Consider the following 57,671-nt stretch of genomic DNA (forward strand, 5'->3'; position numbering starts at 1 on the left):
CACCACGCCGCCCAGATGCGCGGCCTTGCCGGCGGCGGCGATGATCACCTTGATGCCGCGATCGTGGGCCGTTTCGGCCCACTCGTGCACTACGGCCGGCTTGCGGTGGGCGCTCGCTACCTTCACCTCGTAGGGCACGCCCATGGCGTCCAACTGGGCCATGCACGGCTCCATGGCCGGCATGTCCGATTCCGACCCCATGATAATACCCACGACCGGCGTTGCCTCTGCCATATCCGCGTCCTTTCCCTCGGTGCTTGTTGTGCGGCTACGTTCTATCGCCTTGTGCTCTGTCGCCGTTATTATAGCCGCACGCCCCTGCAGGCAAACAGACTGGAGATTCCGTTTTCAGCCAACGGCCTCCTCCTGTTCAAGAGATTTAACGGAGAATAACGGAACTTAACGGAGAATAACGGAAGCTTATAATCTCTTCGACCGCAGGGAGGAAACCCGTGAGCGACCAATCCATCTTTCGCCCCTCTTTTGGAAATCGCCCTGATCGCATAGTAGGGCGCGAAAACGTCATCGAGGATTTCGCTCGCGGCCTATCCCGCCACCCAGGAAGTCGCGAGCGAGCACGGCTCTTGATAGGCCAGCGAGGCATGGGCAAAACAGTGCTCCTGCTGGAAATGGCCGATCGCGCTCACGCCAACGAGTTCGTTACGGCGCGAACCACCTGCGGCCCTTCAATGCTAGACAACATTCTCGACCTTCTGCAGCGCAATGGAAGCCCCTTCGTGTCGGAGAAAAGGCAGCCGGTGAAAGGCTTCAGTGCTGGAGCTTTAGGATTTTCTTTCGGACTCACCTTTACTGACGAAGTGCGCGAAAGCTACGGATTCCGCGTAAAACTTGAGATGATTTGCGAACGATTGGCCGAAGCGGAAAAGGGCGTTCTGCTTCTCATTGATGAAGTGCGCCCCGAGCTGCCCGAGATGCGACTCCTCGCCACCACTTACCAAGAACTTGCCGGAGAAGGAGCCAATATCGCCGTGGTTATGGCCGGTTTGCCTGCCATTGTTTCGGAAGTTCTCGACGAGGCCACGCTCACCTTCCTGCACAGAGCAACGAAAGTCGAGCTAGGCCCTCTGTCCATACCATCGGTGCGCGCTTACTATCATTCTGCCTTCATGCGAGCGAATCGCTCGCTGGACGATGCTCTTTTAGACAGGGCCGCCGAAGCGACCCAAGGCTTTCCCTATCTTCTCCAACTTCTTGGCTATTACCTCGTGGAATACTGCCCCGAAGGAGAGCCAGTCAAGCCCGATGAGCTCGAATCCGCAATTGATGCAGCGCTCTACGACTTCGACCACGACGTCCTCGGCGCCATGCTTCGACCTCTTTCGCGCGCGGACATGACCTTTCTGGAAGCAATGTCCCAAGACGATCGCGTTTCGCGCGTCGCAGATTTGCAAGAACGGCTCGGCGTCTCCCAGGGGCATGTGCAGTCTTATCGGCGACGCCTGATAGATGCAGGCGTTATTTATTCACCTGCGCGGGGAGAGCTCGCCTTTATCGTGCCACGCCTTGGCGCCTTCATTAAAAGGGAGATGCTTTAGACACATTGCTTCTCCTTCTGCGCCTGCACGGAGAGGACGTGGTCTTTCGGGGCTGTTGCAGTTCGTTGACGGTTAGCGCGGCGAAAAAGAAAAGTACCTTACCTGCCGCACAATGAACAACAACCGCACGGCCCAAACCCCCGCTCAACCATACTTTGGAAAAGGAGGCCCCCATGAGCACGGAAACTTACCGCGACCACGTAGAGCAGCAGGAGAAGCACATCAAAAACCACATCGGCGACGAGATTCGCAAGGTCAAAGAGCGCGAAGAGCGCGAGACCCACGGGTTCCATGACGTCATCGGCGACGAAATTGCCCATGAGGAAAAGGCCGAGCGCCGCCAGCAAGACGAAACCGATGCCGCCCTCACCGAAACCGCCGACACCATCTTGCGCGGAGAATAGGCGATTCCCGAAAAAACTTCTTGCGCCCGCGCACCAAGTCGGGTATTATCAACTTCGCTCTTTTGGCAAAGCTGAAATAGCACCTGCGGGCGTGGCGGAATTGGCAGACGCGTACGGTTCAGGTCCGTATGGGGGCAACCCCATGGAGGTTCAAGTCCTCTCGCCCGCACCATTTTGAAACGAACGCCCTCTCCGGAGGGCGTTTTTGTTCCCCCAGGCGAGTTGCAGAAGGGACGTCCTGATGAAGATTAACGTCGATCAAATGCAGCTCATGAAAGCCGCTCCCAACTCGGCCTACGAAGTCATCATGCCGGAGTTTCTCTTTCACTCGAACAAATTGGAAGGCTCCACGTTCTCAGAAGAAGAGCTCGTGAAACTCGTCGAGCAGGGTCTCGTGGAAGGCTCTCACGACATCGACGATGTGCTGGAGACGAAGAACTCCGTTGATGTGTTCAACTACGTGGTGGATACTTTGGGCCGACCGGTGGACGATGAATTCCTCTGGACACTGAACGACATGCTCTTCCGCGAGACCACCGACGCCAAGGCTGGGTTCACCGGGCACTACAAGGTGATCCCGAACCGCATACGCAACTCGTCGATGCAAGTGGCACTTCCCTCGGATCTGCCGCGTGCGATGCCTGAGCTATTCGCTCAATGGGAGCGCTCCGCCAAGGATTTCGACGCCATCGTCGACTACCACGTGCGCTTCGAGCACATCCATCCCTTCCAAAACGGCAACGGCCGCATTGGCCGCTTCCTCATGATGAAGCAATGCCTCGAGAACGACGTGGACATCATCGTGGTGGACGAGGCTCTGGAGCGTCCCTACAAAAGCTGGCTGGAAGTCGCCCAAACCACGGGAGACAGTCGGTTCCTGAAAGAAATTATGGCCGACTGCCAAGAACGCTTCAGCCGCAAGATGGACGAGAAGGGCGTCACGCCCCTCATTCCCGATCCTGAAACCGCTGCACGCTTATTATAAATCGGTGCGCCTCCGAACCGGGCAGCATCGGTTACATGACTAAGCCGGGACTACTTTGGACGGTGGCCCAGCTTCTTCTCTGCCAGCACCATCCGTGGCCCCTTCCTCGCCAATAACACCGCGGTGGCAGCTACGTGTATTCCTTCCCCACTTCCTAAAGAACGCGCCGAACCTACCCCCATATATCCTTATGTACTGGAGGCCTTGCCAAAGACGAAGCGAATTGTCACCGCCCCCAAAAGCGCGCCTCCTATGACCTTGAGTAACTTTCGCGCGCGATTTCCCATGACATGACGCCTTTGCCGAACTCCTTTGCCAAGCCGGCACCCTTTTTCGGAAACAGATGGGAGTTTCGAGCAGCTGGCCATACGAAATGGGTAAGTAGATGGGAGTTTCGAGCATTTTCGGAACGAATTAAGCGCTCCAGAGCCCGTTTCATGCTCGAAACTCCCGTCTATTTCCGCAGACGCGCTCGAAACTCCCATCTATTTCCGAAATCGCAGTTATCGCGAAGATAAGAAGCGCCAAGCCTGAACAGCTCTCGGTATTTTTCCGATAGACAACAACTCAAAGAAAGACGAATGACAGGTTGCGGATGGAAAGAAAAGGCTTCCTTGGCCCCTCTACACTTACCTCGATGCTTTTGCTCAGAAAACAATGCTGCCATCGAGACGAGGAGACCACCATGACCACTCCCGCAAAACGAACCACTCGCTCCTTCGCGGCTTTCGTTCTCGCCTTGTGCCTGGCTGCGTCTCTCACCTCCTGCGCCTACAGCACCTTGGCCGCAACGAACGGCGACGAGGGCACCGAGGCAACAACGAGCGCCACGGAAGAGGCGGATGCCACCGAGACGCCCACCGCAGCCGCTGAGACGCCCGCCACAGCGGCTGAGGCCCCCACCGCGGCAGCCGAGACCCCCACCACAGCGGCCGAGATCCCCACCACCGCGACAATCATGTACTACGAGAACGTCAGCTACGACGACGGTGACACCGAGCCCGACGAGAATGGCCGGGTGCTGCTAGGCAGCTACGAGCTCACCGACGTGCACGTAGGGCAGACGCTGAATGCGTGGAATTACGTGGTCGACATCCCCGGGCATTTCTTCTGGGACGGCTGGCCGCAAAATCTCACGCTGACCGACAACCCTTCCGACAACGTCATCAACCTCTTCTACTTCAAGCTGTGGAACAACGAGTACACCGTGAACTATTACCTCATGGAAAACGCCGATCTGACCGCCGACAACTGGAAGGACGCACTGGCGCCCGATGACGTGAAGTTCGTTAAGATGGGATCGGAGACCTTCACCAACCAGCGCTTCGACCAGCTCGTCAAGGGCGACGCCTACGAGTACAAAATCGACGGCACCTACGTGGTGGACACCTACCCGTCCGAGATACGCGTGGGCGTCAACCCCGACGACAACGTCATCAACGTGCTTTACGTGCCCGATTCCGCGAATCTGCCCGACGATATTGAAGTGCCCACCGACACAACGCCGCCAAGCGATGCGACCCAGCCGGACGACACGACGCCGCCCGACGACAGCGGAAACGGCGACAACAGCGCCGACCAGGCCGCCGATGACTCCGGAGCCGACAAACCAGCGGATGATTCCAGCGCCGACAAGCCCGCCGACACGCCGAGCACCGACGGAAGCGCTACGCCGAGCCTGCCGAACGATACCACCTTCGACAAAGACGAAATCGAAGGCGTGCTGCCCGACGACGTGAAAGACGAGGTGGTAAAAGATTTCATCGAATCGGGAGACGCGCAAGACAAGACAGAGATCACCGAAGAGATGATCGAGAACCCGGTGAGCAAATCCGACGCCGACTACGTGAAGAACGTCTACGAGACCGGCCTGAAAGAGGGCGAGAAGCTGGCCCAGACAGGAGATCTCGTGCCCCTCGCCATCATTGCGAGCATCGCTTTAGGAGCAGCGGCAGCGGGTGCCATCGCCTTCATCATGAACCGACGCGCCAAACGCTAAGCCCGCCACGCTGTCCGAAAAAGGGAATTACGGTGCAGCATCCCCCCTCTCCCCTTTGCGAAAGTTGCGAAACTCTGCGAAAGATGCGAAACTCTGCGAAAGACCCGGCGGTGCCCGCAGCCCTACTCCCCCTTCGAAGTGAGGTGCCAGCCGTTGCAGTAGGGGCAGCGGTAGACGTGCAGGGGCGGGGCGCCGTGCTCGGCGCATTCGGCAGCGGTGAGCTCGGCCTCGTAGCGACTCGCATAGCGGTTCTTGCGCTCGCAGGCCTTATGGCGCAGGGCGGCCGCGCGTTCCTCGTCGTGGCGCTGGCTGCGCGCGTTCTCGCTGGCGAACAGGTCATCCATGCCGCCGAGGGATGCGGCGAACTCCGCCTTCTGCTTCTGCCACGCCGACCGCTTCTTGCTGCCCATGGACGCCTCCCTTCCCGCAACGATTTTCGCGCAAATACCTCGAGCCATGCTATAATGCAAACGATCGGTGCCCCGCTCAGCCGGGCGGCACTGGTTAACGACTAAGCCGGGTCTACTTTAGCATGGGGCCCGGCTTCTTCTTTGCCAACACCGTCCGTCACTCTTTCCTCACCAGGAAAAGCCCGATGATTCCGATAAACACAAGCATGAGATCGCATAGGGCAATGACAGTTTGTGTGTCCATGGGAAGCTCCTTTCTGGGAAGCCGCCCGGACGTGACGGGGCGCCGACCTTCATTGTAACCCAATCTTAGTCTCGCACAATCGTGGAATTTTTCCGCTCACTCGATTATTCGTTGACAATACTTTGATGTCAAAGTATTTTGAATAGCAACACGTATTGAAAGCTCCTTCGGAGTCCCTACGACCCGAAGGAGCGTACGCGATAGCGAGGAGTGGAGTGATCGGCATTCTGTACGAGTCGGACGAATGGTCCGACTGGAAGTTGGGGCGCGAGCTCGAGGCGGCGCTGGCGGAGAACGCGCTCGCCGAAGCCGTTCCAGCTGAAACGAACTCGCAGACAGCGACAAGAGAAAGCGACGCAGCCGACAATTCCTGGCGTCACGTGCGCATGATCAACATGGAAGACGCCGACGCCGTGGAACAGGCCCGCAGCTGCGCCATGCTCGTGAGCCGGGTGTTCGCGAGCGCAGCCTTCCGCGGGCACCAGCGTTCTCACCGGGCCATGGAAGATATCATCGCCCTGGCCGAGGCTGAGGGCATCCCGCTCATCAATCCTGGTCGCGCCCATCACTTCGAAATCGACAAGCGCCTGGCCACCGAAACGCTGCGCAACGCGGGCATCACGGCTCCAGCTATCATCGCATGGGGGACACCCGCCGAGCTCGGCAGAGCGGCGGCCGACCTCGACGATTCGCGCTCTGTTGCTCTCAGCCGGGAAGAAGCCTCCGAGGCTTGGAGTCCCCGTGCGTCAGAAGTCGAAATCGCCTCCCACAGATGGCCCCGGCCGACCCCGGACCAATGGGTCTACCCTTGCATCATCAAGCCGAACTGCGGCGGTCGCACCACGCACACCGCTGTGCTGCGCAGCCCTGCCGACGCCCGCGCATTCCTGAGTGCAGCCCCTAACCTCGTCTTTATCGTGGAGCCCTATATCGAAGCCGCCGGCGGATTCCTCACGCGCATCGAGGTGGTGGGCAGCCGCATCGCGCTCGTGGTGAAGCGGTCGGTGGCAGCGAGCGGGCTCTCCTCCTACCACGAGGGCTCCACCTACGAACTCTACCCCGACTGCCCCGCCGCCGTCACCGATGCCGTGCTGGAAGCGGCCCGCATCCTGGACATCCAGTTCGGCAGCTTCGACGTCATCGAGGCCGCCGAGGGCAACTTCATCATCGATGCCAACAGCGTGTCGAACGTGTCGGAAGACTGCACCGAGCTATTCGGCTTCGATCTTATGGCCGCCTACGCCCGAGCGCTGGCCGCCCGCTACCACACGCTGCGCAACGCCACAAATTAGCACTTCTCAAGAAAGGAGCCTCATGCTCACCATCCCCGAAGTCTACGACCTTTTCGACCAAATCGGCTGCTGCAGCTTCGCCACCCTCGATGGGCGCGGCGGCGTCGATTCCCGCATCGCGCACTTCTTTGCCTGCGACGAGGAGGGCCTCTACCTGCGCACCATGGACGTGAAGCCCTTCTACCGCCAGCTTGTGGAAGGCGGCAAGCTGTCCGTTTGCGGCGAGAAAACCGCCGCGCCCTGCAGCTGGGATGACGACAACATGCCGCATTTCCAGCCAGGCTTCATGGTGCGCGTCTCCGGGGATGTGCGCCTGCTCACGCGCGAGGAGGTGACCGAGAAGGCAGCGGCAAACCCGCAGTTCAACGTCGCCATATACGACATCAACAAGTACCCCGAGACCCGCGTGCTCGTGCTGCATTCCGCCTGGGGCGAGCTGTACGACTACGACTTCAACATGGTGCACCGCGACCACAAGATCCTCCGCGAGCGCTTCGCCTGGGGCGGTGCGACTTTCGAGACGCCAGGGCTTTCCATCACTGATGCGTGCATCGAGTGCGGTGCCTGCGCCGATGCCTGCACTCACAAGGCTATCGTGCCCGGCAGCCCCTACGCTATCCTGGGCGAGCGCTGCGACGAGTGCGGCAACTGCTACCACGTCTGCCCCGCTGGCGCTGTCATCAGCAAGGGCGTTTCGAAAGATTAGGAGGCAGCCATGGGAAGAGAACCAGAAGAGCGCAGAGAAACCGTAGCCGCCCTTCCGAGCGCATCACACGCCTCGAGCGTCCAAGACGTCCCGAACATGCCCCCTCACGGCGACATCGTCAGCCTTATGAGCCGCACGCTCGGCGCAGCCAATCGTTACCTGGTGGAGCTCATGGCCCGCGAAGGACTCGCCGGCATCGTGCCCTCCCACGGCGACATCCTCATGCAGCTGTTCGCCCACGACGCGATGTCCATGGCTGCTTTGGCTGAAGCCATCGGGAAAGATCCATCCACGGTGACGGCCCTTGTGCGCAAGCTGGCCAATGCCGGCTATGTGGAGAAAGCCCCCAACCCCCGCGACCGCCGCGTGTGCGAGGTGCGTCTGACCGATGCGGGCCGCGCCCTGGAGTCGGCCATGGATCGCGTGTCCCATACGCTTATCACAACGCTGACAAATAGCATCCCCGCCGCCGACCTTGCCGCTACTTGCCGTACCATGAAAGCCATGCAAGAGAATATGAGTGCCGCAGACGATTCTGAATCGAAGCGTGAACCTGATTCCGAACCTGCAGCCGAAACCCGAGGAGACCACCGATGAACCTTTCCCTATCCCGCAGCTTCCCCATCGCGAAGGCGGCCCTTGCTGCCGCCGTCATCGCCTGCACCTTCGCCCTGGCCTGCAGTTTGACCGGCTGCGCGTCGGGCGGCACCGACAGCAGCAGTGCCGATGCCGACAACACCTCCGCCAGCACCGACGGCAAGACTCTGCGCGTGGCCATGGAGCTGGCCTACCCGCCCTTCGAAACGAAAGACGACGCCGGCAACCCGGAGGGCCTCGCCGTCGACTTCATCCGCGACTTCGGCGCCGCCTACGGCTACGACGTGCAGATTGAGAACACCGCCTGGGACGGCCTTATTCCCTCGCTGCAATCGGATAAGGCCGATCTGGTTATCAGTTCCATGACTATCACCGACGAGCGCAAGCAGTCCGTGGACTTCTCCGATGCCTACGCCATGGCCCAGCTGGCCATTCTGGCGAACGCGGATTCCGGCGTGGCGTCCATCGACGACTTGAACCAGCCCGGCAAGAAGGTGGCCGTGAAGACCGGCTCCACCGGCGACGTGTACGCCACGAAGAACCTAACCAATGCGGAGATCGTGCGCCTGGCCGACGAGAGCGCGTGCGTGACCGAAGTGGTGCAGGACAAGGCCGACGGCTTCCTGTACGACCAGCTGACCATCTACCGCAACCATCAGGCGAACCCCGATACCACCGAGGCCGTTTTCATCCCCTTCCAGGACGCCGAGGAGTGGGGCATCGCTGTGAAGAAGGGCGACACGGAGCTGCTCGACCAGCTGAACGCCTTCATCGCGCAGTCGAAAACCGACGGCGAGTTCGATCGCCTCACCGAGAAGTACCTCGCGGACGAAAAGAAGGCCTTCGACCAGTACGGCTTCAAGTGGTTCTTCGATTTCGAGTAATCTAGTCCCATGAAACGCCTCACCACCATCACTCGTCCCTTCACCGCCGCCGCAGGTGCGCCCGTGCGCCCGGCGAAGGCGGCCCTGAACTATCTGGCTGTGTGTGTGGCGGTGATCGCTGTGGTTTGGGCATCGCTGGCTGCGGCGGGCATCTCGCTGAACTTCGATTTCGTGGCCCAGTACCGCGTGCGCATCTGGGACGGCTTCTGCATGACCGTGGGCATTTCCGTGGCGTCCCTCGTGCTGAGCCTGGTGCTCGGGGTTTTGGTGGCCGCGGGCCAGGGCGTGCGCTTCCTGCCGCTGCGCTATCTGTGCGACTTCTACGTGAAAATCATCCGCGGCACGCCGCTCATCGTGCAAGTGTACTTCTTCTACTACATCATCGGCACGGCCTGGGGCATCGACAACCGGGTGCTCGCCGGCATCATCATCCTGTCGCTATTCTCGGGCGCCTACATCGCCGAAATCGTGCGCGGCAGCCTGCTGTCGTTGGACGCGGGGCAAATGGAGGCAGCCCGGGCCGTCGGCTTCACCCGTGCCCAAACCTTACGCTACGTAGTGGCGCCGCAACTCGTGGCCCGCACGCTGCCGGCGCTCACGGGCCAGGTGGCCTCCATCATCAAGGACTCGTCGCTGCTGTCGGTCATCGCCGTCATCGAGCTCACCCAGACCATGCGCGAGATCACCGCCACGAACTACAACTTCTTCGGCGGCTTCCTGTTGCTGGGGGCGCTGTACCTGGTGCTCACCCTGCCCATCATGGCCGTGAGCCGCCACTTCGAGAAGAGGCTCTCCTATGCGTGAGCACTGCCGCCATTGCCGCCCGCTTCCCGCGCGGCCGTCGTCCCGGGCGGTGAGCCACCATGCGCGTTGAGCTCTCTCATCTCTCCATGGCCTTCGACGGCACCGAGGTGCTGCACGACATCACCTTCGACGAAGAGGTGTCGGCCCTGGCCATTATCGGGCCGTCGGGCGGCGGGAAGTCCACGCTTTTGCGCATTATCGGCGGCCTGCTAGTGCCCACGGGCGGCACCCTGGCCGTGGACGGCGTCCCCGTGCCCACCGGCGAGGCGGCGCTGCGCGACTACCGCGCGACCCTCGGCTTCGTCTTCCAGGACGGCGGCCTGTTTCACCACCTCACCGCCCAGGAGAACGTGGCGCTGCCCCTGCGCGTGGTGCACGGCGTGGAAGATGCCGAAGCGTCCGACCGCGCCCACGATCTGCTGGAACGCCTCGGCCTGGCCGATTCCGCGGCCAAGCGGCCGGCTCAGCTGTCCGGCGGCCAGAAGCAGCGCGTCGCCATAGCCCGGGCGCTCGCGGCCCGGCCGCGCCTGCTGCTGCTCGACGAGCCCACGAGCGCCCTGGACCCGGAATTCACCACCGAGGTGCTCGACGTGGTGCGCGACCTGAAGGAAGCCGGCACCCGCTTCATCATCGTCACCCACGAGATGGGTTTCGCCCGCCACGCCTGCGACACCGTGGCCTTCCTCTACGGCGGCCGCCTGCTGGAGCACGGCCCAAGCGAGCGCCTCTTCGACAATCCCCGCACCCCCGAACTCAAGCGTTTCCTCAGCCGCCTCTTGGAGTGGAGCATGTAAGGCGAAAAGGCCCGGGAAATCAGACCCTATACCCCCAACGTATCCAGGGGCGCTACTTGCACGCCGTCCTCTCGGCACGTTGCGACACCCCCGACGCCGATGACAGCGAGCATGGCAACGGGAGCCTGGTAGCCGCCGCGCATCATCTTCTCCTTCAGCGTCACGAGGTTCTTAGCGGCATCGTCCACCTGGGCCGCCCCGAGCTTCACCTCCACCGGGATCCACGTTCCGTCGGGATGCTCGATGACGAGGTCCGCCTCCAGATCGGCCGCATCATGATAGTGGTATACCGAAGCCCCCATGGCCTCCGCGTAGACGATGAGGTCGTGGGCAACGAGCGACTCAAAGAGAAATCCGAGCGTCTTGAGGTCGCCCATGAGCTTTGCCGCCGTGGCACCGAGCGCGGCGGCGGCCAGGGACGGATCGGCCAGGTGTCGCTTTGCGGCCGACCGAATCTTGGCCGACGAGCGCAGTTCGGGGGCCCAGGCCGGAATGTCCTGCACGAAGTAGATGCGCCGCAACGCATCGAGGTAATCGTTCATGGTGGGTGCCGTGATAGCCGCAGCATCTTCGGTGCGACCTTGGGTATCTTTCAGAATGGTCTTTCCCGTTGCCAGGGTGGCCTCGTTACGGGCAAGGGACACAATCAAGCGCCGCACTTTCTCCCGGTCGCGCTCCACCCCGTCAACCTCATGAATGTCCTCGTTGATGACCGCCTGCAAGTAGCCCTTGGCGATGCGCACCGCTTTCGCCGTGGGGGAACCAATGGCGTCGGGCCAGCCACCCGCCACCACAAGTTCCGCAATGCGTTCAAGGGACAGCTGCGAAACCGACGCGTAGCGCTCTCCCTCAAACAAACCTCTCAGCGACACCTTGCCATTTGATTGGCCGAGCTCGTACTGGGTCATGGTGCTCATGGGAACGCGAACGATGCGCCCGGCCCCGCTATGTCGAGGCCGATCGGCATGGGGATTCTGCTTCCTGCGGGGAGTCGAGGAGCCCGTGAGCACAAACTGCCCCTTCTCCGTGGCCCTATCGCACTCGAATCGCACGGCATCCCACAACTTGGGAACGTCCTGCCATTCATCAATCAGACGCGGCCGGACACCCTCAAGGGCAATGGCCGGCTCTAGCTCAGCCAGACGTCGGTTTTGAAAGTCGCCCAGCGGGTCGGCCATGCTGATTTCCGAGACCGCATGGTTCTTCGCTGTCGAAGTCTTGCCGCACCACTTTGGCCCCTCGATGACCACGGCACCGAAAGCCTCCATGTTTTCCGCAATGGTTTTATCAGCAATGCGGGGAATGTAATTGGGTATTTTCAGCGTTTCCATGGCCCCGGCCTCCACCTGGTTATTTTAACTTTTTTCCAGGTTTCATTTTAACTTTTTTCCAGGTTTCATTTTAACTTTTTTCCAGGTTTCATTTTAACTCTCGATGCAACAAAGTCCCAGCCGTACGTAGACTTCCGAGCTGCAACGCTTCCTCAGCCGCCTGCTGGAGTGGGGCCTGTAGAAAAAAGCGCGGACGCCGGGAGGGTGGCGTCCGCGCAGGGGAGGCGGGAAATGGGCCTGTCCAGAAATAAATGTCGGGAGACAGCCGCGGAAGGTACCCGCGAAACCGGCTACTCGAACTTACCAGCGGCCAGGTCGTGGCCGAGCATATAGCCGAAGGTGAGGCAGTTGATGCCGTAGCTGTTGCCCGGAATGGCGAAGTTGTACTCGTTGGCGTACATGTCGCCCACCATGCAGCCGACGTTGAACAGACCGGGGATGGGCTCGTCGTTCTCGTCGCACACCTCCATGTTCACACTGGTGCGCAGGCCGCCCATGATGGTCATGAACGTGCAGGTGTTCTTGGCGGCGTAGTAGGGGCCGGTCTCCTCGATCTCCACAAGGTAGGTGGGATCCTTGTAGAAGTCCTCGTCGACGCCCTTCTTGCACAGCTCGTTGTAGCGGGCCACGACGTCCTTCAGCTTCGCCGCGTCAAGGCCGAGCTGGTCGGCCAGTTCATCCAGCGTGTCGGCCTTCCAGTAGGCACCTTCCTCGACACCGGCGTCCCAGATGGCGATCATTTCCTCAGCCGTCTTCGGGGGCAGCGTGTAGTCGGAACCGAACAGGAACCATTCCTGGCCGCGGTCGATGATGGTCTGCGGGTAGTTCTTCGTCCAGATGCCGTAGGCGATGTTGTCCGGCTGCGAGAGCAGGTAGTGGGCCGTGTAGGGCGCCGACACGTCCTCGCGCTGGTAGCGCTCGGTGCGGGCGTTCACGTTGAGGCCCCAGTGGAAGCCGCAGGGCTCGTGGCCGCCGCCCCAGCCGCCCTGATACATGGGGGCCGCCTCGGCGTGCTGCCAGGCCGCGCCGGCCCACAGGCCCATCTTCTGGCCGTCGCCGCCGTAGATGCCGCCCATCTGGAAGCTCGTGTTGTAGTCGGTCTCGGTCTGCTCGAAGCCCACGTACTGCAGGGCCTCAGGGCAGTAGCAGGCGAGCATCTCCTTATCGGTGGAATAGTCGCCCGTAGCCAGCACGATGTAGGTGCCGTTGAACAGGGTGTAGCCCTCGGTGCCGTCGGTGTGCGAGGCCACCACGCCGGTCACGCGGCCGGCGTTGTCGCCCTCGCGGATAAGCTGCTCGGCCTTCATATCGTAGATGATCTGCACGCCGTACTCGAGGGCCTTCTTCTCGAGGGCCTCCACGGCGCCCTGCTGGCCCGTGGACACCATGGAGGAGTCGCCGAGGGTGGAGAACGCATGGGCGTAGTGGGGGCCGAGGTCGAAGTTGTTGTCGCGCTCCAAGATGACCTGGAGGCCGGCCTCGTTGGCGATGTCGATCATCCAGTTCATGGCCTCTTCGGAGTTGTTGTAGCCCTTCATCCACTTGGCCTGGTCAACAGCGAAGGAGGCGGCGCGCATCTCATGGTAGTAGAAGGGGCTGGGCGCGAAGGGCTCCACTTTCAGCTCCTCCATCACCTTGGAGTTGCGGGCGAAGTTGGAACCGCCGCGGCTGATGGGGGCGCTGGAAGCGGAGAACAGCGTCACCTTACCGCCCTGCTCGGCCGCCGCCACCGCCGTGGTGAGGCCGGACATGCCGGCACCCACGACGATGATATCGTTCTCGATGGTCTCGGTGATCTCATCCTCCGGGATGGGCGCCGGAGGCACCATGAAGGACCACTTCGGCAGCGTGTCGCCCAGCTTGATGACGACGTCGTTGGTGCTGACGGCACCTTCGGCGCTCGCATCGGCGGCACCGGCGGCATCGGATCCGGCCGCGGCCTTGTCGGCGGCCGGGGCGCATCCCGCCAGGCCTGCAGCAGCGGCACCGGCGGCGCCCACGGCACCGAGCTTGAAGAAGTCGCGGCGTGAGAATTGGTTCTTGGTCATGAAACTCTCCCTCCTTGGAAGTGTCTTGCGGACGCCACCGATGATAGGGGCGCCGCCCCGGGGCGGCCAAGCACCTTCCCTTTGCCCGCCCGCAACTGTTTTTTGCTTGCGCTGCGAAGGGCAGTTGCGGTAAGAATAACGGGCGGGCGCAAAGGCCCGCATGCCACGACCGACAGGGAGGGGAGCCGTGGACATTCGCCAACTGGAGTACTTTATCGCCGTCGCACGCCTGCGCAGCTATACCAAAGCCGCCGACGAGTTGTTCATCACGCGCCAGGCGCTCAGCAAGGCCGTGCACAACCTGGAGCAGGAACTCGGGGAAACGCTCATCGCCCAGCGCGACGGCACGCTGGAGCCCACTGAAACCGGGCGGACGCTCATGGCCGACGCCCAGCCGGTCGTGGACGTCTACCGCGCCCTGGAGCGGCGCTACCTGGGAGAAGCGGCCCGCGGCGAGCGCATGCCCCTGCTGTCGGTGTCCCTCGTGCCGGGAGCGGCCCTCACCTTACCGCGCACCATCATCGACCGCTTCGCCGACGAGCATCCGAACCTGCTACTCTCCGTGGAAAGCTCGCCCACCGATATAGCCCTGGCCATGGTGAAGACGGGCGAGTCGGACATCGGTATCGTCGGTTCGGCACCGCAGTACCTGACCGACTTCGACGCTCTGCAACTCGTGGAAACGGGCACCTACGTGCACGTGCCCGTGGCCAACCCGCTTTCACGGCGCGAGCGGCTCGGCGCCCACGACCTGGACGGCCAGCCCTTCGTCACCTTCGGGAAGCGCGACCACCTGCACCGCTTCTTCATGGACACCTGCGCTGATCTGGGCATCGAGCCGAACGTACTCATGACCACCTCCAACGTCGACCTGCTCACGAGCTGCGCCCTGCAGAACGAGGCCCTCATGTTCGGCCTGCCGCCGAATGAAAACGTGGACCCCATTCCCGACTACCCCCTCGTGCCCGTCGACCTGCGGCCGGACGTCTCCTTCGGCACCTACGCCGTCAAGCGCAAAGGCGAGCCCCTGTCCCCCGCCGCCCAAGCCTTCTGGAACTACCTCGCCGGGGAGTAGAGGAGCTTGACTGGGAGATTTTCGGCCAGAGCGCACAGCTCCCTGGTGCGATCCCCTGTTCTCCTCACAACAGAACCCTCGGTTGCTCCCATGCGACCGAAGGCTCGCTTTGCTGCCCTGAACGCGCTTCCCCTACTCCCCCGGCTCTCCTACCAGGGCGATGACCTCGGCCTTCGATGACGTGCCCAGCTTCGCGTGGAGGTGGCGGACGTGGGTCTTCACGGTGTTCTCGGAGAGGAACAGCTCGCGTTCGATCTCGCGGCGGGTGAGGCCCTGGGCGACAAGGGCCATGATCTCGGCTTCCCGGGCCGTGAGCCCGGCGTCGGCGGCCACGCGGTCGCAGCGGGCCATGAACCGCTCGCGCGGGCCGGCCACGTGCAGGTTCGTCTCGGGCGCCACCCCGGCCGCGCCCCAGTCGCCGTTGACGGACTTCTCGCTCGCCCACACGAGCACGCAGGCCCCCACGAGCGCGATGCCCGCCACGGCGAAGGCCACGGCAAAGGCCTCGCTGTCCATGTACCCGTTGCCCTGGAAGCCGCGGCGCAGCACGATGCCGAAGAGGATGGCCGCCTCGCTGGAGGCGCGGGCGATGGCGAAGACGCGCAGACTCGGCACCTCGTAGCGGTAGCAGATGCCCGCGAGCACCAGCAGCACGAAGAACGTGAACCACACGTAGGCGAACTTCAGCAGGAACGCCACCAGATAGGCGATGGCGCTGTGGGCGAAGGGCAGAAGCGCCAGAGCGATCACGGCCAAGGGCAGCGCCACCTTCGCGAGGAACCGCACGTCCATGCGGTCGCGGCGCACGAACAGCACCGCGAGGATCACCACGGCCGCCAGCACGGTGGCCAGCACGCGGAACATCGCGCCCACGCCTTCCACGCCGCCGAGCACCAGGCCCGACGACCCCGACAGCAGCCCGGCCACAGCCATAATGGCCACGAGCTTCCACGGCACAGCGTAGCGGGTGCTCGGCCGGCGCACCGGCTCGCCCGGAAGCGCCCGCAGGCTCAGCCACGCGCACCCGAGGGAAAGCCCCGGCAGCACCGCGGTGGCCAGGATGGCGTAGGGCGGCCTCATGGTGCACACGAGGAACGCCGCGCCGCCGGCCACCAGGCAGGAGAAGGCCCCGTACATGATGGTGCGCGTCATGCCCATTTGGGAGTAAATCTCGGCCCACAGGCAGAACAGCACCGCGCCGCCCAAAGCCGTAACCGCACCGACCACGGCAAGGGGCGCCGTCGGCGCTGCTTCCGGAATGAGCGCGAGGCCGCCGGCCAGCGTGCCGAGACCCGTCAATCCCACGAGCACGGCAGCCAGCACTCGGTGCCGGCTCAGCCGCCCCAAGCGCGGGGCGGCCACACCCAGCAGCAACAGCATACCCACGTCGCCGATGCGCATGGCGTAGTCGAAGGTGTGGCGCGGCTCCAGGTCGAACCCGGATCCGGGGAACACCGCCGTGATGTGGGTGCAGCACAGCCAGGCGATCAGAAGCCCCATGCCGAGGAACCGCCAGGGGAAGAACCGCGCCGATCCCGCAGTGCCGATCCCGCCCGAAAGACCATCTTGCGAGGCCGCAGCCTCCCCGAGGCCCATGCCCGCAGCCCCTTCAACGGTCGTCTCGGCCACGGTCTGCGCCGCAGCGCGCATCGCTTCCCTTGTTCCCATGCCCTTGGCCCTCCGCTCTTCCCTGCTTGTGTGCGCCCATTGTACCAGGGAAAACGTCGGGGTGAGAGGAGGGGTGAGCCCGCAATCACCTGCGATCGCGGCGACTTCACCCGCGACAAACGCCGGCAGCCGCCCCATGATGGCCCCAGCCGCCGAGGAGAGCGGCCCCGGGTCCGACACTGCACCGGGCCCGCGCCGCCGGACAGCGGCACCGATTCCAACTCTTGGAGGGAGAGAACCATGAGTCATACCACCGTTTCCCGTCGCAGCTTCCTGACCCTGGGCGGCTTGGCCGCCCTCGGCGCCGGCGCGGCCCTGGCCGGGTGCGCCCCGCAGGCCCCGTCTGCGGCCAAGCTCGCCGACACCGGCGAGGGCGACACCGCGGCCGCTTCGGCCATGCAGACCGCCGACGAGACCAAGGAGTGCGACATCGCCATCGTGGGCGCCGGCGGCGCCGGCATGTGGGCGGCCGTGGAGGCCGTGCGGGCCGGCAAGTCCGTCATCGTCATCGAGAAGGGCGTCGACGTGGGCGTCTCCAACGGCTCCATCGCCGGCGGCCCGTTCATGGTGGGCTCGAAGCTCCAGCAGAACGCCGGCATCACCTTCACCGTGGAAGAGGCCTTCAACCACATCATGGAGTACTCCCACTGGTCCACGAACGCCGCGGCCGTGAAGCGGGCGGTGGAGCTGTCCGGCAGCACCGTCGACCAGTTCACCGACGAGTTCGGCGTGGCCACGGGCCTGCGCCCCGACAACTACGGCGCGGGCCACGATTCCGTGCGCTGCAACTTCCAGTCCGACCCGAAAGACTCCAAGACCCAGGCCAAGGGCGTCGACCGCATGGGCCCGCTCCAGCAGTTCATCGAGGCCAACGGCGGCGAGTTCGTGTTCAACACCGCCGGCAAGCGCCTCATCATGGAGGACGGCACCTGCGTGGGCATCCAGTGCGAGGGCGACGGCGTGCTGGACGTGAGGGCCAAGGCCGTCATTGTGGCCACGGGCGGCTTCCTCGGCAACGTCGATATGATGACCGAGCGCTTCGGCACCTTCGTGAACCCCCTCGGCTCCATCCTGTCCGTGGGCGAGGGCATCGAGATGGTGCAGGCGGTCGGCGGCCAGGTGTCCACCCAGTGGGGCATCGCCGGCAACGAGTTCTCCGGCTCCAACCAGAACGCCGACGGCCTGTGGGGCAAGGGCAACGCCGCCTTCTCCATCGGTATCTACGGCACGCTGCTCGTGAACAACCAGGGCCGCCGCTTCAGCAACGAGGGCAAGTTCGCGAATCTGCCCCTGGCCCTCGGCGGGGCGATCTCGCTCGTGGGCGGCCAGTACTACGCCGTCGTGGACCAGGCCTACGTGAATGGGCTGGCCGGCGGCACCGACCCGTGGACGCTCTGCGGTGCCGACGAAGTGAACTGGCGCACCGGCATGATGACCCTGAAGGACAAGCCGCTCGAGGACGTGCAGGCCAACATCGACGCCGGCGTGGACGCGGGCTGGATCTTCAAGGCCGACACCGTGGAGGCCCTGGCCGAGGCCATCGGCGCCCCCGAGCTGGTGACGACCCTGGAGGAGTACAACGGCTACTGCGCCGCGGGCAAGGACGAGCAATTCTACAAGCCGGCCTGCTTCCTGCAGCCCGTTGCGGAAGGCCCCTTCTACGCCATGCAGTACGAGCCGAGCGCCTGGGTGACCATCGGCGGCATCCGCACCAACGACCGCCTGCAGGCCATCGACGACGCCGGCATCGCCATCCCGGGCCTGTACGTGGCCGGCGCCGACAACGGCACCCTCATGAGCGCCCCCTACTGCGACTACGAGGGCTTCTCCCTCATGTGCGCCTACAGCGGCGGCCGCATGGCCGGCATGTACGCCGCCGAAGCCGTGGCCTAGCGCCCGGCCGGCGCGGCCCAGCCGGCAGCGCGGTGCGCACCGCCCGGGCCGCCACTTCCCGTTATCCCCGCGCGGGCCTCCCCTCCCCGGTCCGCGATACAACAAGGCCCCCGAGCGCTCGCACGCGGTCGGGGGCCTTCGGCTTCGTTGGGAATCGCCAGGGCTACTCCAGACCCATCTCCTTCTTCAGGCGGGCGAGGTCGTCGTCGACGGCGGCTTCGGCACCGGCGGCGGCGTACTTCTTCGCGAGCTCCTCGGTGGGATCGGCCGGCTTCTCGGACAGCTCGGCCACGGCGTTGGCACGGTCGAGCATCTCATCAGCCTTGGCCTCCATGCGGTCGAAAGCGCTGCGAGCACCCTCGGCACGATCGCCGGCTGAGGTCATCTCGTTCACCTTGGACTGCGTTTTCGCCACGGCGGCCTTCGCCTTGATGGTCGCCTTCCGTGCGTTCAACTCCTCGATGTCGGCCACCAGCTTGTCGTGCATCTGGCGCATTTTGTCGGCGTTGGCCTTCGCGCCCTCGTAGGCCACCGTGAGGCCCTCGGCGCGCCCCGCCAGCTCCTGCTTCTTCGCGAGGAACACGCGAGCGTCGGCCTCGTTGCCGGCGGCGAGCGCCTTGCGGGCCAGCTCCTCGTACTTCTCCGTTTCCTCGCGATTCTCGTCGAGGAGCTTCTTGCAGCGCTTCTCCTCAGCCATGACGCCAGCGGTGGCCTCGCGCACCTCGGCGAGCGACTCGGTCATCTCGCGCAGGTACTGGTCGACCATTTTCTCGGGATCTTCCGCCTTGTCCAGAAGCTCGTTGATGTTCGCCTTCACGATGGAAGTGAAGCGATCGAGGATTCCCATGTCAGTCTCCTATCTGGCCCGAAGGCCGGGTTGAATACCGCAGCACCACCTAGGGTCGCGGCTTCGTCGGCTGCACCGGCGGCGCATCCGAAGCGCCTGCCTGCGCGTACTTCTTTTCCAAATCCGCCAGCTCAGCGTCGGCCAGCGACTCCAGCGGCGTGTTCAGAATCTCCTGCATGCGCTCTGCCTCGCGCTGCTTCGCCAGACGGCGGTTGCGCACGATGAGGAACACGACGACGGCCACTATTATCACTGCCGCGCATACCGCGATGATCGGCAGCGGCGAAGGCGTCACCGTCATGATACGGTCGGCCGTGTCGGCAAAGGCGTCGGAGAAGATCTCCTCTTCCGACAGGCTCATATCGTCGTAGTTCTGGCTGAGGTATGCTTTGAAGATGTTGATGGCCTCATCGTCGAGCACCGATCCCGTCATCGCACCGGCCCAGTAGGCGGCGTTGAAGCGCCCGTTGCCATCGTCGCAAAACACAAGGACGAAGTGCGCCTGGTCGGTGAACAGCTCGTCGTACTTTTCCTGGGCAATGGACTGCAGCTCCTGGTAGGAGCGCACCGATCCGTTCGGCAAGATGTACACGTAGGGCTGCACGCCCGTTTCCTCGTAGAAATGGCGCAGGCCGCGCTCGAGCTTCGCCGGATCGTGAATCCAGTCGCCGTCCTCGTCGGTGAAGTATCCGGTCTCGTTTACGGAACCAGCAGGAAGGGCCGTGCGCTCCACGGTAGACGCGGGCACGTTCGCGCTCGAGCAGCTGCCGCCACCCAGGGCCACCACGAGGAGCAGCACCAGCAGCACAGCGGCCACGATGACGAACACCGTGCCGCATCCGCTGTTGGAGGACTTGCCCTGGGGCGAACCAGGCTGCGGCGCATTCGGGCCGCCGGGGCCACCCGGGCCGCCGCCCGACCCGGGCTGCTGCGGGCCGCTCGGCTGCTGGGGCATCTGCGGCGGCATCGAGCCACCACCGCCTCCTCGGCTCGAGCCCATCAGGCCACCGAGGAAACCGCCCCAGAAGCTGCCGCCCCCGAAGCCTCCGCCGTAGTAGCCACCGCCATGGTACCCGCCGCCGAAACCAGAGCCGCCGTGGCCAGCCGAGCGACCGCCCGATCCCGAGCCGCCGGAAAACCCGCCGCCGAATCCGCCGCCGCTACTTCCAAAGCCTCCGCCGAAGCCGCCGCCTCCCGAGAAGCCGCCGCCTCCGCCCGATCGTCCCATGGCCTCGAACCTATTTCACAATGAGCACGGGCACGTTGGTCTTGTGCAGCACGGAGTAGCACACGCTGCCGAGCATCCCACGCACGGCACCCAGACCACGGTGGCCCATGACGATGCAGTCGTAGCCGCCCTCGTCGGCATAGGCCGTGATGGAATCATGCGGCGAGCCGTTCACCACCGCGATACCGATGCCCTCGGCGTCGCCCACCAAAGGCGCGATGTTCTCGGCAATGGCGTCCATGTCGGCCTTGATGGCCTCGTTCTCCACTTCGGAGATCACATCCATATCCATGGTGTCGCCCATGACGCCGGACATGCGCGAGGCAATCTTGAACGTCTCGGCGTTGAAGTCGTGCCAGTCGACCACCGACAGCACGGTGATCTGGGCGCCGGGCACACCGGCCGCCAGATCGAGCGCAGCCCCCAGGGCGTTTTTCGCCGGGTCGGACTTATCGTAGGGAACGAGAATCTTCTTGTACATGGGGGCCTCCTTACCCTCGCGGCACCTCAAGCGACGACGCCTACGAACCACAGCTCGGCCACCGAAAGCAGCTCGCATGCTCTAGCATCGCCGGAAAATGCTTACCTTGTGGCTCATCCTAATGAGCAACTGCCATTTTACCACGGTCCTTTTCCGTTTCCCCGCCGCCGCCCACCTGTAGACACGACGTTACACACCCCTACCGCGGCTCCTCGTTGTTGAGAAGGCGATGGCGGGAGACCAGGATGTGGAACACCGTGTAGGCACCCAGCACGAAGGCGCCGACATAGCCCAGCACGCCGAGCAGGGGCACGCCGAGCAGTTGCGGCTGCATAGCCGTGGTGCACAGGATAGACGACCCCAGGAACAGCCCCGCCGACAGCAGCGCCAACGATATGCGACCCACCGAGGCGTAGGCGGTGGCAAGGATGCGCGAGGACACCTCGATGTCGCCGTTCACCTTGATCTGCCCGCGGTCGAGCATCTCCAACGTGTTCGACAGCTGGGTCGGCAGCTTCGCCAAGGCCTCGGCCGAAGCGGCGCTCGTCGTGGCGAGATCGATCAGCTGCGTCGCCAAAAACTTCGGGTCGGCCTGCTGGGCGATGACGTGCTTCGACACGATCTCGATGACGCTGATGTCGGGCGCGACCTGGGCAATGACCCCCTCGATGGTCACGAACCCGCGCGCGAGCATCGTTACCGACGAGGTCATCATCATGTTCTGGCCGCGCAGCACCTCGATGACCTCGGTGAGCACGGTGCCCACGTTGATCTCCTTCATCTCGGCCGTGCTGTACTCGGCGAGCAGCCGCGAGAGCGCCTCCAGCAGCGCCCCGTGGTCCACCGGCCCCAGCACGTGCACGAGGCCCATCACCGCCTCCTTCAGCAAGTAGGCGTTGTCGGTGGCCACGGCCGTGAACACCTTGCCCACGAGCATGCGCTCCGACACCGTCAGCGTGCCCACCATGCCCAAATCGATCCACACCACTTCCCCATCGCGCACAAGAATGTTGCCGGGATGCGGGTCGGCGTGGAAGAACCCGTCGTCGAGCACCTGGGTCACGTAGCTTTGGCACACGCGTCGCGCCAGCGCGCTCACGTCGATCCCCTGCTCGCGCAACGCTTGCGTGTGGGAAATTTCCGTGCCCTGGACGAACTCCATGACGAGCACCGACTCGCACGAGTACTGCGGGTAGGCCACCGGGGACGTGACCCCCTCTTCGTCGGCCAGCTCGTCGTGGAAGCGCATGAGGTTGTGCAGCTCGGAGGTGAAATCCACCTCACTGGCCGTCGTGCGCTCGATTTCCTCGATGAAGCCCTCGAGCGACAGCAGGATGTCGCGATGGGAATTGGAAGCGAACTCGCCCAAGGCCAGCAAGTGCTTCATGAGCATGATGTCCTCGGCCATGGATTCGGCCACACCCGGCCGGCGCACCTTTACCGCCACCGTTGTGCCGTCGAGCAGCGTCGCCTTGTGCACCTGAGCAATGGAGGCCGCACCCAAAGGCACCGGATCGATGGAGGCGAACACCTCGTGCCACGACTTCCCGTATGCGCGGTCGATCTGCTCGATCACCACATCGAACGGCATCGGATTCGCGTCATCGCGCAGTTTTTCGAAGGCGTCGCAGTAGGCCTTGGGCAGAAGATCGGAACGGTTCGAGGCCAGCTGGCCGATTTTCACGTACGTGGGGCCGAGCGCCTGCAGTACTTCCACGGCCTGCTCGGGGGTAAGCCCGTGAAGCACCTTGTACTGCCGCATGATGCGCACAATCTCGTTCATGCGCTTGTGAGAGGTCTTGTCCTTGATGGAAATCTCGGCGACCTTCATGAACTCCTCGAACGTGGCCATGGGCGCTCCTCCTTTCTGGAAAGCCCATGGTATCGTGCGAAATGAGAAGCGATCTCCTCATCAATTCACCTGGCATCAAGCTGTTTCCCGGCCAATCGAACAAAATTGTCACTGTGGCAATTAAGTAAAATGGTTGGTCGATGAGGTGCGTGCATAGGTTTTATGGCAAAATAAGCTGCTGTGCTACTGAACGCTGCACCGAAAGCGCAGCGCAACCACGCAAGAAGAACGCAGCTTAAACACGCAAGAACAAGGAGAAGCACATGGGACTCCTCTCAAAATTCGAGGGCAAGATGGAAGACACCGTGGAAGGCGCTGCCGATCGCATGGGCGCGGCCCCGTTGTCTCCCGTGCAGATTGCCAAGAAGGCCGAGAAGCAGATGCGCCGCGAGAAGATGGTCGGCGCAGGCAAGCAGTACGCTCCCACGCTTTATACCGTGCTCGTCAACGCCGACGATGACCGCCGCCTTCTGGGCTACTACCCCACCCTGGCTGGCGAGACCGAAACCTACCTTTCCGCCAAAGCCGCCGAGCAGGGCCTCGTCATGGACGGCCAACCCCTTGTGCGCTTCATCGTCGACGATGATTTGCGCCACGGCAAGTTCGACGTCATCGCCGAGATGGTGGCCTCCCCGCTGGTTGAGCAGCTGCGTCAGGAAGAGTACGCCCGCTACGGCATCCGTCCCGGCGGCGGTCCGGCCCGCGCGGCCGCCCCGCAAGCGGGCTACGGCTACCAGCAGCCCGCTCCCGCTCCGGCGCCAGCCCCCGCACCCGCCGGCGGCTACGACTACCAGGCCGCGCCCGTCGACGAGTACGTGGAAGACGACTACTACGAGGACGACGAGCCTCGCCAAGCCTATATCTATGACATCACCAACGACCGCGCCTTCACGCTGCCCGGCCAGGCCGAGACCATCGGGCGCGAGTCGAAGAACGACATCGTCATCCCCGACATCAACGTCTCGCGCGTACACGCGGAAATCCGCCAGGACGAGTCCGGCGCCTGGATTCTCACCGACCTCGGCTCCACCAACGGCACCTTCGTGAACGGACGCCAGATCAAATCCACCGCGTTGCACGACGCCGACCGCATCATCGTGGGCACCACCAACCTCGAGTTCCAGCTCATCTAGCCCGCCCGCACCTTAGCGAGCCAAAGGAGGCTATCGGTGATCGATCTCGTTCTGCTCATCGCGCGCCTGTTGTTCGTGGCGCTGCTCTATTTGTTTCTGTTCGCCATCATGCGCACCGGCATCGGCATGGTCAAAGGTTCCCGCAAGAAGGAACGCGGCTGGACGGTGTCGGTGGAACGCGGCCCCAAAGAGCTGCGCGGCGTCTCCATCGCCGTGCACGGGCCCGTCATCGTGGGCCGCTCGCCCGGGGCCGACATCGTCATCGGCGCCGGCTACGTGTCCGGCCGTCATGCCCGCTTCCAGCTGATGGGCCAGAACCTCTTCGTGGAAGATTTGGGTTCGAAGAACGGCACCGCCGTGAACGGACGCCCCGTCCATGACCCGGTAGCCCTGCGCAACAAGGATCTCGTTACCATCGGCGACGTCGACATCCGCGTGAGGAACCAATAATGGCCCGGGCAAAGCGCAAGAAGAGCGGCGCAACTTTCGGCAGTCGCACCGATGTCGGCTGCGTGCGCGAGCACAACGAGGACTCGCTGGCCGTCGCCCCGCCGCTGTACGTGGTGTGCGACGGCATGGGCGGCCACGCCGCCGGGGAAGTGGCGTCCGAAATCGCCGTGGACGTCATCTGCGACCGCGCACCGGCACACCCCGATGCCTCGGCGCTCGGCCAGGCCGTGGAAGAGGCGAACCTCGCCATCATCCGCGCGGCCCGCGAAGGCGTCGGACGTGCCGGCATGGGCTGTACCTGCACCGCCGCCATACTGGAGAAGGATAAGCTCGTCATCGCCCAGGTGGGCGACTCGCGGGCCTATCTCCTGCACAAGGGGCAGATGCAGCAGCTCACCCGCGACCACTCGCTTGTGGCCGACCTTATCGAGGCCGGGCAAATTACCGAGGCCGAGGCCCGGGTGCATCCCCAGCGCTCGGTCATCACCCGCGCTTTGGGCAGCGACCCGCGCACCCAGCCCGACTTGTTCGAAATCACCGTGGAAGCCGGCGACCGCCTGCTTCTGTGCTCCGATGGCCTTTCCACCATGCTGGAAGATGACCAAATCGCCAAGATCCTCGCCAACCACAGCGAGCCTCAGCGCTGCGCCGCTCAGCTGGTGAACGAGGCGGTGGGCCGAGGCGGCTACGACAACGTCACCGTCATCGTCGTGGACGTCACGGGTCTGGCCGAGCAGCACCGCCGCAAGCTGACGCGCAAGAGCCGCGCGACGGCCATCATGCTGGCGCTTTTGCTGGTGGCCATCATCGCCGGATGCGCCTACGGGTTCAACTACCTGGCGTCCAACGCCGCCTATTTGGTGGCCCAGGATGGGAAAGTCGCCGTGTACCAGGGCGTTCCCGGCGACATCTTCGGGTTGTCATTCAACCATCTCGATCGCGTGACCGATGTGGCCCTGGATGACTTGCAGCCGGGCACCGCCAATCGCCTGCGCGAGGAGGGCATCAAGGTGGATTCTTTGGAAGCCGCCAACAGCCTCGTCGCCGAGTATGAGAAGGAGATCGCCGACCGCCGTGCCGCTGAAGAGGAGGCGGCCCGGGCAGCGGCCGAGGCCAACAAGCCGGAAGAGCCCGCAAAGGGCGCGAAAGGTGCTGGCGGCAGCACGGCCAGCGGCGCGCAGGGCGGCACGGACGCACAAGGCACGACGGGCGGCTCGCAAAGTGCGTCGCCTTCATCGGGCGCTGGCTCCGGCACGAACGGCACGGGCACGATCAACCCCGGCACCGGCACGAACGGCGCACAGGAAGGCGCCTCGGGAGGAACCAACCGATGACCCGGCGCAACATAGAGCTGATGCTCCTGCTCATCGCCTCGCCCATCGTCATCGTGCTCTTCGCCATGATGGTGGTCACCGGCGGCCAGGAGCTGTCCTTCAACACCCTGGGCGTGCCGCTCGGCATCTTCGCCGCATTCCTCGTGGCTCACATTGCCGTGCGCCTGCTCGCGCCTGCGGCCGACCCGGCCATCCTGCCTATCTCGTTCGCTCTGTCGGGCATCGGCATCGCCTTCGTTACCCGCATCGTGCCCGACTTGGCCGTGAACCAGCTGCTCTGGCTGTTCATCGGCGTGGCGGCCATGATCGCCACCCTGGCCGTGGTGCGCAACCTCGATAAGCTCGCCAACTACAAGTACACGCTCATGATCGTGGGCATCTTGCTTTTGCTCTCGCCCATGCTGCCGGTCATCGGCTATGAGTCCGGCGGCGGCCAACTGTGGCTGCGCTTCGGCAGCTTCAGCTTCCAGCCCGGCGAGCTGGCCAAAATCCTCATCGTGTTCTTCATCGCCGCCTACCTGGCCGCCAACCGCGAGATGCTCTCGGTGTTCACGTGGAAGGTGGGCCCGCTGTGGCTGCCGAGCCTCGCCACGCTGCTGCCTCTCATCGTTATGTGGGCGCTCGCCTTCATCGTCGTCGTGTTGGAGAAGGACCTCGGCCTCGCCCTGGTACTGTTCTCCGTGTTCGTCATCATGCTGTACGTGGCCACGGGGAAGAAGCTCTACCTGGTGGTCTCCATTGGGCTTGCGGCCATTGCGGCCGTGGCCCTTTACGGCATGATGGGCCACGTGCAGACCCGCGTCGCCATCTGGCAGGATCCCTTCGCCGAGGCTCAGGGCGGCGGCTTCCAGCTGGTGCAGAGCCTCTATTCCATCGCCGACGGCGACCTGTTCGGCACCGGCATCGGGCGGGGCATGGGCGGTCAGCCCGTAGCCGAGGGCGGCATCCCCGTCGCCGAGAGCGACTTCATCTTCCCCGTCATCGCCGAGGAGACGGGCCTGCTCGGCGCGGCCGGCGTGCTGCTTTTGTACCTGTGCTTCGCCATCCGCGGCATCGTCACGGCGGCCCGGGCGAAATCCGACGTCAGCTCGTTCACTGCCGTGGGCCTCACCTCCATCATCGTGCTGCAGGCCTTCATCATCGTCGGCGGCGTCACGCGCCTCATTCCCCTGACCGGCATCACGCTGCCCTTCATCAGCCAGGGCGGCTCCTCACTCATCGCCAGCTTCATCATCGTCGGCTGCCTGCTGCGCTGCGGCGACGAGGGCACCGGCGTCGATTCCGAAATGCGCCAGACCGGGGCCATCGGCGCCCACGGGTCGGACGCCGTGCTGGGACGCGTGGCGTTGGGCAAGCGACTCACCGGCACCATGATCGTCTTCTCGGTGCTGTTCGCAGTGCTCGTGGCCAACCTCACCTACCTCATGGTCATCAAGGCGCCGGAATACCAGAGCATGCCGTCGAACAACCACACCATCGCGAAAGAGGCCCGCATGGAGCGGGGCACCATCTCCACTGCCGACGGCACGGTACTCGCCACATCGGTGCGCCAAGAGGACGGCTCCTACAAGCGCGAATACCCCGCCGGCGAGCTGGCGGCGCACATCGTGGGCTACACCTCTGAGCGCTTCGGCACCGCCGGCATCGAAGCCGCCTACAACGACACCCTGCGCGGCGAGCAGAACTTCGCCAGCTTTACCGATGTGGTGAACTCGCTCGCGGGCATCCAGACCAAAGGCAACGACGTCGTGCTTTCCATCGATTCCCGCATCCAGCAGGCGGCGCAAGACGCGCTGGCCGGCCAGGTAGGCGCCGTGGTGGCCCTGAACCCCGAGACCGGCGCCGTGTACGCTCTGGCCTCCTCCCCCACCTTCGACGCCGCCAACTACGAGGAGCTGCTCACCGCCGCCGCGGACGGCGGCAGCGATTCCTCCGAGCTGTTCAACCGCGCCACCCAGGCACTGTACGCGCCCGGCTCCACCTTCAAGATGGTGACCCTGGCCGCCGCGCTGCAGGATCACATTGCCACGGCGGACACCACCTACGACTCCCCCGGCGAGATGGACATCGGCAACGCGCCGGTGACCAACGTGAAGAAGCGCTCCTACGGCAAGATCACCCTGGAGCAGGCCATGTGGTACTCGTCGAACACCGTGTTCGGCCAGGTGGGCGTGCAGCTCGGCAGCGATTTGCTCGTGCAGATGGCGTGCAGCTTCGGGTTCAACGAGGACATCCCCTTCGATTTGCCTCTGGCCACGTCCCTCATGCCCGACCCCGAGGAAATGACCACCTGGGAAACCGCCTGGGCCGCCTGCGGCGAGCCCGTGGGCGAGCACGAGAGCCCCGCCGGACCCCAGGCCACCGTGCTGCAGATGGCGCTGGTGGGCGCCGCCATCGCCAACGAGGGAGCCATCATGCAGCCCTACCTGGTCGACGGCATCTACAACGCCAACGGCGAGCGCAGCTTCTCGCCCATTCCCGTGAAGCTGAAGCAGGCCATGGATGCCGACACCGCCGCCGCCGAGATCGACATCATGAAGGGCGTCGTCACCGAAGGCACCGGCGGCAAGGCGGCCTTGGATGACGTGGCCGTGGCCGGCAAGACCGGCACCCACGAGCGCGGTGACGGCAGCGACGACAGCTGGTTCGTGGGAATGGCCCCCGCTGCTGACCCCAAGGTCGTGGTGGCCGTCGTCATCGAGAAGGGCGAATCGGGGGCTGGCGCCAGCGCCGCCCACGACGTTCTGGAAACGGCTCTCGAAGTGACGGGGGCGCTGTAGTACAATGGCAAGACTCACCAGAGTTCGCATACTTAAACCGCAAACGCACTCGTACATGGAACTTTAAGGAGTATCAAGGTGACCGGACAGGGAACAATGACGGGCAAGGTCTTCGGCGGCCGCTACGAGATAAAGGATCGCATCGGCATCGGCGGCATGGCCGAGGTGTACCGCGCCCAAGACAGCACGCTGGGCCGCGTCGTCGCCGTGAAGGTGATGCTGCCCCAATTCGCCGCCGACCCCTCTTTCACCCAGCGCTTCCGCCAGGAAGCCGCGGCGGCTGCAAACCTGCAGAGCCCCTACATCGTGAACGTGTACGACTGGGGCCAAGACGACGACACCTATTACATCGTCATGGAGTTCGTGCGCGGGTCCGACCTGAAGACCGCCATTCAGCAGCGCGGCGCCATCAACCAGCGCAAGGCCGCCGAAATCGGCGCCCAGGTGTGCCAGGCCCTCACCGTCGCCCACAACCAGGACATCATCCACCGCGACATCAAACCGCAGAACATCATGGTGCAGCCCGATGGCAACGTGAAGGTGATGGACTTCGGCATCGCCCGGGCGAAGAATTCCGTGAACGACAAAACGTCCGCTGTGCTGGGCACCGCCCACTACATCTCGCCGGAACAGGCCCAGGGCAAAGATCTCACGGCCGCCAGCGACATCTACTCGCTGGGCATCGTGCTGTACGAGGCCACCACGGGCAAGCTCCCCTTCGATGGCCCGGACGCCGTATCGGTGGCCATGCAGCAGGTGAAGGACGAGCCGGCCGCGCCCTCTTCCATCAACCCGAACATCGACCCCGACCTCGAGGACATCATCATGGTGGCCCTCTCGAAGGATCCGGCGCGCCGCTTCGCCACGGCCAACGACATGCGCATCGCACTGAACGACTACCTGGCCGGACGCCCCGTCACCCTGCCAGCCGGCGCCATGAGCTCGTCGTTCACCGAGGCCCAGACCCGCATGATGGGCGCCGTGCCCGCTCCCGTGCCGGGCATCACGAGCACCCAGGTTATGCCGACGGTTGCCGGCGGCACAGCGGCCATGTCGCCGAGTTCCACGGGCAATTTCCAAGCGACGAACTTCCACGACGCCAACACGAAGAAGAGCAAGAAGCCCGTTATCATCGCCCTCTGCGCCATTTTGGCCATCGCGCTGGTGGCCGGCATCGCCTTCGCCGTGTCCGGCGGCTTCAAGCCGGCTGCCCCTGCCGACGAGCCCATCGAGGTGCCCAGCGTGGTGGGCAATACCTTGGACGAGGCGACATTCACCTTGGAGCAAGCGGGCTTCCAAGTAACTACCACTCCTAAGGAAGACGAGTCCGTCGATGAGGGCACCGTGCTGCAGCAAGACCCGGCCGGCGGCACCAAGCAGCCGAAGGGTACGACCATCACCCTCACCATTGCCGTGGGGCCCGATACCGTGGACGCGCCCGACTTCAAGAACATGACCATGGACGAGGCGCGCCAGGCGGCCGAGGACGCCGGCCTTAAGGTTGTGGAAGCCGAGAGCAAATACTCGGAAGATGTCGCCGAGGGCAAGATCATTTCGCAAAGCCCCGCCGCCGGCGACCCGGTGAAGCCCGGCACCACCATCGAGGTCGTCACCTCCCGCGGAAGCGAGCTGACGACCGTGCCCAACGTCATCGGCATGACCGAGGAGAAGGCCATCGACAAGCTGCAGTCTGAGGGCTTCGGTGCCGACGTGAAGGCCCGCGAGTACAGCGACAAGCAGGGCGAGGGCCGCGTCATGAAGCAGGATCCGCTGAACGACAAGGTGAAGCCTGGCGCTACCGTGCAGATCACCATTTCGAAGGGCCCCGAGCCGGAGCCCGAGCCCGACCCCAAGCCGGAGCAGCCCACCAACCCCGGCACGACCGACCCCGGCACCAACAATCCTGGTGGCACCACCGATCCGGGCACGACCGACCCCGGCACCACCGACCCGGGCAACCAGGGCGGCGACACCGGCACCACCACCCCTTCCACCAACTAGGATCGCATAACGAAACCGTGAAAACCGGGCGCCTCCTCCTTTGGGATGGAGGCGCCCTTCTATAATGGGGCCATGCCCAATTTGCTCGACATATTCGATAAGTTCATCCACGCCGATTGGTTCAACACCCTGCTCGGCGTCGTGATCATCTGCGCGATCACCTTCGTCGTCGCGCGCATCACCGTGGCTTTTATGCGCCGCGTGCTGAACAAGACGACGCTTCTGCCTTCCAGCTCCATCTTCATCAATCTCGTGCGCATCATCGTGTGGGTCATCGGCATCTGCTGCGTGCTGTCGATGTGCTTCAACGTGAACATCTCCGCCATGGTCACCGGCCTGGGCGTTGTCGGTATCGCGGTGTCGTTGGGTTTTCAGGACACGCTCTCGAACCTCATCGGCGGCCTGACCGTCAGCGTGTCGCGCACCGTGGAACCCGGCGACAACATCCGCATGGGACCATCCGGCGTCACCGGCGTCGTGCAGGACGTCACCTGGCGCTACACCTCCATCAAAGACAGTTCGGGCACCATCACCAACATCCCCAACTCGCTCATGACTTCCACGGCCGTCTGCAAGCTGTCGCCCTTGAATGAGATTTCCATTCCCCTGGTGGTCACCACCAACAGCGAGCGCCTCACCGCCACGGCCCATCACATTGAGGACGCCGCCGAGAAGGCCGTCGCCCGTGTGAGCAAGCTGAAGAAGCGCCCCAGCGTATCGTTCTCGTCCATCACCGACTACGGGTTCAAAGGTTCGCTGAGCTTCACCATCGCCGAGGCTTCCAAAGCCTCCTCTGCCACCGATGCCGCTATCCGCGCCGTGGCCCCCTATGTGCACAACCATCTTATCGAGGAGGCCATGGGCGACCTGACCGGGCAGAAACTTACCGACGCCACCGGTTCGCTCGTGCCCGTGAAGGACGAGGAAGACGGGGCACAAAAATAGCCCTGCCCCACGCCAGAGGATGAACCCACCTCAAAAGGTGGGTGCTCGCATCGGGTCTCCCGGCTTTCGCATCAACGGATGCGAATCTCCGTTCCAACCGCTTCTAGAGCTCCCTCGTCATAATACGTCGGTCCATCGCAGTATATGGCGGGAACAAGGCTTGATTTCAGTATACGCAAAACCTGGTGACAGGAAAGTCTTGACATACGCCGCAACATAAGCTGTTGGGTAAACGTTGCCCGAGGACTGTAGGCACGCTGGCGCCCGCAGCCCTCGGATTAAGGAACCGTATGTTCCGGCGAATCGCTACTGGACGCTATTCCAGCAGATCCTCCACCGAGCAGAACAGGGCGCGGGCCAGGGCGGCCACGGTTTCGGCGGCGGCCTTGTTCAGGTCCTTGCGGCGCTGCTCGTACTGCTGGATGCTGCGCACCGGCACGCCGGAGATGACGGCCAGCTGGGCCTGGCTCAGCTTCGCAGCCATGCGCCGCATGCGCAGAGGCGGCCGAAAGAAGCGGGCGCGGCGTTCATTCAACGCATCCTCGAAATGGCGGATGTCCATCTCGTGGTAGGCGTCGTACATCTTTCGGACGTCCTCGATGGGCGTGATGCGGTTGATCATGTCGAAGGTCATCGCCGTCTCCCACTGGTAGCGGGCAAGCGCCCAACCGCACCAGTACTCAGGGCTGCGGTCGTAGCGGTAACGCACCCGGGGACGCGGCGGCTCCTCTGCCTGTACCTCTACCGCGACGCGGAAGGCCAGCTCCGTCCCCGAGCATCCCGTAATGAGAGCGTAGTCTCCGGCCCCGAAGCGGCGGGCGAGGCCGGAAGCGAGGAACAGCCCATAGAACTCCCCCAGCCCGAAGCCCATGCTGCCCACGGCCACATCCAACATACGGCCCATATTCGCGCGGGCCGGTTGCAGGTAGACCTCATCGTAGGCGCTCATCGCCGGCCCCCATTCCCTCGTCCATGATGGTCGTTATGAACAGATCGCCTGGCTGGCGCCGGTTTCGCTCCTCGTCCAAATACTCGCGGCGCGCCGCCCGGTCGCGGCTCATCTTGCGCTCGTACCACTCGTCGCGCGAGGCCCCCTCGTAACCGGTGAAGCGCAGCCGGTCGAAGGCGCGCTCGCTCTTCAGCACGAACTGCTGACCGAGCCTGCCCAGATGCATGGCGCGGCCCAACTGCTGGTAGGAGATGGCGCCGGAGATGAAATCCTGGGCGAAGGAAAAGTAGCTGTCGTCGGCCCGGTAGCCTACGATGGCGTCATAGGGGGTGAGATCCATGGCGAAGTTTTCCAGAAGATACTGCTTGGCCTCGAAGGCCAAGGGGCCCGACGCGTCGAACTCGCGGTAGCGGAGCAGGAGCGCCAGCCAGTGGAGGAGCCCGTATTCATCCCCGTTCAAATCGAGGATGGCGAGGCCAGCGCAATCGAGCTCATAGATGTTGGCAAACCCTCCGCGATCGACGGCCACCGCCCATTCCTTCGCGAGATCGAGAGATTCCGTGCAATAAAACCCCCGCCCGTAATCGTTGTAGGGTTTTCCGGCCCCGTAGCGCGGGTGCTCGATGATGTCCTTCGACCCGTGGTACAGCGTCTTCACCATAGAGACTCACCTCCTCTACTCCTTTGGGAGTATAGCATATTGAACCATCACGGTAAACGACCAAGACAGAATTGAAAGCGCGGCCACGCGAGCACCCCCATCGCGCATTTGCTGACAGAACGCGAAGTTTGGTACCCGACGGCGCGCATTTGCTGGCAGAATAGCGGGCTTTGGTATCTTTTCGTGGCAGGATGGCCGATTTGGTACCCCGCCTTTGGCAAGACGGGCGGTTTGGTATCCGAAAAAGCGTGTTGTCATTTTTGCGACCTGGGGTTTCTTCAACCCGTGGGTACCAAATCGGCGAAGTTGGCCTGAAACGGGGAACCAAACCGTCTCATTTTGCCAGCGGCAGGGGCGGGATCGCCCCGCGCGGTACCAAACCGCTCGATCTGGGAAATGCTTAGCGAGACGCTCAGCGATGATGCTACAATGGCGGCATTGGCACTGATGGGTTGCGCGGGGCGCCGCGCCGGTCGCCGTTGCCGAAAACGCGCGGCCGAGGGGAATAGGGGTGAGACTCCCCTGCTCTACCAGGAACCGTAAAAGCCGATGGGGCATTCGCTCGCCTTCGAAACCGGTCCCACGCCTTCTACAGGCTCGGGCAACGCGGCGCGAGAAGGCGATGGCGGGCGCGCCAGATGTCCCAGAAGACGCAAAGTCGGAACACCTGCTCATCGCACGACAGCCCTGGAAGTAGGTGATTCCGCATGGTCGGAAACCCCCGCGTGCGCTCAGCGTACGCCCCTCAGCCGTGGTCGCGGCGACTCTTATCCCTGTTCCTTGCCTTGGCGCTCGCCCTCACCCTCACGCCCTTGCCGGCCTGGGGCGACGAGACCGGCGACGCGCCTGCAGAAGCATCTGCAGCAAAAGCGATTGCGGAAGACTCCGCAGCAGGGCTTGCGGAAAGCACAGCGACAGACGAGGCGCCCACCTTCTCGGAAAACACCGACGCAAGCGAGACGACCGCCTCTTCAGAAGTCACGACAGTCGCATCGAAAGCAAGAACTGCGCTAACAAGTTCCAGCTTCGCCATGATATCCCGCAGCGAGAGACCCTGGAAAACCAGCGCTCTACCCGGCTTTCTACAGCGCAATGAGACCTTGTATGCCGTTGCTTGGTCGGCCAAGGACAAACGGGTTGACGCCGAGTTCGGATGGACTTATCAGTGGCTGGTAGGCCCAAGCGCAAGCTCCAACGATTTTGCCCCTATCGAGGGCGAGACAAAATCTTCTCTTGAGCTTACTGACGAACTACGCACGAGATTCAACGGCAAATACCTCCGTGTTCGCATTTCCTGTGGCGACATTTCGGTGGAGGGGCCCAAAAGCGGAAGAAATTACACCACTCTAAGCGCCTGCGGCCCCATCAAACCCCCCGTGCCAAAGAAAACAGCCTTGGACGAAAAGTCTTACGCACTTCTCCAATCGTCATCGAACTCGGCCTCAACAAGTTCTAACATAATTGAAGCGAAATCTCTTAAGGTAGGCACAACGCTTTGGGCCAATGTGTTCGACGGCCAAGCGGATCCCGCTGCACGCATTCCGTCGCAAGATCGCTGGTCATATCAGTGGCTCGCCGCTGATTCCCGCGAGGCAGCCGACGAGGAGTTTGCGGCCATTGAAGGCGAGACCTGCCCTTCCCTCACCATAACCAAGGAGCTCGCCACCAAGCTTGCGGGCAAATACATCCGCGTGCGTGTCGAAGGCGATGGGCAGACGCTTTATGGCCCAAGCGGCTCTTTCGACACACCTGCCTCAATAGGCTACAACACTCCCGGTCCCGTAATCGCTCCCGACCAAATCAAGCTGGATTACATTCTGCTTTCTTGGAACGGTGAAGGCTTTGGCAGCAGCGAGTTGGAAAGCGTTCCTTCCTGCAATGTCGAAGATGTCCTTGAAGCTCGCGCTTATGACTTTGATGATCCCCACACCCTTTATGGAGCTTCGGACGTTGATTTCTCCTGGCAAGTGAGCGATTCGCAGGATGGCCCCTTTAAAGAAATTACTCAGGGGGCGTCATTCAAAGTCCCGAAAGATTGTACTGGGTGCTATCTCAAAGTTGTTGCCAAAGCCAAAAATGGGGTTCCAGGCAGTAGCACGTGCGAAACCAAGCCGGGAAAGGTGTTGCCGAAGGGCGTAACGACGCTTTACTGGGTGAGCATTTTGAACGCATCCTCCTCAAAGGAAATCGGAGGTACGTTGCAGGCCCAAGCTTATAAGAGCACTCACTGGGGTGATGCCCCTATAAACACGAACGTTGAATATACCTGGCGCTGGTCAGCAGAGAAACCGAAGAGCTCTGACTTCGACGATAACAGCTGGCACATCATCGAAGGGGAAACAGGTTCGACTTTCACGGTGCCCGAATCCCTTGAAGGGTGTTGGGTGTCGGTAGCGGCGTGCACGGGAGACAACACGGTGGTCTCTGCGAATGCCTCTGCTGCTGGCCCCTTCCGAAAGCCAGGCACACACGAGCTGTACTACGCCGCTCTCGACCAGATGCCAGCAGATAGCAACTTCACCTTCTGGTCGGGCCGAACCATTGGCGTGGCGGCTCGCAATACTACCAATGCTGGTACAGCTGGTAGCTATCTGTCGCCCGATGAACTTACCTATACCTGGTACAGTGCCGATTCTTGGGACGGGGAGTATGTTGAACTGGCTGACGAGAACGTCCACAAGCCTTCTTTCGTCATCCCCGATTCCTATGTGGGCAAGCATCTGAAATGTCTGGTTTCCGCTGGCTTCAACACCATGGAAGCCGGTCCCATGCGCAAGCCTATAGCTCAGGGAGAAGCGATTGAACCGGCAGATCCTGTGCCGCCGGAGCCCGCCAAACCGGTATCGGCCACAATTTCTGCACGTGTAACTGGCCTTTTGCCTCACGCCACTGGCGAGCCTCTTCAGGCGGTTAACTGGGTGTCACCCCAAAAATACGCTGTGAAGGATAGCGCCAAAACCTCCGCATGGGACGTCTTTGCTGATCTGCTTGACAAGGCGGGATATTTCTACAGCCTTGATGGCGGCTGCCCCTACTCGATCACAACTCCCGATCGCAGCCAAACATTGGCCATGAGCGCGGGCGCGCCTTGGTCGTACTGGGCGTTCCTTATCAACGGCGAGTACGCCGACGTCATGGCCAGCAGCTACCATCCCCAAGACGGAGACGTGCTAGAACTCGTTTATGTGGATGCAACAGGGCCGGCCACCACGCCCGACATCGTGGTGAATCCTGATGAGCCAGGCGCGGAGTGGGAAGCCGATTGGGGTTCCTTTGGCGCAGCCGCGGGAGAACCGGCGGTGGTGGGTTCCACGCTGGGCAGTTTGCCGGCGCGATGGACTTACGACTTTGCCCAGGGCGACTACGCCTCGTGGTCGGAGCCCGTGGTTGCCGGCGGATACGTGTTCTTCGCCACCGGCTCGCGGCTCCTGAAACTGGACGCGTCTACCGGTGCCGTGGTTGAGGTAGTGCCGCTGGCCGACGGCACCGCTTATGGTTGTCGCCCCGTTTACACGAAGGGCCTTATCGTGGTGCCACTGAACAACGGACGCTTGCAGGCGCTTTCGGCCCTCACGCTGCAGACGCGGTGGCTCACCGAGGCGCTGCCGGCGGCGGTGCAGGAGGTGGCCTCGGGGTCTGGAGGCGGGGCTGCAGCGGTCGCCTATGACCAGCAGGGGCTTTCCACCCTCACCGTGAGCGGCGACTACCTGTACGCCTTCACGGCAGCAGCCGACTGGTCGCAAACCTACGAAGGCTGGGCGCTGTGCGTGAACGCGAGCACCGGCGCCATCCGCTGGATGCAAAAGAATACCGATGCCGGCTACTACTGGTCGGGAGCGGCTTCAGTGGGCGATTACCTAGTGGTGGCAGGGGACGATGGCGTGCTGCGAGCCGTTTCGGCTGCTTCGACAGACGGAGAGCCGGCGGCGACTCTCGCGCTGGGTGCCCCCGTGCGTTCGACCGTGGTGACCGTCGACGGGTTCGCCTACGTGGTCACGACCAACGGCACTCTGCACAAGGTGTCGGTCGGGGCCAATGGAGCGCTGACACAGGTAGGGGCCGTATCGTTTGGCGACTACTCAACTTCCACGCCGGCTCTCGCCGACGGCGTTCTGTACGTGGGCGGAAGCCAGAACGGCCAGGGGCTTCTGGCGGCCATCGACGCCGCTACGCTGGCGTTGACGGCTACCGTGACCGCCGCCGACGGAAGCCCGCTGCCTGGCGAGGTGAAGAGCACCCCGCTTCTGGTGCGCGACAGTGCGGGTGTGGTGGCGCTGTTCACCTGCAACGGCGCGGGCGGCTCGTGGCCCGACTACACCTCAGGCGGCGGCGTTTTCGCCTATCGACTGGGCGACCAGGAGGCACAGCTCGTCTTCGATCCCCCGGCAGGGATGCACAACTACGCCATGGCCTCGGTGGCCTACGGCGGCGCGGGCACTTTTTACTATGTGAACGACTCGGGCCATCTGTTCGCCTTGGGCCTCTCCTCGCAGCCGCCAGCACCGCGGCCGAGCACCGACTCCGAGACGCCGGGCGAGCCGCAGAACCCGGAAACGCCCCAGAAGCCGGAGAGTCCTACAGGCCCGGGCAAGAGCAATCCCAAGAATCCGACTTCCCAGAACGCGGGCACAACGTCCCTCGGGACGTCCGCAAACGGGAAGACGCCAATGGCCGGCGCGGGAAGCGGCGCGCCGCTGAACGCCGGCGCTGCGGCCCGAACCCCCTTCGACACCACTGTGCTGCAGGGCTCCTCCAACACCAGGGCGGCGGCAGCTGGCACCGACGCAGACGCCGGTGGGGTTGCCCCCGACAGAATCGCAGAAGCGGTAGCGGACAACCCCACGCCGCTGGCGAAGGCGAGCGGCGCGAACATTGATCGCGTTTCCTCCGTCGCTTCCAACAGCTCACTGGCCGAGGGCGCTGCAACCGAGAACGGCAACCAGACAGCGGCGGTGGCGCTGGCGCTCCTCTCCGTCGCCGGACTCCTTGGAGCTGCCCACCTCGTTCGAGGGCCACGCCGCCGCATCGACAAGGAAACGGGAAGCCATGACGCCTAAGAAGGGGGCAGAGACCAGCGAAGAGCGCCCAATCGACGCCACCGAACTAACGCCCAGCACCGAGGTCGCGGCCTCTGATCCGGCGCATCCCGTTGCGATCGACGCGGACTGCGAGCCGACGCCCACGATCGCAGCCGAGAGCCCTGAAGCCGCTCAGCTCCAGGGCTCTCGGCGCCGGCATCGGCTTCTCGCGGGAAGCGCCTTGGGCCTCTGCTCGGCAGCAGGCCTGGCGCTCTCGCTACTACTGCTCGCAGGGAACGCCAACTTGCCCCTGACGGGAAACGCCGCTCTGCCCGGCGCTTCCCCCTCAGGCCCCAACGCAACGCTCGCATACGGAACAGACGTCGACGGTACGGGTACTCCAGCAGTCCAGAACGCGGAGGCGGAAGGATCCTCATCGGAGAACGCCGAAAACGCCGCACCATCCGAAAGCTCGTCTTCCAACGGAGGCGCATCCGAGAACGGGCCCTCGTTGCATGATGACGAAGTCTCCGGCACAAGCAATGGCACGACAAGCGCCGACGATCCGGACGGCGCTGCGGGCGCCGATCGCCCCGGGAGCGCCCCTGCCTCGGGAGGCGCCTCGAACGCCGCAGGCGGCCAGAGCGGCAGCTCTTCCGCTCCTGCGTCGTCTTCCACGTCCTCGGATTCGTCGGGACCTTTCAACCCGTCAAATCCATCGCCTTCCCCTGCCCCGGCCTCTATCGCCGTGTCCGTCGTCGTCGACAGCTCCGCCGCCACAAGCCTGGGCTTTCCCGCCACCATGGCTTCCGCCACGCTGAAGCTGCCCGAGGGCGCCACGGCCTACGACGCCCTCGCGGCCACAGGGCTTTCCCTGGAGGGCTCATCCTCCTATGTGTCGGCCGTAAATGGCCTGGCCGAGAAGATGATGAGTGGCACCAGCGGGTGGATCTACGCCGTTAACGGCACCATGCCCATGACGGCCGCAAGCAACTACATCCTCCACGAGGGCGATGCTGTTCGCTGGGTCTACGTGAGCTAAGAGGGCAGCAAATTGCCCGAACGCACAATGGGCTTTACGGTCGTGCCAACTTTATGACAGAAGCGCAGGCGACGGCTGCACGGGCCGGGGTGCGCTACAATGGCGGCTATGGAAAACAACTTCGAAAACACCACCATCTCGCTGTATGGCACCGTGCCCGACTCCATCGTGGACGGCCCTGGCCTGCGCTACGCCGTGTTCGTGCAGGGATGCTCGCACCATTGCCCCGGCTGCCACAACCCCGAAAGCCAGCCAGCCGAGGGCGGCACCGAAACGACCCTCGCGGCTCTTCTGGCCGATATTCGTGCCAACGGCCTCGTGCACGACGTCACCCTCTCCGGCGGCGAGCCCTTCGAACAGCCGAAGGCCTGCGCAGCCCTGGCGGCCGAGCTGAAGCGCAACGGTTACGGAGTCTGGAGTTATTCCGGTTACCTCTATGAAGATCTGGCGAAACGAGCCGACAAAGCCCGCGCCGAGCGCGATCGCCGGATCGGGGCACTCGGCGGCGAGGCGCTCCACGAGAACCCTGAGGAAGCGATGGTCAGTGGGGCTCTCGCCGACATCGCCGACGACTTGGCCGTGGGAGACCTGCTGGATTCCATCGACGTGCTCGTAGATGGCCCCTTCGTGGAGTCGCGCAAGTCCCTTGAGCTGAAGTGGTGCGGCTCCTCCAACCAGCGCCTGATCGATGTGCCAGCCACCAGGCGTGCCGGCTCTGTCGTGGAATGGCAGCCCACCTCGTTCTCGCTGGAGAAGCCCTCCAACTGGTAGGCGAGCGCCTTTTGGAGCCATGACCGACAAAAGTTTTCACATTTTTGGTCACCACTTTTTTGGAAATCTTTGTCATCCGATGGGTAGCCGCACGGTGAAACGGGTGCCGACGTCTTCTTCGCTCTCCACGGACACCTCGCCGCCGTGGTAGAGAGCGGCATGCTTAACGATGGCAAGGCCCAGCCCCGTGCCGCCCAGCTCTTTGGAGCGACTTTTCTCCAAGCGATAGAAGCGCTCGAAGATTTTCTCCAGCTTGTCGGCGGGAATACCCGCGCCCGTGTCGTTCACGCGGATGACGCCCATGCGCACCGGAGCAGCCGCCTTGACCCCCTCCTCAGCATCGCCTTCGCCCGGCGCAACGCCGTGCACGAACCCCCTACCAGACGCATCCTCCGCACCGACAACGTCCTCCGCGTACACCTCCACGAACACGCGACCATTTTCGCGATTGTAGCGGATGGCGTTCTCGACCAAGTTATAGATCATCTGCTTGAGCAGGGTTTCGTTGCCCCGAATGATGACCGGTTCGGCCTTGAGGCCAACGGTCACTCCCGCATCGGCGGCCAGCTTGGTCAAGCGCCCCACCACCCGACTGGCCACCTCTTCCAGATTCACTGCCTCGGTTTCGTTGTCGCCCGGCGCCATCTCGTCGAGACGCGAAAGAATAAGCACATCGTCGATGAGCGCGCGCATGGCTTGGGACTCCTCGTAGATGAGCTGCGCGAAACGCGGCACGTCCTCAGGGGGCACCAGGCCGTTGGCCATCAGCTCCGCATAGCCGGAGATCACCTGCAGGGGCGTTTTCATCTCATGGGAGACGTTGGCCGAGAATTCGCGGCGCATCTTCTCGGCGCGAGCCAGCTCTTCGTTGCGCGCGAGGGCCGATCTCGAGCGCGCCGGCTTGTCGGCCTCTACCTCAGGAGCGGCTACCGGCACTTCAGCAGCTTCGGCCTCGCAGCCGTTGCGTGAGGCGTTGGTGGCACTCATGAGGCGCTCTTCTTCAAGCGATAGCCCACGCCGCGCACGGTGGCGACGGCTTCTTCGGAACCGGGGGCCGCTTCGGCCAGCTTGCGGCGAAGCGTCTTCACGTGCATGTCCACCGTGCGCGTCTCGCCGACGAAGCTTACGCCCCACACCTGCTCGAGCAGCTGCTCGCGGGTGAGCACGCGGCCCTTGTTCTCCATGAGCGTGCGCAGAAGGTCGAACTCCTTGCGTGTGAGGTTGACTTCCCGGCCATTCGCCACCACGGTGCGGGCGGACGGCGACAGCTTGATCGCGCCGACGGCCATAAGGTCACTGGGTTCCGCCACCTCTTCTGCGGCGCCTTGGCTCGGACGGCTCGCGCGCCGCAGCAGCGCGTTTACCCGCGAGATGAGTTCCATCATGCCGAAGGGTTTCGCCAGATAGTCGTCGGCACCGGCATCGAGCCCTACTACTTTGTCGAACTCGGTGCCCTTGGCCGTGAGCATCATGACGGGGAGGTTCTCGGTCGCTGCATTGCCGCGCAGGGCCTGCAGCAGAACGAGACCGTCGTCGCCGGGCAGCATAATGTCCAGCAGCACCGCATCGGGCGGCTCGAGCGCGCACCGCTCAACAAGACCGTCGCCATCGTGGAACGCACGCACTTCCATACCCGCTTGATGCAGCGCATAGGCAGTCAGGTCGCGGATATGCTCGTCGTCTTCCACGTAATAGATGAGCGGGGCTTTGCTCATGGGAATCCTTTCTGGAACAGGTGCGCGGTCATTGTAGCGCAACAGCCGCGCGACGCAGAGATGGGCGGCAAGGCGTCAAAGAGCCGTGGGGCCGGCCGAACAGGCAGTGCCGTCCCAGTGCCGCCCCAGCGACACCTCGGCGCAACCGGAAACCAGCGCGAAAGCGACCGACGGTGCGGGGTAGCGCCGTCGGTCGCAAGGGCGGCTTAGGCGGCCGCTGCGTCGGGGGCCAGCGGCGTCTCCAGGGTGTCCACCAGCGGGTCGCGCGGTCGACGCGGCTTCTCGGGGAGAATCGCCATGACGATCTTCACCATCACCGAGACCAGCGGTAGCCACAAAGCGGTCATGGTCACGTTGAACAGCGTGTGGGCGTTGGCGATCTGCCGGGCAATAACTTCCACCTCGGGGCCAGCCGGAGGGATGGCCGCCACCACCGAGGCGAAGGGCCCGATGAGCCACACGAACAAGAGGCAGCCCGATAGGTTGAAGATGCAGTGGGACAGGGCCACGCGCTTGGCGTCGCGGGACTGGCCGATAGCGGCGAGCAGCGCCGTGATGGTGGTGCCCAGGTTGTCGCCGAGAAGGATGGGAATGGCGCCGTCGAGGCCGATGATGCTCGCTCCATCGGCGCCCGGCGTGGAAGCGAAGTTCTGCAGCACGGCGATAGTGGCGCTGGAGCTTTGCACCACGAGCGTCATGAGGGTGCCCACCAGAACGCCGAGCACCGGCACGCCCGTCACCTGGGCAATCAGGTCGGTGAACACGGGGTTCTCGGCCAAGGGCTTCATGACAGCGCCCATGGTGTCGATGCCGAGGAACAAAAGCCCGAAGCCGAAGACGGCGGTGCCGACGTACTTCATCTGTCCCTGCTTGGCGAGCTGCATGATAAGAAAGCCCACGAGCACGATGCCGAGCACGTAATCGGACAGTTTGAAGGCGATGATCTGCGCCGTGATGGTGGTACCGATATTCGCGCCCATGATGATGGGGATGGCCTGACGCAGCCCCATGAGACCGGCAGCCACGAAACCGATGGCCATGACCGTGGTGGCGCTGGAGCTTTGCAGCACCGCCGTGGCCAGTGCACCGGCCAGAACACCGAAAAAGGGGTTCTTCGTCACGGCGGCCAGAATGGCACGCATGCGTTCGCCAGCCGCCTCCTGCAGATTGCTGCTCATGAGGTTCATGCCGTACAGGAACAGGGCCAGACCGCCGAACAGTCCCAGCCCGATTTGCAGCAGTTCTTCCACCTATGCGTCTCCTTCTCACGGCGACTCGCCCCTTGCGAGCCGCGCTCATCGGCAGGTCGCGCCCTTGCGGCCCGCGCTCGTCTCAGCAGGGAAGGAGTATGAAGCCCCATTGAGCAGCCGCCGTAAGAGCCACGTAAAATGAAAGTAAAATCGTGCGGCGCTACCGACCGTTAAGCCCAACCCTCCGTAGGGGGCGACCTTGGTCGCCCCTCTTTTGCCATGCGGGCGCAACCCACCCGCGAGGGCTGACCAAGGTCAGCCCCTACGGAAACGGGAATGCCGCTACCCAAAACGGCCAGCGACGTAATCGGCGGTGCGGGGGTCGGTGGGGGCGGAGAAGATAGTGTCGGTGTCGCCGGCTTCCACCACCTCGCCCAGCAGGAAGAACGCCGTCTTATCGGAGATACGCAGGGCCTGCAGCATGTTGTGGGTCACCATGATCACCGTGTAGCGCTCCTTCAGCTGGCCGATAAGCTCCTCAATCTTCGCCGTGGAAATGGGATCCAAAGCGCTCGTGGACTCGTCGAGCAGCAGCACCTCCGGCTGCACGGCCAGGGCGCGAGCGATGCACAGGCGCTGCTGCTGGCCGCCGGACAGGCCGAGCGCGTTCTTTTTCAGGCGATCTTTCAGCTCGTCCCAGATGGCGGCCGCGCGCAGCGACTCCTCTACGATGATGTCCAGATCGGCCTTGGCGCGCACCCCATGGCTGCGCGGGCCGAAGGCGACGTTATCGTAGATGCTCATAGGGAAGGGGTTGGGCTGCTGGAACACCATACCCACGCGTCGGCGCAGGTCGATGGCATCCAGGGTGCGGTAGGCATCGGCTCCGTCCAGAAGCACCGAGCCTTCCACGCGGCAGCCCTCCACCAGATCGTTCATGCGGTTCAGCGTCTTCAGCAGCGTGGATTTGCCGCAACCGGAGGGGCCGATGAGCGCCGTCACCTGGTTCTCCGGGAAGGTGAGGTTGATATCGCGCAGGCCTTGGAAGTCGCCGTAGAATAGGTTGAGGTGCTCGACGGCCATCTTCGCAGGAGCGGGTGCGGAAACCGGAACCGCAGCGGACGCCGAGGCGGATCCAGGGTGCGGGGCATCAGCGAGGGCCGTCGCGCTCGTCTCGTTCGCGAGTTCTTTCAAAAAGCTCGTCATTTCTTGCTCACTTCCATTTTCTGTGCCGCCACGCGCATGGCGGCGTTCAACAGAAGAACGAGGATCAGCAGCACCACCGAGGTGGCGTAGGCCTCGTTCACGTGCAGGCCCTCGCAGGCCAGGGTGTACATGTGCACGGCCAGAGTGCGGCAGGAGTCGAAGAGGGCGAAGATGCCCTGGCCGCCGAAGTCGGGGATTTGGGCCACAGTGCCGGCGGTGAACAACAGGGCCGCCACCTCGCCCACGCAACGGCCGAGGGCCAAAATGACGCCGCCCAGGATACCGGGCACCGCCGAGGGCAGCACGCAGCGGGCCACCGTGCGCAGGCGCCCGGCACCGAGGCCGAAGCCGCCCTCGCGGTAGGAATCGGGCACTGCCATGAGCGCCTCTTCGGTGGTGCGCATGATGACCGGCAGCACCATGATGGCCAGGGTGCAGGCACCGGACAGAAGCGAGAGGCCCCAGCCGCAAGCCGTCACGAAGAACAGCATGCCGAACAGGCCGTAGATGATGGAGGGAATGCCCTGCAGCGTTTCGGCGGTCACGCGCACCAGGCGCACGAAGCGGCTGCCTCGGCGGGCGTACTCCACCAGGTAGATGGCCGCGCCGACGCCTACGGGCACCGCCAGCGCCAAAGCCAGCAGCGCCATGATGACCGTCGAGGCGAGCGCCGGCAGAAGCGACACGTTCTCGGAGGTGTATTCCCACTGGAACAGATCGGGGGTAAGCGCGGGCACGCCTCGCACCAGGATGTAGCCCACCACGAACAGCAGCACGGCGGCGGTTACCGTTGCGGCGGCATAGGTGAGCCAGCGCAGCAGCACCGACACCGCGCGGCGCCGACGGGACGAGCGGGCGATGTGGGCCTCCAAGGCATCTTCCTTGGCGAAGCAAGCGGGCATCAGATTGACGGCACCCAGGGCTCCCAAGGTCGGCGAGCAGGCGACCACCGAGGGCCGCGGGCGACGCAAGCGCAGGTTGAAGCCATCGCTCATCGCGCCTCACCTCTCTTCCGAATAACGTTGAGCAGCATCGTGATCAGCAGGATGAACACGAACAGAACCACACCGGTGGCGATGAGGGCCTCGCGGTGCAAGTCGGCGGCGTAGCCCATTTCCAACACGATGTTGGCCGTCATGGTGCGCACGCCAGACAGCAGCGAGTCGGGAATGATGGGCATGTTTCCGGCCACCATGACCACGGCCATGGTCTCGCCGATGGCCCGTCCCAGCCCCAGCACGATGGCGGCCATGATGCCGGAGGCGGCCGCCGGGGCCACCACCTTGAACACGGCGTGCTCGTGATCGACGCCGAGAGCCAGGGCACCCTCGTAGTAGCGAGCGGGCACGGCGTCCAAAGCGCTTTGGGCCACGGTGATGACGGTAGGCAGGATCATAATGCCTAAGATAAGGCTGGCTGCCAGCACCGAAAGCCCCGTGCCCGGCCCGAGCAGACGCACGAAGGGCACGATGATGACCAGCCCGAAGAAGCCGTAGACCACCGATGGAATGCCGGCCAGCAGCTCCACGCCGCTGCGCAGGAAGGAGCCCGTGCGGCCGCGAGCGAACCGCGAGAGGTACAACGCCGTGAGCAGGCCGCCCGGCACGCCCACGATCATGGCACCGGCTGTCACGTACAGGCTGCCCACGATCATGGGGAAGATGCCGTAGAGGTCATTGGCCGGGCGCCACGTGGTGCCGAAGAGGAATTCCGGCAGCCCGATCTCGGCCATGGCCGGCACGCCGTTGGCCAGCAGAAACAGGCAGATCAGCGCCACGGCGGCTATGGAGAGGGCCGCGGCCGTCCCGAAGAGGGCCCGGGCAGCCCCTTCGCGTAGGACATGTGGGCGGCGCTTGGGCACGCGGGCCGCCGCAGGGACACCGGCAGCTGCGAGACCTGCGCCGGCTCCGGGCGCTCCGGCGCCCCCGGAGCCGGCGGCCGTCGATGCACTTGCTGGCGGCACGTTCAGCAGGGAGAACAGCATAGTCGATCCCGCTTAGGCGACGTCGGCCCAGCTGGTAGCCGCGCCGGTATAGATGTCGCACACCTGCTGGCTCGTCAGGTCGTTCACCGAGGAAGAAGGAGCCACGATGACCGCGATGCCATCCAGGGCGATGGCCGTGCCCTCAGCGCCGGCGCCGGTCTCGGAGTCCTTCAGGTCGCGGGAAGCCATGCCGATGTCACAGGTGCCATCGAGCGCCATGTTCACGCCCGTGGTGGAATCGGACTGCTGCACTTCCACGGTCACCTGGGGATTAGCCGACTGGAAGGCCTCGGCCAGCTTCTCCATGACCGGCGTGACCGAGGAGGATCCAGCCACAACCACCTTCCCACTGGCGCCATTGGAAGCGAAGGGGGCGGCCGCATCGTCGATGGCGATGTACTTGTTGTCGCTCACCACGGCCTGCCCCTCGGCGCTCATGATGAACGCGAGGAAGTCGGCGGCCGGCGCGGCGAGTTCGCCCTTCGTCACGATGTTGAAGGGACGCGCGATGGCATAGGAGCCGTCCTTCACGGCCGCGGCGGTGGGCGCAACGCCATCGATGGACACCGCCTTCACCGTGTCGTCCAGCGAGCCCAAGGAGATATAGCCGATGGCGTTGGGGTCGCCGGCCACCGACGTCATCATGACCGCCGTGGAGTTGGTGATGGCGGCCGCGGGAGTGGTCATGTCCACCTTGTCGCCGTTGGCGTCCTTCTGCTCGATGCCGAACAGCTCAACGAAGGCGCCGCGGGTGCCGGAGCCGTCCTCGCGGGAGTACACCGAGATGGGAGCGTTGGCGGATGCGCCGCTGCCGCCAGATGCGCTGGCCGAGTCGCCCGCTGCGGCCGTATCGCCGGCCGATGTGCCTGCGCAACCCGCAAGCGCCACTGCCAGCGCCCCGCACAGAGCCGCCGCTCCAGCGAGCACCGCCAGCCGCTGCAACCGCCGCGGCAAACGAGAAGATACCGAAGATGCTTTCATGTCGTCGTTCCTTTCAAACGCGCGGGTCGGCATCCCAGAACCACCGCCCGCAAGGGCCATTCAACTCGCGAAAGCGACCCACAAGGGAACGTCGCTTCCGTGCATTCATGATGGCCCCGCTCCGTAAAAGAACCGAGCAGCGCCCGTAAAGAGTCTCCGTCAGTTTCGAAAAGCTTTGGTAAAGCGTCAGCGCCAAACACTTGCAGCGCTTGCTTGACCGCCGTTTGGCTCGCATGGCAATGACTGCTCTGAGCAGCTGCCCTGGCAGTCTCCCGCGCGCTTCAGGCACCTTTGGCATCCCTCCGGTCATTCAGGCGCTTTTCATATGCCAGAAAGTTACTTAATCGTGCGACTCAGCACAAGAAGGCCGGAGCGCTTGGGAGGGGACGCGCTCCGGCCGGACAGAGAGGAGAAAACAGATGAAGGGTGACAGAACAACCTAAGCGACGCCAGTCAGCGCGGCTAGCTTCGCGTAGATCTCGGTATTGTCGTAGAAGCCATCGAAAACTTCGGCACCGGCGCCTAGGGCGAACACGGGCACGGTGAGACCCGAATGGGCGCAGGTAGAGAAATCGACGCCCGACTTGCGGTTGAGCAGGTGCGTGAGCGTTACGGTAAAGGGCTCGTAGGTGCCGTAGTGGACGTATTCCTCCTGGGTCATGTCCTCCTGATCGCCGGCGCCGGCGGCCACAGTTCGCTCGTAGGCCTCGCGCAGCTGCTCGTCCTCGCAGGCAGTGAGCATCAGGCTACCCGTCTCGGCCTCGGCCACTTGCGCGGCGCCCTCGTCGTAGGTGCGCGCTACCTCGTAGCCGGCATCGCGCGCCGCCTCGTACAGATCGATGCGGTTATCGCTGGCGCCCGTGGGGTTGAGCAGGCCGCCACCGGCGAAGTAGTCGAACCCGCTCGCAATAAGCTCCTGGCCAATCTCGCAATAGTTCTTGCGCGACTGCTGATGGGCGTAGAAGGCCGCCGGCGTCGCGTGGTTCAAATTCACGCTGGTGAGCACGCCTACCTTGTAGCCGAGCTGGCGCTTCAGTTTCTCGGCGATGGTCTCGAAGCGCTCGGAAGCGTCCGGCGACACGTTGATGACCCCGCTGGCCGTCTTGCGCCCAGAGGCAATGGAGGTGGCCGTGGAGGCGGAATCAGGGCAGAACGAGGTGCTATCGTAGGTGTACTGGGAACCGATGACCGGGAAGTCCATGAAGCTCACGCGCTCGATGGTCGATTCTTCCCCTCTCTGCTGGGCACCGTTGAAGTAGGCCGTCGCCTGAATCTGCGGGTAGCTCATGCCGTCGCCGATGAAGAGGAACACGTACTTCGGCACCATGGCCGCAGAGCCTCCTTGCGCCCCGCCTTCACCGGTGGCAGCCATGGCCACCGAACTTGGCTCGCCCGAGGAGCAGCCGAACAGTGCACCATGGACGCCACTCCCGCGAGGCTCGGCTCCGGTTTCATCAACCAGTATCTGCTCAGTAGCCCTTGGACATCCGCGCATCCCTTTGAGGCACAGGCCTTTTCGGCTTCTCCGCAGCGGTGTCACCCGAGATGGTGGCCAGCGAGCGCTCGTAGGCATTGAAGGCCTCCACGACGTCCCCTGCCACGAATATACCGCTCTTGCGGTTCTTCGCATTCTGCCTCAGAATTCCAGCCGCGGCGAGCTCGCCCACAGCCGTGCGGGCCGCTGGGTAGCTCTTCCCTGTGAGATCTTGGGCGGTCTTGATGCTGATGACCGGCGTTCCTAAGAGGATGTCGAGAAGCTGGGCGCCCGCCGATCCCTCGCGAAACGGCACCTTCGCGCGCCATCCCTCCCTGATAGCGAGCAACGTTTCCTCAAACGCGGAGGCGCGGGAGCAGGCCTCGCAGGTCGTCCGAGCGAAGTACTCCACCCACCCGTTCACCGCCTCGCGCCGCTTGGTCTCGTCATCGCCTTCGAAGCGGAAGGCGGCGAGATTGGCGATGTAGCGCTCGCGGTCGGTGGCCAACAGCAGCGATATCGGCGGCACGGTGACGCGCGTCGTGCCACCCTTCTTCAAAATAAGGTGAACAAGCGCCCTGCCCGCACGTCCGTTGCCGTCCGCAAAGGGGTGAATGGTCTCGAGCTGAGCATGAGCTATGGCAGCGGTGGCGATGGGAGGGAGCTCGCTGTGATTGGCGAAGGCGACGAGGTCTTCCATAAGAGCCGGCACGGCATCGGGAGAGGGGGGCACGTAGGCGGCGCCGACCGGGTTGACGCGATTGCCGCCGATCCAGTTCTGTTCGGCGCGGATGACCCCTCCCCTCTCTGCGAGACGCGTGCCGGTCAGAAGCACACGATTGAGCTCGCACACCTCCTCGACCGTGAGCGGAGAGCCCGCCACCGCCCGCGCCAGACCATCGACGAGCGTATGAAGATTGCCGAGAATCTGGGCCTCCGTACCATCAAGGCGATGATCGACGCCGAGGCGGTCGAGCTCCTCGTATTCCAAAAGTTTACCCGCCGGCATCTCAAGACCCTCGATGCGCGAGGAAGAGACGGCCTCGGCCCGCAGCATCATGCGCGCCAACGGCTCGGTATCGATGCGCGAGCCCGAAAGTTCAAGCCTCGCCAGAGCCTCCTGGGCATCCGCCACCGCGCTTGCGCAGGAGGGGCTGAGAAGAAGCTCGTAGTCGGCAAGTGCGTCGGGAAGGTACGGATGGTACGGGCCTCCCATGCGCTCGGCCTTGTTCATGCCTCCACTGTCGGGCTGCCAAAAGCAGTTGAGATAAACCCCCATGCTCGTAACCTTTCTTTTTCGTTGCAGAAAAGAAAGGTTAGTGCATTAACCTTTCTTTTTCAAGAGCGGTTTCCCTCCCTACCGCTCTCCGCCCTTCCGCAACGAATCCTTCCCGGCGAAGAGCCGGTTCTCTTTCAGCTGAGAAAATGCCAGTTGAAGGCCGGAATGGTCAATGAGCCCGGGGCGTCTCTGCCATTTTGGGCCTGAAATGGCAGAAAAATGCCAGTTGAGGGCAGGTATGGCAGACCGTCCCCAGTCGGCCTTACCAAAGCGGGGTCGAAGTGGCATTTGCGGCCGCAATACTTGCGACTATGCGAGAATGTCGGCGATCATGCGATCTTTGCAGCGATTGACAGCCGCGAGCTTCCAAGCAGGGTAGCCCATGCCTGGGTCGGTGTACTCGAAGTCTTTCAGAGCCACCAGCTTCGCGCGGATATCCGAGGTGATGAGCGCTCGGGCGATGCTGACGAACGACGCACCAATCTTCGGGCCGATCATGCTGAGGTACTCGTCGAAATCGTCATGCTCCATCATCATGGGAAGACAAGCCATGTTCTGATCGAACAGCGGCGCCATGCGCAGAATCTCGCCCGTTTCGTTATCGACCAGAAACCCGTAGTTACCCGCATGGCGATCGACGTTTGCCATAACCGCATCCATAACGATCATTTCACGGAACGATTCGTCGCCGCCGTGCGCGTCGCAGAAGGCAAGCACGTCTTCCACATCAAAAGGACCGTCAAAGAACCGATGGGCCGACACAAATCCCACCTTTTCCGAAGCAAACAGCGGGCACTTGCTCGCAAGTTTGCCGTGAAAATTCTCGATGGTATAGGGCACATGGTCGATAGACGCTGCCTGCAACACTTCTGCGGCCAGCACTTCCGAATAGGGCTCGAATCCCGCGTTGGCGTAGCCTTCGGAACCACGCTTGAGCAGCGATACCTGGTCGCCCTCGCGCACCCAGCACTTGGCGAAGGAGCCCGAGGTAGCGAACTCGGGAGACGTGGGAGAATTCTGTCGGCCGTACATGCCCGTGCCGTCGAAGGCAATGCGAGCGATAACGTCGTCGAAAGGATTGCGGTACAGCGACACGTCGTTCCAAGAGATATCCTCATCGGCGCGCTTCATCCAAAAGGTATCGGTGAGCGCAAGGCAACGCGCCATGGAGATAAAGTCGTGACGCGTGGTAAGGCCCAGTTCGCGCATGAGCCTCTCGATGGACGTGCGGTGTTTGGCGATCTGACGACCGTCGATCCAGTCGTTGATGTCTACGAAGCCATAGGGCACATAGCCATCAAGGCGCTCGATCTCGGTATACCGATAGTCATCCAGCCTTTTCTCTTCCTCGTAGGTGGCCACCACCTTGTCCTTGTTCATCAACTGATACAGCACGCCGCACCTCCTTTCCATCGCGGCCCCATTATACGACAGGCCCGTGGAGGAGCGTCCTTGCACCCTACTTGCCGAATGGCTTGAACATGACATTGAAACCCGAAACAAAAAAGGGCCGTCGCAGGGACGGCCCTCGGTGTGCTCGGGTGCTCAGAGGCGCGATGCTCTACTCGGCTGTCGGCACGTCGTGCTTCACGCGGTCGTGCTCTTCGGCGCGCTTGGCGTCGTTGAAGCGATCGAGCGTGCCTACCAGGTAGCCGGTGATGCGGCGGATGCGCTCGAAGGGCTGGTTGTGAGCGTCCTCGGTGCGACCGCACTTGGGGCAGACGTCCTCGATAATGCCGTTGTAGCCGCACACCGGGTCGCGGTCGACCGGGTGGTTGACCGAACCGTAGCCCATGCCGCAGTCCTTCATGTAGCGGATGACGCTTTCGAAGGCCTCCAGGTTATCGGACGGATCGCCGTCGAGCTCGATGTAGCTGATGTGGCCGCCGTTGGTGAGCGCGTGGTAGGGCGCTTCCAGGGCAATCTTGTCGAAGGCGGAGATGTCGAAGTACACCGGCACGTGGAAGCCGTTGGTGTAGTAGTCGCGATCGGTCACGCCGGGGATGACGCCGTAGCGCTCGCGGTCGATGCGCACGAAGCGGCCGGACAGGCCCTCGGCCGGCGTGGCGATGAGCGTGTAGTTCATGCAGCGCTCCTTCGAGATGCGGTCGCAGTAGCTGCGCATGTGGCCCACGATCTCCAGGCCAAGGCGCTGGGCCTCGGCGGACTGGCCGTGATGCTGGCCGGTGAGGGCCACCAGGCACTCGGCCAGACCGATGAAGCCGGTGGTCAGCGTGCCGTGCTTGAGCACCTCGCGCTGCTCGTCGGTGGGCGAGAGCTTTTCGGAATCGATCCACACGCCCTGGCCCATGAGGAACGGCGCGTTGTACACGTGCTTGCGAGCCTGAATCTCGAAGCGCTCGTCCAGCTGACCGGTCACGAGCTGCAGCTTGGAGTCGAGCAGGTCGAAGAACAGGTCGATGTCGCCCTTGGCGCGGATGGCCAGACGGGGCAGGTTGATGGACGTGAACGACAGGTTGCCGCGGCCGGGCGTCACCTCGCGATCGGGGTCGTACACGTTGCCCATGACGCGGGTGCGGCAGCCCATGTAGGCGATCTCGGTTTCCGGCGTACCCTTGTAGTACTGGGCGTTGAACGGGGCATCCAGGAAGGAGAAGTTCGGGAACAGGCGCTTGGCCGAGCAGTGCATGGCCAGCTTGAACAGGTCGTAGTTCGGATCCTCCGGATTGTAGTTCACGCCTTCCTTCACGCGGAAGATCTGCACGGGGAAGATGGGCGTCTCGCCGGAGCCCAGGCCCTCTTCCGTGGCCAGCAGCATGTTCTTGATGACCATGCGGCCCTCGGGAGACGTGTCCATGCCGTAGTTCACCGAGCTGAACGGCGTCTGCGCGCCGGCGCGGGAATGCATGGTGTTCAAGTTGTGCACCAGCGCCTCCATGGCCTGGAAGGTCTGGCGGTCGGTGTCGCGGGAGGCGTTCTTCTCGGCGTAGGCCACCACGCGCTCGGCCGTAGCGGCATCCACGCCGCCCTCAACGAGCCCGGCCACCACGGCGGCGCGGAACTCCGGATCCATCTCGAGGCTGGCAACCGTGCCGGTCTCGCTTTCCACACGGGCAAGCAGGCTCTCGGCAAAGGTGCGGTCGTCGGCGATGTCGGTCAGCAGGTCGACGGCCTCGGCCACGTGCTTCTTGAACAGGCGGCGGTACGTCTTGCCCACGCCCACGGCCAGGCCGTAATCGAAGTCGCACACCGACTGACCGCCATGCTGATCGTTCTGGTTCGACTGGATGGCGATGCAGGCAAGCGCGGCGTAGCTGGAGATGTCGTTGGGCTCGCGCAGCACGCCGTGACCGGTGGAGAAGCCGCCCTTGAAGAGCTTCCGCAGCTCAATCTGGCAGCAGGTGGTGGTCAGGGTGTAGAAGTCCATGTCGTGAATGTGGATATCGCCCTCGCGGTGTGCCTTGGCGTAGCGCGGGTCGATGACGCACATCTCGTAGAACTGCTTGGCAGATTCAGAGCCGTACTTCAGCATGGTACCCATGGCGGTATCGGCGTCGATGTTAGCGTTCTCGCGCTTCATGTCGGAATCGGCGGCCTTGGAGAAGGTGATGTCCTTCAGCGTTTGGATGAGGCGGGAGTTCACGTCGCGCACGCGGCTGCGCTCGGCGCGATAGAGGATGTAGGCCTTGGCGGTCTGCACGAAGCCGGACTCGATGAGGGTCTCCTCGACCAAGTCCTGCACGCCTTCCACGGTGGGCGTGCCCTCGATGGCGCCGCTCTCAAGCTTCTCGACGACGGTGGCGGCGATCTTCTCGGCGGTGTCGCGCCCCTGCATGGCCGCACAGGCCTGGAACGATTTCTCCACCGCATCAGCGATCTTTTCCGGATGGAATTCCGCCGTGCGCCCGTCGCGCTTGATGATGGTCTTGACCATAACTTCCTACATCCTTTCTTCGACGCGGCTATCGCGTCGTATTCGCACCGCTCATCGCGGCCTTGCCAACCACAACATGCAGAAACGCGGCAATGTTTTCCCTACCGCTGCCCTTCGCGATTACCAAGGGGGTAGACCCTCTTTTCGCTTTTGTTTTCCAACAGGCTTTCCACAGGTTATTCACCATCGGAACCACAATATATTGTGTTTTGCAGTTCCAAGGGCGGATACATATAGTACTCGCGAAAGTGTTCGGGTGCAATCGAACAAGATGTGTTTTTCGGCACCAGAAAAGAACAGAATTAATTTCGACGTGTGGTCGATGAGCCGCTTGAAAGTTGTCAACGATGTAGGCTCGCGCGAGAACCGACTACGGCTGAAACGCGACTTGCAGGCGGTTGGGGCGCGACTTATGGGCAGTTGGGGCGCGACCGATCGAGTAAGCCGTACTTCACGCGGACGCGGGCGAGTTGGTCGAGCAGGGGGTTCGCCACGACCAGCAGCGTGAGGGCTGTGGCCGCCCCATGAATGGCGTTCACCGGCAAACCGGCGAGGTACACCACCGCGGCCAGCTCCGGCGTGGGGGCTGTGGAAAGATAGAAGAACGTGGACGTATCCAGAATGGGACCCACGAGCCCCACAATAAGCACGAACCCCACGGTTGCCAGCGCAATACGGCGCGGCCAGGAAAGGTTCGCTCGCGGGAACACACGGGCGTCGGCAAGCAGCCCTGCCACGAGCCCCGCCACTCCAAAGGCGAGCATCTGCCAGGGCGTCCAGGGCCCCTGGCCGAAGATGAAGTTGCTGGCAAGCGCCGCCACCGAACCCACGAGGAACCCGGTTTGGGGGCCGGCGGCGAGCCCTGCGATCATAATGACGGCGGCCATGGGCTTGAAATGCGGCACCCAGATGAACGCCGCGCGGGCCGCCACGGCGAGCGCCGTCAACACGGCCACCACGGCAATTTCGCGCGCCGTGGGACGTCGCCCTTCGAAGGAAACGAAGAAGGGCACGATAGCGTACAGCACGATGAGCGTACCGGAGAGGTAGTAGCCATTGCCGGGCACAGCCATACCCGCGACTGCGGTCAGCGGCGCGAGCACCAACGCCGCAAGAATCGTCAGGATCGTCTTGACTCGGGCGCGACGGCGCTCGCGGAAGGCCTCGGCGGAGCGGGCTCCTTCGGTCAGCTTCGGCATAGCTCCACCACCTCTTCCACCGTAACGGCGTTTTCGAAGAGCCCGCGGCTGATGCGATTAGCTGCCGTGGTGTAGAAGCTGTTCGACGCGAAGAACTGCCGGGGCGGATTGGCCGTCACCACGTCTCCATCGAAAAACAGGGCGCACCGATCGGCATAGCTGGCGCAGAATTCCACGTCATGGGACACCATGAGCACGGTCGTTCCCCGGCCGGTCAGGCTTCTCAGCAACGCAGCGAGCTTATCTTTGAAGAAAGCGTCGAGCCCCTTGGTCGGCTCATCGAGCAGCAACAGCCGCGGCTCGCAAAGCAGCACCTTGGCCAACGCCGCCCGCTGCACCTCGCCGCCGGACAGGTCGAAAGGATGGGCGTCGAGCAGCGGCGCAATGTCCGTCAGCACCGCCACTTCCCGCACCGCGGCCACGCGCTGCTCCGCCGTGAGGCCGCGACCATCCAGCATCTCTTCCAAATCTCCCCGAACAGTCTTCTTCACCATAAGGTTCAGCGGATCTTGCGGAAGCAGAGCCACTCCACCGCGGAACAGCTCGGCCTTCTTCCACTCCTTCAGCCGTCGCCCGAGCACGGTGATCTTCCCGCGATAGGGCCGCGCAACGCCGCAGATAGCGCGCAGCATCGTCGACTTCCCCGTGCCGTTGCCTCCCACCACGGCGAACAACGACCCTTCCGGCACAGTCAACGTCGTCCCCCGCAGCACATCGGCGCCATCGCGCTCGTAGCGAAACCAAACATCCCGCAGCTCCACCGCCACCCGCGCAGACGCCGAGTCGCAAGCCTCCCCCGCCGGAAGCGCCCACCGACGCGGCGGATGGACGGCTACCTCACGAGCCAACCAAGCCCGCCCCTCCCGCACCGTAAGAGGAACTTCAACCTGCAAAGCCACTCCCTCTTCAACTATGGAAGAGTAGGGCCGCCGCAGTGGGGAGGGGGTCCGCGCGCAGTTCATTGAAGTGCATACAGAAACGTCAGTGGCCCTCGAAGAGCCCTGCACTTCAATGCTGTCTGAGCACGGCGCCCCCTCCCCACTGCGGCGGCCCGGCCGATCGCACGGCGCCCCCTCCCCGTCGGCGCAGCCCGGTCGATCGCACGGCGCCCCTTCCCCACTGCGACGACCCAGCCGACCTTCCACACCCCAAGCGATCCGCGCCGCCGCCGGCAACGCCAGCGTCATGGGGCTGCCCGCACGATGCAGCTGCCCCGCAACAGCCCGCGGCTCCCCGTCGGCGGTGACGCGCCCCTCCTCCAGCACCACCACGCGATCGGCCAGCCCATACACCTCTTCCAGCCGATGCTCGCTCATAACCACCGTCGTCCCTAGCTCGCGGTTGATCCGGTGCACCGTAGCCAGAAAGTCGCTGGCGGCAATGGGATCCAGCTGACTCGTGGGCTCGTCCAGCACCAGTACATCAGGCCGGGCCGCCATGACCGACGCTAGGTTCAGCAGCTGCTTCTGGCCGCCCGAAAGCTCGCCCACGTTCTTATGGAACCAGTGCTGGATGCCGAAGTAGCTGGCCATCTCCGCCACGCGCAAGCGCATGGTGCGCTCGTCGCAGCCGAGGCTTTCCAAGACGAAGGCCAGCTCGTGCCACACTTTGTCGGTCACGATCTGCGCATCGGGGTCTTGCATGACGAATCCGATGCGGGCCACTTGCTCGCGCTCGGGCACGTCGGCGAGAGGCACGCCATCGAACAGCACCTGTCCGCTTTGGTGCCCATGGGGAGCGAGCGCCGACTTGAACTGGCGCAAGAGCGTTGTCTTCCCGCAGCCGCTCTGACCGCATACCAGCACAAAATGGCCCGGCTCGATGGCCACAAAAACATCGCGAAGGGCATCGCGGGGCGCCTCCGGGTAGCGAAACGTCAGCTCTTCGAAAGCGAATAACGCCACAACGCCCTCCCTCCGCAATTGATAACCGCAGGAATAGCCAGAAAAGCGCCATAGCAAACGGCCCCCATAAGCACAGCCGCTCCCGCAGAGGGCCACACGATCGTCGGAAAGTAGGTGATCGCGAACCCTCCCTGGGCGAACGCGGCCACTGCGCCAACCAACAGCACGCCCATCGCCACGACCAGCACCGTATCGCGCGCCTCCCAGCGGAAGAGCGCGAAATGAGTGCGCCCCGACAGCCCGAAGCCACGAGCCGTCATGGAATCGGCGGCCACCACGGCACTTTCTAAAGCGTCGGCCGACAGCGACAAGAGGACACTGCCCCCGTCGCGCACGCGCGCCGCCACGGAGGCGCCTTCCGCCGGGCCTTTCCCAATGCAAGCCCGTGCCGTCATGAGGGCGTCGGCTTTGCGGCGGTAACTTGGCACGAGGCGCAGCACCATGGTGAGCACCAGCGACAGCGCCGGAATAGCGCGGCCGAACAGGTAAGTAAACTTGTCCGAAGTCATGACCAGGTGAAAGGAGGCGAACCACAGCATCATGGCCACGAGCATAAGCCCCGTGGAGGCGCCCAAAGCCAGCGCTTCTAACGTGCAAGGACGGCCTCCCCACCAGCGGAGGAGCACCGTGGCGCCCTGCGTGTTGAACAGCGGCGCCGACAG

46 protein-coding genes and 1 tRNA gene (2 of these 47 running past the window's edge) are annotated in these 57,671 nt (G+C 63.6%); 22 read left to right on the top strand and 25 right to left on the bottom strand.

What is annotated here, in order from left to right; all coding sequences use genetic code 11:
- On the bottom strand, positions 1 to 234 hold the 5' portion of the coding sequence (gene purE, locus ACW4QM_RS01855) for a 5-(carboxyamino)imidazole ribonucleotide mutase (protein WP_114538933.1). 228 nt of this gene lie to the left of the window's left edge; 234 of the gene's 462 nt are visible here — the first part of the coding sequence; the start codon lies at positions 232 to 234; its stop codon lies off the left edge, out of view.
- A gap of 218 nt (positions 235 to 452) precedes the next feature.
- Here purE and ACW4QM_RS01860 point away from each other — a divergent pair, with 218 nt between their 5' ends.
- From ACW4QM_RS01860 to ACW4QM_RS01880, 5 genes are all read left to right on the top strand, one after another.
- Entirely contained in the window at positions 453 to 1,556 is a 1,104-nt protein-coding gene (locus tag ACW4QM_RS01860; protein ID WP_161128203.1) for an AAA family ATPase, read from the top strand.
- 173 nt (positions 1,557 to 1,729) lie between these two features.
- Entirely contained in the window at positions 1,730 to 1,960 is a 231-nt protein-coding gene (locus tag ACW4QM_RS01865) for a hypothetical protein (protein ID WP_161128202.1), read from the top strand.
- 85 nt (positions 1,961 to 2,045) lie between these two features.
- Positions 2,046 to 2,132, top strand: a tRNA-Leu gene (locus ACW4QM_RS01870).
- Between the two features lie 69 nt (positions 2,133 to 2,201).
- Entirely contained in the window at positions 2,202 to 2,945 is a 744-nt protein-coding gene (locus tag ACW4QM_RS01875; protein ID WP_117283610.1) for a Fic family protein, read from the top strand.
- A 685-nt stretch (positions 2,946 to 3,630) separates the two neighbouring features.
- Positions 3,631 to 4,944 (top strand): hypothetical protein, encoded by a 1,314-nt coding sequence (locus ACW4QM_RS01880; protein WP_455798145.1) that lies wholly within the window; start codon positions 3,631 to 3,633, stop codon positions 4,942 to 4,944.
- Between the two features lie 122 nt (positions 4,945 to 5,066).
- On the opposite strand, the gene ACW4QM_RS01885 is transcribed toward ACW4QM_RS01880, so the two are convergent.
- Positions 5,067 to 5,354, bottom strand: a complete 288-nt coding sequence (locus ACW4QM_RS01885; protein WP_114548480.1) for a hypothetical protein — start codon at positions 5,352 to 5,354, stop codon at positions 5,067 to 5,069.
- A gap of 459 nt (positions 5,355 to 5,813) precedes the next feature.
- On the opposite strand from ACW4QM_RS01885, the gene ACW4QM_RS01890 reads away from it, so the two are divergent.
- Genes ACW4QM_RS01890 through ACW4QM_RS01915 form a run of 6 tightly spaced genes read left to right on the top strand, consistent with a single transcriptional unit; the run spans position 5,814 to position 10,675 of the window.
- Entirely contained in the window at positions 5,814 to 6,890 is a 1,077-nt protein-coding gene (locus ACW4QM_RS01890; RefSeq protein WP_114548481.1) for an ATP-grasp domain-containing protein, read from the top strand.
- 22 nt (positions 6,891 to 6,912) lie between these two features.
- Entirely contained in the window at positions 6,913 to 7,596 is a 684-nt protein-coding gene (locus ACW4QM_RS01895) for a 4Fe-4S binding protein (protein ID WP_114548482.1), read from the top strand.
- A 9-nt stretch (positions 7,597 to 7,605) separates the two neighbouring features.
- Positions 7,606 to 8,193: a MarR family winged helix-turn-helix transcriptional regulator gene (locus ACW4QM_RS01900; protein ID WP_114548483.1), complete on the top strand. Its 588-nt coding sequence runs from the start codon at positions 7,606 to 7,608 to the stop codon at positions 8,191 to 8,193.
- Positions 8,190 to 9,077 carry a transporter substrate-binding domain-containing protein gene (locus ACW4QM_RS01905; protein ID WP_455798146.1) on the top strand — a complete coding sequence of 296 codons (888 nt, stop codon included), beginning with the start codon at positions 8,190 to 8,192 and terminating at the stop codon, positions 9,075 to 9,077. Before ACW4QM_RS01900 ends, ACW4QM_RS01905 begins: the two co-directional genes overlap by 4 nt.
- Positions 9,078 to 9,086: 9 nt before the next feature.
- Complete coding sequence (locus tag ACW4QM_RS01910) at positions 9,087 to 9,881, top strand: amino acid ABC transporter permease (protein ID WP_302404970.1); 795 nt, start codon at positions 9,087 to 9,089, stop codon at positions 9,879 to 9,881.
- Between the two features lie 59 nt (positions 9,882 to 9,940).
- On the top strand, positions 9,941 to 10,675 hold the full coding sequence (locus ACW4QM_RS01915) for an amino acid ABC transporter ATP-binding protein (protein WP_302404971.1): 735 nt from the start codon (positions 9,941 to 9,943) through the stop codon (positions 10,673 to 10,675).
- A 26-nt stretch (positions 10,676 to 10,701) separates the two neighbouring features.
- On the opposite strand, the gene ACW4QM_RS01920 is transcribed toward ACW4QM_RS01915, so the two are convergent.
- Both ACW4QM_RS01920 and ACW4QM_RS01925 read right to left on the bottom strand, forming a co-directional pair.
- Complete coding sequence (locus ACW4QM_RS01920; protein ID WP_223900649.1) at positions 10,702 to 12,006, bottom strand: ATP-binding protein; 1,305 nt, start codon at positions 12,004 to 12,006, stop codon at positions 10,702 to 10,704.
- 290 nt (positions 12,007 to 12,296) lie between these two features.
- The gene (locus ACW4QM_RS01925; protein WP_223900648.1) at positions 12,297 to 14,054 is read right to left on the bottom strand and encodes an FAD-dependent oxidoreductase; all 1,758 of its coding nucleotides are present in this window, start codon (positions 14,052 to 14,054) and stop codon (positions 12,297 to 12,299) included.
- A gap of 187 nt (positions 14,055 to 14,241) precedes the next feature.
- Between ACW4QM_RS01925 and ACW4QM_RS01930 the strand changes: the two genes are divergently transcribed.
- Entirely contained in the window at positions 14,242 to 15,129 is an 888-nt protein-coding gene (locus ACW4QM_RS01930) for a LysR family transcriptional regulator (protein WP_278570506.1), read from the top strand.
- 132 nt (positions 15,130 to 15,261) lie between these two features.
- On the opposite strand, the gene ACW4QM_RS01935 is transcribed toward ACW4QM_RS01930, so the two are convergent.
- Positions 15,262 to 16,797: a helix-turn-helix domain-containing protein gene (locus ACW4QM_RS01935; protein WP_455798147.1), complete on the bottom strand. Its 1,536-nt coding sequence runs from the start codon at positions 16,795 to 16,797 to the stop codon at positions 15,262 to 15,264.
- Positions 16,798 to 17,037: 240 nt separating this feature from the next.
- Here ACW4QM_RS01935 and ACW4QM_RS01940 point away from each other — a divergent pair, with 240 nt between their 5' ends.
- Positions 17,038 to 18,690 carry an FAD-dependent oxidoreductase gene (locus ACW4QM_RS01940; RefSeq protein WP_455798148.1) on the top strand — a complete coding sequence of 551 codons (1,653 nt, stop codon included), beginning with the start codon at positions 17,038 to 17,040 and terminating at the stop codon, positions 18,688 to 18,690.
- Positions 18,691 to 18,853: 163 nt separating this feature from the next.
- On the opposite strand, the gene ACW4QM_RS01945 is transcribed toward ACW4QM_RS01940, so the two are convergent.
- The 4 genes from ACW4QM_RS01945 to ACW4QM_RS01960 all read right to left on the bottom strand — a co-directional run bounded on the left by ACW4QM_RS01945 (position 18,854) and on the right by ACW4QM_RS01960 (position 23,098).
- Positions 18,854 to 19,537, bottom strand: a complete 684-nt coding sequence (locus ACW4QM_RS01945) for a PspA/IM30 family protein (protein WP_022741669.1) — start codon at positions 19,535 to 19,537, stop codon at positions 18,854 to 18,856.
- 49 nt (positions 19,538 to 19,586) lie between these two features.
- Positions 19,587 to 20,765 carry a hypothetical protein gene (locus tag ACW4QM_RS01950; protein WP_278570501.1) on the bottom strand — a complete coding sequence of 393 codons (1,179 nt, stop codon included), beginning with the start codon at positions 20,763 to 20,765 and terminating at the stop codon, positions 19,587 to 19,589.
- Positions 20,766 to 20,775: 10 nt separating this feature from the next.
- The gene (locus tag ACW4QM_RS01955) at positions 20,776 to 21,246 is read right to left on the bottom strand and encodes a universal stress protein (protein WP_022741676.1); all 471 of its coding nucleotides are present in this window, start codon (positions 21,244 to 21,246) and stop codon (positions 20,776 to 20,778) included.
- A 199-nt stretch (positions 21,247 to 21,445) separates the two neighbouring features.
- Positions 21,446 to 23,098 carry an ABC1 kinase family protein gene (locus ACW4QM_RS01960; protein WP_114538920.1) on the bottom strand — a complete coding sequence of 551 codons (1,653 nt, stop codon included), beginning with the start codon at positions 23,096 to 23,098 and terminating at the stop codon, positions 21,446 to 21,448.
- 263 nt (positions 23,099 to 23,361) lie between these two features.
- Between ACW4QM_RS01960 and ACW4QM_RS01965 the strand changes: the two genes are divergently transcribed.
- The 6 genes from ACW4QM_RS01965 to ACW4QM_RS01990 all read left to right on the top strand — a co-directional run bounded on the left by ACW4QM_RS01965 (position 23,362) and on the right by ACW4QM_RS01990 (position 31,741).
- Positions 23,362 to 24,231 (top strand): FhaA domain-containing protein, encoded by an 870-nt coding sequence (locus ACW4QM_RS01965; RefSeq protein ID WP_022741681.1) that lies wholly within the window; start codon positions 23,362 to 23,364, stop codon positions 24,229 to 24,231.
- Positions 24,232 to 24,267: 36 nt separating this feature from the next.
- Positions 24,268 to 24,681, top strand: a complete 414-nt coding sequence (locus ACW4QM_RS01970; RefSeq protein WP_022741684.1) for an FHA domain-containing protein — start codon at positions 24,268 to 24,270, stop codon at positions 24,679 to 24,681.
- The gene (locus ACW4QM_RS01975) at positions 24,681 to 26,015 is read left to right on the top strand and encodes a Stp1/IreP family PP2C-type Ser/Thr phosphatase (RefSeq protein ID WP_455798149.1); all 1,335 of its coding nucleotides are present in this window, start codon (positions 24,681 to 24,683) and stop codon (positions 26,013 to 26,015) included. The genes ACW4QM_RS01970 and ACW4QM_RS01975 overlap by 1 nt, the downstream gene beginning before the upstream one ends.
- The gene (locus ACW4QM_RS01980) at positions 26,012 to 28,795 is read left to right on the top strand and encodes an FtsW/RodA/SpoVE family cell cycle protein (RefSeq protein ID WP_451917847.1); all 2,784 of its coding nucleotides are present in this window, start codon (positions 26,012 to 26,014) and stop codon (positions 28,793 to 28,795) included. Before ACW4QM_RS01975 ends, ACW4QM_RS01980 begins: the two co-directional genes overlap by 4 nt.
- A 96-nt stretch (positions 28,796 to 28,891) precedes the next feature.
- A complete protein-coding gene (pknB, locus tag ACW4QM_RS01985) occupies positions 28,892 to 30,796 on the top strand; it encodes a Stk1 family PASTA domain-containing Ser/Thr kinase (protein WP_455798161.1) in 1,905 nt (634 codons plus the stop codon).
- Between the two features lie 72 nt (positions 30,797 to 30,868).
- Entirely contained in the window at positions 30,869 to 31,741 is an 873-nt protein-coding gene (locus tag ACW4QM_RS01990; RefSeq protein WP_161128194.1) for a mechanosensitive ion channel family protein, read from the top strand.
- Between the two features lie 316 nt (positions 31,742 to 32,057).
- Here ACW4QM_RS01990 and ACW4QM_RS01995 read toward each other — a convergent pair whose 3' ends face one another.
- Both ACW4QM_RS01995 and ACW4QM_RS02000 read right to left on the bottom strand, forming a co-directional pair.
- Positions 32,058 to 32,690, bottom strand: coding sequence for a helix-turn-helix domain-containing protein (locus tag ACW4QM_RS01995; protein WP_223900638.1), 633 nt, complete (start codon positions 32,688 to 32,690; stop codon positions 32,058 to 32,060).
- Positions 32,674 to 33,351: a DUF3990 domain-containing protein gene (locus ACW4QM_RS02000; protein WP_451917287.1), complete on the bottom strand. Its 678-nt coding sequence runs from the start codon at positions 33,349 to 33,351 to the stop codon at positions 32,674 to 32,676. Before ACW4QM_RS02000 ends, ACW4QM_RS01995 begins: the two co-directional genes overlap by 17 nt.
- Before the next feature lie 2,384 nt (positions 33,352 to 35,735).
- On the opposite strand from ACW4QM_RS02000, the gene ACW4QM_RS02005 reads away from it, so the two are divergent.
- The 3 genes from ACW4QM_RS02005 (at position 35,736) to ACW4QM_RS02015 (ending at position 40,182) form a co-directional block, all read left to right on the top strand.
- Positions 35,736 to 38,408, top strand: coding sequence for a hypothetical protein (locus ACW4QM_RS02005; protein WP_451917286.1), 2,673 nt, complete (start codon positions 35,736 to 35,738; stop codon positions 38,406 to 38,408).
- 472 nt (positions 38,409 to 38,880) lie between these two features.
- The gene (locus ACW4QM_RS02010) at positions 38,881 to 39,411 is read left to right on the top strand and encodes a DUF4430 domain-containing protein (protein ID WP_451917285.1); all 531 of its coding nucleotides are present in this window, start codon (positions 38,881 to 38,883) and stop codon (positions 39,409 to 39,411) included.
- Between the two features lie 99 nt (positions 39,412 to 39,510).
- Positions 39,511 to 40,182, top strand: coding sequence for a 4Fe-4S cluster-binding domain-containing protein (locus ACW4QM_RS02015; RefSeq protein WP_451917284.1), 672 nt, complete (start codon positions 39,511 to 39,513; stop codon positions 40,180 to 40,182).
- A gap of 72 nt (positions 40,183 to 40,254) precedes the next feature.
- On the opposite strand, the gene ACW4QM_RS02020 is transcribed toward ACW4QM_RS02015, so the two are convergent.
- From ACW4QM_RS02020 to ACW4QM_RS02085, 14 genes are all read right to left on the bottom strand, one after another.
- Positions 40,255 to 41,169 carry a sensor histidine kinase gene (locus ACW4QM_RS02020; protein WP_418133406.1) on the bottom strand — a complete coding sequence of 305 codons (915 nt, stop codon included), beginning with the start codon at positions 41,167 to 41,169 and terminating at the stop codon, positions 40,255 to 40,257.
- Positions 41,166 to 41,897: a response regulator transcription factor gene (locus ACW4QM_RS02025; RefSeq protein ID WP_412324309.1), complete on the bottom strand. Its 732-nt coding sequence runs from the start codon at positions 41,895 to 41,897 to the stop codon at positions 41,166 to 41,168. Before ACW4QM_RS02025 ends, ACW4QM_RS02020 begins: the two co-directional genes overlap by 4 nt.
- Before the next feature lie 206 nt (positions 41,898 to 42,103).
- Positions 42,104 to 43,147, bottom strand: coding sequence for a Na/Pi cotransporter family protein (locus ACW4QM_RS02030; protein ID WP_161128192.1), 1,044 nt, complete (start codon positions 43,145 to 43,147; stop codon positions 42,104 to 42,106).
- A gap of 282 nt (positions 43,148 to 43,429) precedes the next feature.
- On the bottom strand, positions 43,430 to 44,281 hold the full coding sequence (pstB, locus tag ACW4QM_RS02035) for a phosphate ABC transporter ATP-binding protein PstB (RefSeq protein ID WP_425292714.1): 852 nt from the start codon (positions 44,279 to 44,281) through the stop codon (positions 43,430 to 43,432).
- Between the two features lie 8 nt (positions 44,282 to 44,289).
- Positions 44,290 to 45,288, bottom strand: a complete 999-nt coding sequence (gene pstA / locus ACW4QM_RS02040; protein ID WP_241521329.1) for a phosphate ABC transporter permease PstA — start codon at positions 45,286 to 45,288, stop codon at positions 44,290 to 44,292.
- Positions 45,285 to 46,277, bottom strand: a complete 993-nt coding sequence (gene pstC / locus ACW4QM_RS02045; protein WP_114548498.1) for a phosphate ABC transporter permease subunit PstC — start codon at positions 46,275 to 46,277, stop codon at positions 45,285 to 45,287. The genes pstA and pstC overlap by 4 nt, the downstream gene beginning before the upstream one ends.
- A 12-nt stretch (positions 46,278 to 46,289) precedes the next feature.
- Complete coding sequence (locus tag ACW4QM_RS02050; protein WP_114548499.1) at positions 46,290 to 47,258, bottom strand: substrate-binding domain-containing protein; 969 nt, start codon at positions 47,256 to 47,258, stop codon at positions 46,290 to 46,292.
- Positions 47,259 to 47,697: 439 nt separating this feature from the next.
- On the bottom strand, positions 47,698 to 48,585 hold the full coding sequence (locus tag ACW4QM_RS02055; RefSeq protein WP_455798150.1) for an alkaline phosphatase: 888 nt from the start codon (positions 48,583 to 48,585) through the stop codon (positions 47,698 to 47,700).
- Positions 48,586 to 48,727: 142 nt separating this feature from the next.
- Positions 48,728 to 50,011 carry a Fic family protein gene (locus ACW4QM_RS02060; RefSeq protein ID WP_114548500.1) on the bottom strand — a complete coding sequence of 428 codons (1,284 nt, stop codon included), beginning with the start codon at positions 50,009 to 50,011 and terminating at the stop codon, positions 48,728 to 48,730.
- A gap of 309 nt (positions 50,012 to 50,320) precedes the next feature.
- A complete protein-coding gene (locus tag ACW4QM_RS02065; protein WP_114548501.1) occupies positions 50,321 to 51,406 on the bottom strand; it encodes a protein kinase family protein in 1,086 nt (361 codons plus the stop codon).
- A 166-nt stretch (positions 51,407 to 51,572) separates the two neighbouring features.
- Positions 51,573 to 53,906 carry an anaerobic ribonucleoside triphosphate reductase gene (locus ACW4QM_RS02070; RefSeq protein WP_455798151.1) on the bottom strand — a complete coding sequence of 778 codons (2,334 nt, stop codon included), beginning with the start codon at positions 53,904 to 53,906 and terminating at the stop codon, positions 51,573 to 51,575.
- A 410-nt stretch (positions 53,907 to 54,316) separates the two neighbouring features.
- Entirely contained in the window at positions 54,317 to 55,105 is a 789-nt protein-coding gene (locus ACW4QM_RS02075) for an ECF transporter S component (protein ID WP_157011849.1), read from the bottom strand.
- Complete coding sequence (locus ACW4QM_RS02080) at positions 55,093 to 57,009, bottom strand: ABC transporter ATP-binding protein (protein ID WP_455798152.1); 1,917 nt, start codon at positions 57,007 to 57,009, stop codon at positions 55,093 to 55,095. Before ACW4QM_RS02080 ends, ACW4QM_RS02075 begins: the two co-directional genes overlap by 13 nt.
- Positions 56,982 to 57,671 carry the 3' portion of an energy-coupling factor transporter transmembrane component T gene (locus tag ACW4QM_RS02085; protein ID WP_455798153.1) on the bottom strand. 222 nt of this gene lie beyond the right edge of the window, so the window shows 690 of its 912 coding nt (coding positions 223–912); the start codon falls outside the window, past its right edge — the gene reads right to left on this strand; its stop codon occupies positions 56,982 to 56,984. Before ACW4QM_RS02085 ends, ACW4QM_RS02080 begins: the two co-directional genes overlap by 28 nt.

The organism is Adlercreutzia sp. CNCM I-6207 (assembly GCF_977072305.1).

What these genes read in the sequence shown, in the direction of transcription:
- ACW4QM_RS01955 (WP_022741676.1), bottom strand. Translation starts at nt 21,246, where the DNA reads ATGTACAAGAAGATTCTCGTTCCCTACGATAAGTCCGACCCGGCGAAA.
- pknB (WP_455798161.1), top strand. Translation starts at nt 28,892, where the DNA reads ATGACGGGCAAGGTCTTCGGCGGCCGCTACGAGATAAAGGATCGCATC.
- ACW4QM_RS01905 (WP_455798146.1), top strand. Translation starts at nt 8,190, where the DNA reads ATGAACCTTTCCCTATCCCGCAGCTTCCCCATCGCGAAGGCGGCCCTT.
- ACW4QM_RS01940 (WP_455798148.1), top strand. Translation starts at nt 17,038, where the DNA reads ATGAGTCATACCACCGTTTCCCGTCGCAGCTTCCTGACCCTGGGCGGC.
- ACW4QM_RS01935 (WP_455798147.1), bottom strand. Translation starts at nt 16,797, where the DNA reads ATGGGAACAAGGGAAGCGATGCGCGCTGCGGCGCAGACCGTGGCCGAG.
- ACW4QM_RS01900 (WP_114548483.1), top strand. Translation starts at nt 7,606, where the DNA reads ATGGGAAGAGAACCAGAAGAGCGCAGAGAAACCGTAGCCGCCCTTCCG.
- pstC (WP_114548498.1), bottom strand. Translation starts at nt 46,277, where the DNA reads ATGCTGTTCTCCCTGCTGAACGTGCCGCCAGCAAGTGCATCGACGGCC.
- ACW4QM_RS02015 (WP_451917284.1), top strand. Translation starts at nt 39,511, where the DNA reads ATGGCGGCTATGGAAAACAACTTCGAAAACACCACCATCTCGCTGTAT.
- ACW4QM_RS01945 (WP_022741669.1), bottom strand. Translation starts at nt 19,537, where the DNA reads ATGGGAATCCTCGATCGCTTCACTTCCATCGTGAAGGCGAACATCAAC.
- ACW4QM_RS01910 (WP_302404970.1), top strand. Translation starts at nt 9,087, where the DNA reads ATGAAACGCCTCACCACCATCACTCGTCCCTTCACCGCCGCCGCAGGT.
- ACW4QM_RS01920 (WP_223900649.1), bottom strand. Translation starts at nt 12,006, where the DNA reads ATGGAAACGCTGAAAATACCCAATTACATTCCCCGCATTGCTGATAAA.
- ACW4QM_RS01980 (WP_451917847.1), top strand. Translation starts at nt 26,012, where the DNA reads ATGACCCGGCGCAACATAGAGCTGATGCTCCTGCTCATCGCCTCGCCC.
- ACW4QM_RS01895 (WP_114548482.1), top strand. Translation starts at nt 6,913, where the DNA reads ATGCTCACCATCCCCGAAGTCTACGACCTTTTCGACCAAATCGGCTGC.
- pstA (WP_241521329.1), bottom strand. Translation starts at nt 45,288, where the DNA reads ATGAGCGATGGCTTCAACCTGCGCTTGCGTCGCCCGCGGCCCTCGGTG.
- ACW4QM_RS02075 (WP_157011849.1), bottom strand. Translation starts at nt 55,105, where the DNA reads ATGCCGAAGCTGACCGAAGGAGCCCGCTCCGCCGAGGCCTTCCGCGAG.
- ACW4QM_RS01960 (WP_114538920.1), bottom strand. Translation starts at nt 23,098, where the DNA reads ATGGCCACGTTCGAGGAGTTCATGAAGGTCGCCGAGATTTCCATCAAG.
- ACW4QM_RS02020 (WP_418133406.1), bottom strand. Translation starts at nt 41,169, where the DNA reads ATGAGTGCCACCAACGCCTCACGCAACGGCTGCGAGGCCGAAGCTGCT.
- ACW4QM_RS01990 (WP_161128194.1), top strand. Translation starts at nt 30,869, where the DNA reads ATGCCCAATTTGCTCGACATATTCGATAAGTTCATCCACGCCGATTGG.
- ACW4QM_RS01925 (WP_223900648.1), bottom strand. Translation starts at nt 14,054, where the DNA reads ATGACCAAGAACCAATTCTCACGCCGCGACTTCTTCAAGCTCGGTGCC.
- ACW4QM_RS01995 (WP_223900638.1), bottom strand. Translation starts at nt 32,690, where the DNA reads ATGAGCGCCTACGATGAGGTCTACCTGCAACCGGCCCGCGCGAATATG.
- ACW4QM_RS02070 (WP_455798151.1), bottom strand. Translation starts at nt 53,906, where the DNA reads ATGGTCAAGACCATCATCAAGCGCGACGGGCGCACGGCGGAATTCCAT.
- ACW4QM_RS01915 (WP_302404971.1), top strand. Translation starts at nt 9,941, where the DNA reads ATGCGCGTTGAGCTCTCTCATCTCTCCATGGCCTTCGACGGCACCGAG.
- ACW4QM_RS01885 (WP_114548480.1), bottom strand. Translation starts at nt 5,354, where the DNA reads ATGGGCAGCAAGAAGCGGTCGGCGTGGCAGAAGCAGAAGGCGGAGTTC.
- ACW4QM_RS02000 (WP_451917287.1), bottom strand. Translation starts at nt 33,351, where the DNA reads ATGGTGAAGACGCTGTACCACGGGTCGAAGGACATCATCGAGCACCCG.
- ACW4QM_RS01865 (WP_161128202.1), top strand. Translation starts at nt 1,730, where the DNA reads ATGAGCACGGAAACTTACCGCGACCACGTAGAGCAGCAGGAGAAGCAC.
- ACW4QM_RS02060 (WP_114548500.1), bottom strand. Translation starts at nt 50,011, where the DNA reads ATGGGGGTTTATCTCAACTGCTTTTGGCAGCCCGACAGTGGAGGCATG.
- ACW4QM_RS02025 (WP_412324309.1), bottom strand. Translation starts at nt 41,897, where the DNA reads ATGAGCAAAGCCCCGCTCATCTATTACGTGGAAGACGACGAGCATATC.
- ACW4QM_RS01965 (WP_022741681.1), top strand. Translation starts at nt 23,362, where the DNA reads ATGGGACTCCTCTCAAAATTCGAGGGCAAGATGGAAGACACCGTGGAA.
- ACW4QM_RS01975 (WP_455798149.1), top strand. Translation starts at nt 24,681, where the DNA reads ATGGCCCGGGCAAAGCGCAAGAAGAGCGGCGCAACTTTCGGCAGTCGC.
- ACW4QM_RS02050 (WP_114548499.1), bottom strand. Translation starts at nt 47,258, where the DNA reads ATGAAAGCATCTTCGGTATCTTCTCGTTTGCCGCGGCGGTTGCAGCGG.
- ACW4QM_RS02055 (WP_455798150.1), bottom strand. Translation starts at nt 48,585, where the DNA reads ATGGTGCCGAAGTACGTGTTCCTCTTCATCGGCGACGGCATGAGCTAC.
- ACW4QM_RS01875 (WP_117283610.1), top strand. Translation starts at nt 2,202, where the DNA reads ATGAAGATTAACGTCGATCAAATGCAGCTCATGAAAGCCGCTCCCAAC.
- ACW4QM_RS01950 (WP_278570501.1), bottom strand. Translation starts at nt 20,765, where the DNA reads ATGGGACGATCGGGCGGAGGCGGCGGCTTCTCGGGAGGCGGCGGCTTC.
- ACW4QM_RS01880 (WP_455798145.1), top strand. Translation starts at nt 3,631, where the DNA reads ATGACCACTCCCGCAAAACGAACCACTCGCTCCTTCGCGGCTTTCGTT.